The organism is Serratia sp. CY56464 (assembly GCF_052168435.1).
GTDB classification, from domain to species: Bacteria; Pseudomonadota; Gammaproteobacteria; order Enterobacterales; family Enterobacteriaceae; genus Serratia; species Serratia marcescens.
The window spans coordinates 1,521,684-1,577,660 of record NZ_JBJNMV010000001.1; the positions used below are offsets into that span (position 1 = coordinate 1,521,684).

General features: G+C 59.3%; 56 protein-coding genes and 1 other annotated feature (2 of these 57 running past the window's edge). Of the genes, 19 read left to right on the plus strand and 37 right to left on the minus strand.

The window, feature by feature from the left end; translation table 11 throughout:
* The 15 genes from ACJ8KE_RS07340 to ACJ8KE_RS07410 form a co-directional block, all read right to left on the minus strand.
* Positions 1-356 carry the start of a protein adenylyltransferase SelO gene (locus ACJ8KE_RS07340; protein ID WP_442517187.1) on the minus strand. The gene continues 1,087 nt to the left of window position 1, outside the view, so the window shows 356 of its 1,443 coding nt (coding positions 1-356); it begins with the start codon at positions 354-356; the stop codon falls past the left edge of the window.
* A gap of 256 nt (positions 357-612) precedes the next feature.
* Positions 613-1,344 carry an EAL domain-containing protein gene (locus ACJ8KE_RS07345; protein WP_416170349.1) on the minus strand — a complete coding sequence of 244 codons (732 nt, stop codon included), beginning with the start codon at positions 1,342-1,344 and terminating at the stop codon, positions 613-615.
* Between the two features lie 514 nt (positions 1,345-1,858).
* Complete coding sequence (locus tag ACJ8KE_RS07350; protein WP_289527422.1) at positions 1,859-2,872, minus strand: lipoate--protein ligase A; 1,014 nt, start codon at positions 2,870-2,872, stop codon at positions 1,859-1,861.
* A gap of 59 nt (positions 2,873-2,931) precedes the next feature.
* Entirely contained in the window at positions 2,932-3,396 is a 465-nt protein-coding gene (locus tag ACJ8KE_RS07355) for an NlpC/P60 family protein (RefSeq protein WP_016927954.1), read from the minus strand.
* 171 nt (positions 3,397-3,567) lie between these two features.
* Positions 3,568-3,960 carry a 4-amino-4-deoxy-L-arabinose-phosphoundecaprenol flippase subunit ArnF gene (gene arnF, locus ACJ8KE_RS07360; RefSeq protein WP_016927955.1) on the minus strand — a complete coding sequence of 131 codons (393 nt, stop codon included), beginning with the start codon at positions 3,958-3,960 and terminating at the stop codon, positions 3,568-3,570.
* Complete coding sequence (gene arnE, locus ACJ8KE_RS07365; protein ID WP_004931404.1) at positions 3,957-4,301, minus strand: 4-amino-4-deoxy-L-arabinose-phosphoundecaprenol flippase subunit ArnE; 345 nt, start codon at positions 4,299-4,301, stop codon at positions 3,957-3,959. The genes arnF and arnE overlap by 4 nt, the downstream gene beginning before the upstream one ends.
* A complete protein-coding gene (gene arnT, locus ACJ8KE_RS07370; protein WP_016927956.1) occupies positions 4,298-5,962 on the minus strand; it encodes a lipid IV(A) 4-amino-4-deoxy-L-arabinosyltransferase in 1,665 nt (554 codons plus the stop codon). Before arnT ends, arnE begins: the two co-directional genes overlap by 4 nt.
* Entirely contained in the window at positions 5,959-6,864 is a 906-nt protein-coding gene (arnD, locus tag ACJ8KE_RS07375) for a 4-deoxy-4-formamido-L-arabinose-phosphoundecaprenol deformylase (protein WP_016927957.1), read from the minus strand. The genes arnT and arnD overlap by 4 nt, the downstream gene beginning before the upstream one ends.
* Positions 6,861-8,843: a bifunctional UDP-4-amino-4-deoxy-L-arabinose formyltransferase/UDP-glucuronic acid oxidase ArnA gene (gene arnA, locus ACJ8KE_RS07380; RefSeq protein WP_033641428.1), complete on the minus strand. Its 1,983-nt coding sequence runs from the start codon at positions 8,841-8,843 to the stop codon at positions 6,861-6,863. Before arnA ends, arnD begins: the two co-directional genes overlap by 4 nt.
* Complete coding sequence (gene arnC, locus ACJ8KE_RS07385) at positions 8,843-9,823, minus strand: undecaprenyl-phosphate 4-deoxy-4-formamido-L-arabinose transferase (RefSeq protein WP_015377702.1); 981 nt, start codon at positions 9,821-9,823, stop codon at positions 8,843-8,845. Before arnC ends, arnA begins: the two co-directional genes overlap by 1 nt.
* Entirely contained in the window at positions 9,810-10,964 is a 1,155-nt protein-coding gene (arnB, locus tag ACJ8KE_RS07390) for a UDP-4-amino-4-deoxy-L-arabinose aminotransferase (RefSeq protein WP_033640509.1), read from the minus strand. The genes arnC and arnB overlap by 14 nt, the downstream gene beginning before the upstream one ends.
* 396 nt (positions 10,965-11,360) lie before the next feature.
* Positions 11,361-12,116 (minus strand): vitamin B12 ABC transporter ATP-binding protein BtuD, encoded by a 756-nt coding sequence (gene btuD / locus ACJ8KE_RS07395; protein ID WP_016927960.1) that lies wholly within the window; start codon positions 12,114-12,116, stop codon positions 11,361-11,363.
* A 5-nt stretch (positions 12,117-12,121) separates the two neighbouring features.
* Positions 12,122-12,673 (minus strand): glutathione peroxidase, encoded by a 552-nt coding sequence (locus tag ACJ8KE_RS07400; RefSeq protein ID WP_004931411.1) that lies wholly within the window; start codon positions 12,671-12,673, stop codon positions 12,122-12,124.
* Between the two features lie 45 nt (positions 12,674-12,718).
* Entirely contained in the window at positions 12,719-13,726 is a 1,008-nt protein-coding gene (gene btuC / locus ACJ8KE_RS07405) for a vitamin B12 ABC transporter permease BtuC (RefSeq protein WP_442517188.1), read from the minus strand.
* 179 nt (positions 13,727-13,905) lie between these two features.
* Positions 13,906-14,322, minus strand: a complete 417-nt coding sequence (locus tag ACJ8KE_RS07410) for a DUF2502 domain-containing protein (protein WP_016927962.1) — start codon at positions 14,320-14,322, stop codon at positions 13,906-13,908.
* A 232-nt stretch (positions 14,323-14,554) separates the two neighbouring features.
* On the opposite strand from ACJ8KE_RS07410, the gene ACJ8KE_RS07415 reads away from it, so the two are divergent.
* A complete protein-coding gene (locus tag ACJ8KE_RS07415; protein WP_016927963.1) occupies positions 14,555-14,686 on the plus strand; it encodes a hypothetical protein in 132 nt (43 codons plus the stop codon).
* 187 nt (positions 14,687-14,873) lie between these two features.
* On the opposite strand, the gene ihfA is transcribed toward ACJ8KE_RS07415, so the two are convergent.
* The 9 genes from ihfA to ACJ8KE_RS07460 form a co-directional block, all read right to left on the minus strand.
* Positions 14,874-15,170 (minus strand): integration host factor subunit alpha, encoded by a 297-nt coding sequence (gene ihfA / locus ACJ8KE_RS07420; RefSeq protein ID WP_004931414.1) that lies wholly within the window; start codon positions 15,168-15,170, stop codon positions 14,874-14,876.
* 4 nt (positions 15,171-15,174) lie between these two features.
* A complete protein-coding gene (gene pheT, locus ACJ8KE_RS07425) occupies positions 15,175-17,562 on the minus strand; it encodes a phenylalanine--tRNA ligase subunit beta (RefSeq protein WP_442517189.1) in 2,388 nt (795 codons plus the stop codon).
* Positions 17,563-17,576: 14 nt separating this feature from the next.
* A complete protein-coding gene (gene pheS, locus ACJ8KE_RS07430; RefSeq protein ID WP_004931416.1) occupies positions 17,577-18,560 on the minus strand; it encodes a phenylalanine--tRNA ligase subunit alpha in 984 nt (327 codons plus the stop codon).
* A 186-nt stretch (positions 18,561-18,746) separates the two neighbouring features.
* Positions 18,747-18,869, minus strand: a sequence feature (Phe leader region).
* A complete protein-coding gene (pheM, locus tag ACJ8KE_RS07435) occupies positions 18,821-18,865 on the minus strand; it encodes a pheST operon leader peptide PheM (protein ID WP_121626058.1) in 45 nt (14 codons plus the stop codon). It overlaps the preceding feature by 45 nt.
* Before the next feature lie 113 nt (positions 18,870-18,982).
* A complete protein-coding gene (rplT, locus tag ACJ8KE_RS07440) occupies positions 18,983-19,339 on the minus strand; it encodes a 50S ribosomal protein L20 (protein ID WP_004931417.1) in 357 nt (118 codons plus the stop codon).
* Positions 19,340-19,382: 43 nt separating this feature from the next.
* Positions 19,383-19,580 carry a 50S ribosomal protein L35 gene (rpmI, locus tag ACJ8KE_RS07445; RefSeq protein ID WP_004931418.1) on the minus strand — a complete coding sequence of 66 codons (198 nt, stop codon included), beginning with the start codon at positions 19,578-19,580 and terminating at the stop codon, positions 19,383-19,385.
* 98 nt (positions 19,581-19,678) lie between these two features.
* Positions 19,679-20,230, minus strand: a complete 552-nt coding sequence (gene infC / locus ACJ8KE_RS07450; RefSeq protein WP_048233542.1) for a translation initiation factor IF-3 — start codon at positions 20,228-20,230, stop codon at positions 19,679-19,681.
* Positions 20,231-20,233: 3 nt separating this feature from the next.
* Positions 20,234-22,162: a threonine--tRNA ligase gene (gene thrS, locus ACJ8KE_RS07455; protein WP_025159696.1), complete on the minus strand. Its 1,929-nt coding sequence runs from the start codon at positions 22,160-22,162 to the stop codon at positions 20,234-20,236.
* A 218-nt stretch (positions 22,163-22,380) separates the two neighbouring features.
* Positions 22,381-23,004: a hypothetical protein gene (locus tag ACJ8KE_RS07460; RefSeq protein ID WP_239441796.1), complete on the minus strand. Its 624-nt coding sequence runs from the start codon at positions 23,002-23,004 to the stop codon at positions 22,381-22,383.
* A gap of 246 nt (positions 23,005-23,250) precedes the next feature.
* On the opposite strand from ACJ8KE_RS07460, the gene ACJ8KE_RS07465 reads away from it, so the two are divergent.
* Positions 23,251-23,448, plus strand: a complete 198-nt coding sequence (locus ACJ8KE_RS07465; protein WP_050072186.1) for a hypothetical protein — start codon at positions 23,251-23,253, stop codon at positions 23,446-23,448.
* Between the two features lie 107 nt (positions 23,449-23,555).
* Positions 23,556-24,242: a MarC family NAAT transporter gene (locus tag ACJ8KE_RS07470; RefSeq protein WP_016927970.1), complete on the plus strand. Its 687-nt coding sequence runs from the start codon at positions 23,556-23,558 to the stop codon at positions 24,240-24,242.
* 37 nt (positions 24,243-24,279) lie between these two features.
* Here the strand turns inward: ACJ8KE_RS07470 and ACJ8KE_RS07475 are convergent, their stop codons facing one another.
* The 6 genes from ACJ8KE_RS07475 to ACJ8KE_RS07500 all read right to left on the minus strand — a co-directional run bounded on the left by ACJ8KE_RS07475 (position 24,280) and on the right by ACJ8KE_RS07500 (position 31,937).
* Positions 24,280-25,413 (minus strand): ABC transporter substrate-binding protein, encoded by a 1,134-nt coding sequence (locus ACJ8KE_RS07475; RefSeq protein WP_421085665.1) that lies wholly within the window; start codon positions 25,411-25,413, stop codon positions 24,280-24,282.
* A gap of 150 nt (positions 25,414-25,563) precedes the next feature.
* Entirely contained in the window at positions 25,564-26,847 is a 1,284-nt protein-coding gene (locus ACJ8KE_RS07480) for a serine/threonine protein kinase (RefSeq protein WP_033640513.1), read from the minus strand.
* Between the two features lie 257 nt (positions 26,848-27,104).
* Positions 27,105-28,442, minus strand: coding sequence for a c-type cytochrome (locus tag ACJ8KE_RS07485; RefSeq protein ID WP_442517190.1), 1,338 nt, complete (start codon positions 28,440-28,442; stop codon positions 27,105-27,107).
* Between the two features lie 12 nt (positions 28,443-28,454).
* A complete protein-coding gene (locus ACJ8KE_RS07490) occupies positions 28,455-30,236 on the minus strand; it encodes a GMC family oxidoreductase (protein ID WP_004931432.1) in 1,782 nt (593 codons plus the stop codon).
* Positions 30,237-30,238: 2 nt separating this feature from the next.
* Positions 30,239-30,964: a gluconate 2-dehydrogenase subunit 3 family protein gene (locus tag ACJ8KE_RS07495; protein WP_048795863.1), complete on the minus strand. Its 726-nt coding sequence runs from the start codon at positions 30,962-30,964 to the stop codon at positions 30,239-30,241.
* 307 nt (positions 30,965-31,271) lie between these two features.
* The gene (locus ACJ8KE_RS07500) at positions 31,272-31,937 is read right to left on the minus strand and encodes a transglycosylase SLT domain-containing protein (protein WP_004931439.1); all 666 of its coding nucleotides are present in this window, start codon (positions 31,935-31,937) and stop codon (positions 31,272-31,274) included.
* Positions 31,938-32,046: 109 nt separating this feature from the next.
* Here ACJ8KE_RS07500 and ghoS point away from each other — a divergent pair, with 109 nt between their 5' ends.
* The 6 genes from ghoS to ACJ8KE_RS07530 all read left to right on the plus strand — a co-directional run bounded on the left by ghoS (position 32,047) and on the right by ACJ8KE_RS07530 (position 37,129).
* A complete protein-coding gene (gene ghoS, locus ACJ8KE_RS07505) occupies positions 32,047-32,346 on the plus strand; it encodes a type V toxin-antitoxin system endoribonuclease antitoxin GhoS (protein ID WP_016927977.1) in 300 nt (99 codons plus the stop codon).
* Between the two features lie 131 nt (positions 32,347-32,477).
* Positions 32,478-33,422 (plus strand): metal ABC transporter substrate-binding protein, encoded by a 945-nt coding sequence (locus tag ACJ8KE_RS07510; protein WP_079449311.1) that lies wholly within the window; start codon positions 32,478-32,480, stop codon positions 33,420-33,422.
* On the plus strand, positions 33,419-34,309 hold the full coding sequence (locus ACJ8KE_RS07515) for a manganese/iron ABC transporter ATP-binding protein (RefSeq protein WP_442517191.1): 891 nt from the start codon (positions 33,419-33,421) through the stop codon (positions 34,307-34,309). The genes ACJ8KE_RS07510 and ACJ8KE_RS07515 overlap by 4 nt, the downstream gene beginning before the upstream one ends.
* Positions 34,309-35,169, plus strand: a complete 861-nt coding sequence (yfeC, locus tag ACJ8KE_RS07520) for an iron/manganese ABC transporter permease subunit YfeC (RefSeq protein ID WP_049300231.1) — start codon at positions 34,309-34,311, stop codon at positions 35,167-35,169. The genes ACJ8KE_RS07515 and yfeC overlap by 1 nt, the downstream gene beginning before the upstream one ends.
* Complete coding sequence (locus ACJ8KE_RS07525; RefSeq protein ID WP_261105372.1) at positions 35,169-36,023, plus strand: metal ABC transporter permease; 855 nt, start codon at positions 35,169-35,171, stop codon at positions 36,021-36,023. Before yfeC ends, ACJ8KE_RS07525 begins: the two co-directional genes overlap by 1 nt.
* A gap of 236 nt (positions 36,024-36,259) precedes the next feature.
* Positions 36,260-37,129: a fructosamine kinase family protein gene (locus tag ACJ8KE_RS07530; protein ID WP_004931452.1), complete on the plus strand. Its 870-nt coding sequence runs from the start codon at positions 36,260-36,262 to the stop codon at positions 37,127-37,129.
* A gap of 35 nt (positions 37,130-37,164) precedes the next feature.
* On the opposite strand, the gene ACJ8KE_RS07535 is transcribed toward ACJ8KE_RS07530, so the two are convergent.
* The gene (locus ACJ8KE_RS07535; protein WP_004931453.1) at positions 37,165-37,725 is read right to left on the minus strand and encodes a YniB family protein; all 561 of its coding nucleotides are present in this window, start codon (positions 37,723-37,725) and stop codon (positions 37,165-37,167) included.
* Positions 37,726-37,910: 185 nt separating this feature from the next.
* Here ACJ8KE_RS07535 and ACJ8KE_RS07540 point away from each other — a divergent pair, with 185 nt between their 5' ends.
* The 4 genes from ACJ8KE_RS07540 (at position 37,911) to ACJ8KE_RS07555 (ending at position 42,464) form a co-directional block, all read left to right on the plus strand.
* Positions 37,911-39,191 carry an HdeD family acid-resistance protein gene (locus tag ACJ8KE_RS07540; RefSeq protein ID WP_234214204.1) on the plus strand — a complete coding sequence of 427 codons (1,281 nt, stop codon included), beginning with the start codon at positions 37,911-37,913 and terminating at the stop codon, positions 39,189-39,191.
* A 63-nt stretch (positions 39,192-39,254) separates the two neighbouring features.
* Positions 39,255-39,920, plus strand: coding sequence for a hexitol phosphatase HxpB (gene hxpB / locus ACJ8KE_RS07545; protein ID WP_016927985.1), 666 nt, complete (start codon positions 39,255-39,257; stop codon positions 39,918-39,920).
* A gap of 422 nt (positions 39,921-40,342) precedes the next feature.
* On the plus strand, positions 40,343-40,891 hold the full coding sequence (locus ACJ8KE_RS07550) for a metal-dependent hydrolase (protein ID WP_004931456.1): 549 nt from the start codon (positions 40,343-40,345) through the stop codon (positions 40,889-40,891).
* A 181-nt stretch (positions 40,892-41,072) separates the two neighbouring features.
* Positions 41,073-42,464: an L-cystine transporter gene (locus tag ACJ8KE_RS07555; protein WP_016927986.1), complete on the plus strand. Its 1,392-nt coding sequence runs from the start codon at positions 41,073-41,075 to the stop codon at positions 42,462-42,464.
* 63 nt (positions 42,465-42,527) lie between these two features.
* On the opposite strand, the gene phnX is transcribed toward ACJ8KE_RS07555, so the two are convergent.
* Both phnX and phnW read right to left on the minus strand, forming a co-directional pair.
* Positions 42,528-43,337, minus strand: coding sequence for a phosphonoacetaldehyde hydrolase (gene phnX / locus ACJ8KE_RS07560; RefSeq protein WP_016927987.1), 810 nt, complete (start codon positions 43,335-43,337; stop codon positions 42,528-42,530).
* A 9-nt stretch (positions 43,338-43,346) separates the two neighbouring features.
* Positions 43,347-44,450, minus strand: coding sequence for a 2-aminoethylphosphonate--pyruvate transaminase (phnW, locus tag ACJ8KE_RS07565; protein ID WP_016927988.1), 1,104 nt, complete (start codon positions 44,448-44,450; stop codon positions 43,347-43,349).
* A 154-nt stretch (positions 44,451-44,604) separates the two neighbouring features.
* Between phnW and phnR the strand changes: the two genes are divergently transcribed.
* The 5 genes from phnR (at position 44,605) to ACJ8KE_RS07590 (ending at position 49,314) form a co-directional block, all read left to right on the plus strand.
* Entirely contained in the window at positions 44,605-45,324 is a 720-nt protein-coding gene (gene phnR, locus ACJ8KE_RS07570) for a phosphonate utilization transcriptional regulator PhnR (protein ID WP_442517192.1), read from the plus strand.
* 175 nt (positions 45,325-45,499) lie between these two features.
* Entirely contained in the window at positions 45,500-46,510 is a 1,011-nt protein-coding gene (locus ACJ8KE_RS07575; RefSeq protein ID WP_097102267.1) for a 2-aminoethylphosphonate ABC transporter substrate-binding protein, read from the plus strand.
* Between the two features lie 8 nt (positions 46,511-46,518).
* Positions 46,519-47,643 (plus strand): 2-aminoethylphosphonate ABC transport system ATP-binding subunit PhnT, encoded by a 1,125-nt coding sequence (phnT, locus tag ACJ8KE_RS07580; RefSeq protein WP_317006210.1) that lies wholly within the window; start codon positions 46,519-46,521, stop codon positions 47,641-47,643.
* Position 47,644: 1 nt separating this feature from the next.
* Entirely contained in the window at positions 47,645-48,508 is an 864-nt protein-coding gene (gene phnU, locus ACJ8KE_RS07585; protein ID WP_442517193.1) for a 2-aminoethylphosphonate ABC transporter permease subunit, read from the plus strand.
* Between the two features lie 2 nt (positions 48,509-48,510).
* Positions 48,511-49,314: an ABC transporter permease gene (locus ACJ8KE_RS07590; protein ID WP_097102269.1), complete on the plus strand. Its 804-nt coding sequence runs from the start codon at positions 48,511-48,513 to the stop codon at positions 49,312-49,314.
* Between the two features lie 46 nt (positions 49,315-49,360).
* On the opposite strand, the gene kdgR is transcribed toward ACJ8KE_RS07590, so the two are convergent.
* Positions 49,361-50,152 (minus strand): DNA-binding transcriptional regulator KdgR, encoded by a 792-nt coding sequence (gene kdgR, locus ACJ8KE_RS07595; protein ID WP_028128163.1) that lies wholly within the window; start codon positions 50,150-50,152, stop codon positions 49,361-49,363.
* A 231-nt stretch (positions 50,153-50,383) separates the two neighbouring features.
* On the opposite strand from kdgR, the gene ACJ8KE_RS07600 reads away from it, so the two are divergent.
* Entirely contained in the window at positions 50,384-51,778 is a 1,395-nt protein-coding gene (locus ACJ8KE_RS07600) for an MFS transporter (RefSeq protein WP_016927996.1), read from the plus strand.
* A 48-nt stretch (positions 51,779-51,826) separates the two neighbouring features.
* Here ACJ8KE_RS07600 and ACJ8KE_RS07605 read toward each other — a convergent pair whose 3' ends face one another.
* The 3 genes from ACJ8KE_RS07605 to prc all read right to left on the minus strand — a co-directional run.
* The gene (locus ACJ8KE_RS07605; RefSeq protein WP_033640534.1) at positions 51,827-52,534 is read right to left on the minus strand and encodes a hypothetical protein; all 708 of its coding nucleotides are present in this window, start codon (positions 52,532-52,534) and stop codon (positions 51,827-51,829) included.
* Positions 52,535-52,874: 340 nt separating this feature from the next.
* Positions 52,875-53,759 (minus strand): protease HtpX, encoded by an 885-nt coding sequence (htpX, locus tag ACJ8KE_RS07610; RefSeq protein ID WP_016927998.1) that lies wholly within the window; start codon positions 53,757-53,759, stop codon positions 52,875-52,877.
* Positions 53,760-54,068: 309 nt separating this feature from the next.
* On the minus strand, positions 54,069-55,977 hold the 3' portion of the coding sequence (gene prc, locus ACJ8KE_RS07615; RefSeq protein WP_442517194.1) for a carboxy terminal-processing peptidase. Its footprint extends 140 nt past the window's final position; the window shows 1,909 of its 2,049 coding nt (coding positions 141-2,049); its start codon lies beyond the right edge, outside the window; it ends in the stop codon at positions 54,069-54,071.

A 55,977-nucleotide genomic window follows, 5' to 3' on the forward strand; every position in this document is an offset into this window, starting at 1 on the left:
TCACCCATGCGCGAATACGGCGTCAGCCCGGCTCCCTTCAGGTGCCAGTCGCGGTGGCTGCCGTCCGCCAGGCGCTGTTCGCCCAACAAAATACCACGGCCATCCCCCAGTTGCCCGGCCCACACGCCGAACTGGTGGCCACTGTACACCTGCGCCAGCGGCTGCATGCCCGGTAGCAGCGTTTCTCCCGCCCAAATCGGGGTTTTATCCTGAGTAAACCAGCTTTCATCCAGCCCCAGTTCACGCGCCAGCGGCTCGCTATGGTACAGCAGGCGCGCATCCTTAAGCGGCGTTGGATTCAGAGCGGTGTAGAAACCTAGTAACTGTTGGTAGTAAGCGTTATCGAACTGCGGCATAGGCCCTCCGTTTCAGCGTAGTGTAGAGCGTGAACGGGCGGATTAACACCGAAGGAATGCAGGGAGAACGCATCCGCCTGCCGTCAGGACGGATGCAGGGAGTTTGGCGCTTCCGCCTGGCGGGGGGAACGCGGTTTAACGCTGGCGGATAAACGCGGTTATCAGCCCAAAACGAGGTGAATAACGACGGCGGGATCACGGTAGCCTCACTCCGCGCATTATTGACCTCATAGGGTGTAGTTTTTTATATCACTTCTTAATTATTGAACTCGCTGGGCATCGTCAGCAAAGCCTGCAGATTATCCACACCAACGCTGGGCCATAAAAAACCTTGCAGGCCTAAAACACCGGCGTATCTGAGTTTATTAAAATACTCTTTTTTCTCTATTCCTCCGACGATCACGCCTTTACATAACAGGTTGATATTCTTTAACAACGAGTCAATGACCACGTCATACCCCTGATGGGTAAACAGCTGCCAGTAAAAACGTTTGTCTATCTTTACGTAGTCAAACAAACCATCGTACAACGCAGTCAACGTGGCCTTACCGGAACCGAAATCATCGAGCCACAGCGTAAACATTTCGCTTAATCGCTGCACGCTCGGGTTGTTCTTGCCGGCCGAAAGATTCGGAAAACTCTCACTGATTTCAAATGCAATAAAAGGATATTGCCCGATCCTTTGGCACAACGCCGAATCGGAAAGAATAAGCTCAACGATGGTTTCTTCGATATTGATGGTCAACTGCACGTTGTTACCGGTAAACCAAGCCGCATGCTGCTCCGCAAGTTTCAGTTGCTCATTAAATAACTCAATCCTTTGTTCAGGCGCCAATAAATTAATCCCAATTTCGGCCGGCATGGCTAAATCACCATCTAGACTGTTGAAACGGCTCAACATTTCCACCGCCAACAGCCCGCCCTCCATTGAGTAAACAGGTTGAAAAACATAGCTACTAATAAAGTCAGCTTCGAGTTGGATGTTCATTTTAATGCCACAGGATGAATGGCTAGCGTATCATCGTATATCAATATATTTTATCGATCAATCCCTCTGGGATTAATCGGAAATATCAATGTAAATACCCATGAAATATCATTTAATTGATAGATTAAAGCTATACGACAATCGTGAAAGGCGCAAAGAAAAGCAGCCGGACTTATGCCATGGCGGGCGCCAAACGCGTTATGCAAAATGGTATTTGACTTAAGTTGAATGGATTTATGGCTAAATTTGACTTATCTCCTTTGTTTTATTTAAGAAAAATCCTAAATAAAGTAAAATAATCTTTCCTCCTTAACGCCAATTTTTCCTGCCGTTAACGACGACTGATTAAATTTAATAACGCATCAATTCCGCCCGTTATTCGCGGCATTGAAAACGTAAAAAAATGCCCACCTTGATTTTCAGAAAATCTGCGCTACCGCCATGCAAAACGTCGATTTCAGCAATAAAAAAAGGGATGAGCACGCTCATCCCTTCATCACCTGGCCTGCGCGCGCTAGCGGATCGTTTCGCTCAGCCATTGCCGCAGCTCGGCTAATTCGGCCGCCTGCTGAGGATAGTCCGCCATCAGTCGGTCACAGCAAGCGGCAACGGGCTCGCTTCGATACGCGCAGCCCACCAGCATTTCCGCCAACCGCTGCAGCGGGGCGGGATTCAGGCTGTCGGTGAATACCTGCGCGCGAACGATCGTCCCCTTCTCCACATCGAAGAACAGGTCTACACCGCCCCAGACAAAGCGCTCGTTGAGCAAGTGGCTGAACGCCGGCGCCTTGCCAAAATTCCATTCCCAGCTGCTCTGTTTGGCGAACTGCGCGGCAAAATCGGGCAGTTCGGGGAATACATCCGGCGAAATGATCTCCGGCTCGGCCGTCTCGCCATAGTGGGCGAAGAAGGCCTGAACGATCGCCTCACACACCAGCTCATGGCTGATGCCCGGCAAAAACTCCGCCAGATTGGCGACGCGCGAACGCACCGAGGTGATGCCCTTGGCCTGCAGTTTTTTGGGATCCGGATTGAGGTAGTCCGCCAGCCGTTCCAGATCGGCATTCAGCAGCAGCGTGCCATGGTGGAAACCGCGATCCTGCGTTTCTCGATAGGCCGATCCGGATATTTTTCGCGGCCCGTCGGCGGTTTCCATCACCAGATCGTTGCGCCCCGACGCGCCGGCTGTGACGCCCAACTGCCGCAGCGCTTGCAGAATGATGTCGGTCGAGACACTCTTGTCGTAGCCCGGTTTGCCGGCCATAAAGGTGAAGCAGGTATTGCCCAGATCGTGAAATACCGCCCCGCCGCCGCTGCTGCGCCGCGCCAACCGAATGCCGTCCTGCTCCATACGCCGGGTATTGCACTCTTTCCAGGGGTTTTGCGACTGGCCAATCACCACCGTTTCGGCATTGCGCCACAGGAAGAGAATCTTTTGCGTGGTCATTTCGCGGAAGATGCACTCTTCCACCGCCAGGTTGAACCAGGGATCGTAGGAGTCGGAGATCAGTAAACGCAGGCTGTTCATGGCAGGCACCGTTCAAAACACGAGATGCCGCCATGATACACCAAATCAACGGGTTAAGGCTAAATGCGTCGCGCCTGCCAGTACACCCGCTTCCAGTAGACGTTATCGAGCGAGGAGCGGATCACCCCGCGGCTGGTCGACGCGTGGATAAATTGGTCGTTGGTATCGTAAATGCCGACGTGCAGGCCGTTCTCACCGCCGCCGGTTTTGAAAAATACCAGATCGCCCGGCATCAGCTCATCGCGTGAAACCTTGGTGCCCAGGGAGGTCTGTTCTTCGGTCGAACGCGGCAGTTGCATATCGAAACGATCGCGGAACGTGCGGTAAACAAAGCCGGAACAATCTACGCCGCCGCGATCCAGACCACCGTAACGGTATGGCGTGCCGTACCACTGGCGCAACTGTTCGTTGAGCTGGGCCACCACCACGATAGAGTCCGCCAGGCGGCCGCTGGGCGGCGGCGCATGGCTGCTACACCCGGCGAGGATCAAACTGGCTAATAAAAACCACACACGCATCCGCATAATATCCCTTCATTGAACACGTCGCCGCATTATGCCATCCGGTACACCACCGCCTGCGAGGCAAAGCCGGCATCACGTAAGGAGAGCGCCATTTGGCGTTAATTTATCTCCCGCACGATGAAAAAGGCAAGCGCCATAAGGGAGATAATGGCGGGATCGCCGGTTTTGGCGCTATTCCGGCGATTTTGTCTCGGGTTTGCTGTTAATCAGCCAGACGCCGAACAGAATAAACAGCGTGCCCAACGTTTTCAGCAGCGTAGCGGACTCGTTAAACCACGGCAGGATCACCGCCGCCAGGTAAACCAGCGCATAGCTGACGCTCAGCAGAGGATAAGCGCGGTTTAACGGCAGATGGCGCAGCGCAAAGAACCAACACAGCATCGACAGCGCATAACCGAAGATGCCGCCGCCCACCGCCAGCAGCGGCAACCCGTTGTCGCCGATCAGCGCCAACGAGACGTCGGCGAACGACATCAGCGGGATCTGCACCATGCCCCACTTCATCAGCAACTGCGCCAGCGTCACCAGCAGTACGCTGGCGGCGCCCCAGGCATAGCCCTTCATGAATGCACGCTCATCAGCAGGATCCCCAGCATAATCGACGCCACGCCGCACCAGTGGCGAACGGTCGTCGGCTCATGAAACAGCCAGCGCGCCGCCAGCGTCACCATCACGAAGTTCAGACTGAGCATCGGGTAAGCCAGGCTGAGCGGCAGGCGTTGCAACACATTGAGCCACACCGCCATGCCCAGCCCCAACAGCAACACCGCCAGCGCCAACCAGCGTAGCGTCTGTTTCAGCCGCGCCTCGTCTGCCCGTTCCCAGCAGTGCGCCGCCTGTTTCTGGCACAGCTGCCCACCACAGGTGAGCAGGCTGACCACTATCACCAACAAAAAACCGATCATGGTTGCTGTTTATACCACATCAGCACCAGGCGGTTCATACGATCCACCTTGTCTGCGACCGGCAGCTCCTGCGGCAGCGCTTCATCACGGGATAGCTGCAACACCAGCGACACATTGCCCTGCTTGCGCGCCTGCGCCAGCCACTGCGGGAAGTCGGCATCGCTGATCAGGTGCCCCTTGGCGTCCGGGTACTCAAGACCATAGGCCACCTCGCCTTTCTGGCTGTACATCAGCACGTCGCTGCGCTTCAGTTCCCAAGCCAGGCCGGCCGCCAATCCGACGCTGTCGCTCAACACATAGCGGCTGTCGCTCAGTTCGGCCATCGTGGCGCGGGCGAAGTTTTGCGGCAGTTTGGAATCGGTCACCTGTTGCGGAATGGCGTAACCGATCACCAGGCACAGCAGCACCGGGCAAGCCGCCGCCCAGCGCCATTGGCGGCCGTTATCGCGCGCAGAAACCAATGCGAACAGCAGCCAGCCGCCGAAGGCGATCAGGCCGAGCACCACTTTCGGCCACTCCTGGGGAGTAAACAGATGCGCTTTCGGCAGCAGACCGGAGCTCAACACCACCAGCGCCACGATGCCAATCAGCCCGAACAGGCCGTTCAACCAGGCATTGGCCTTGAACAGCTTGGCGCGCAGCGTGGCGGCATAGTCTTCCGCATAGGCGGTCATCAGCAGCGCCAGCGGCGCCATGCACGGCAGAATGTAGGTCGGCAGCTTGCCTTTGGCGATGCTGAAGAAGATCAGCGGCATCAGCGCCCAGCTCAGCAGGAAGAACAGCTCCGGACGCTGTACGCGCTCGCGCCAACCTTTGAGCAGCGCGCCGGGCAGCAGCGCCAGCCAAGGCAGCACCGCCGCCAGCAGAACCGGCAGGTAATACCAGAACGGCGCCTTGTGTTGAGCATTATCTTCGGCGAAACGCTGAATATGCTCGACCCAGAAGAAATAATTCCAGAAATCGGGTTCGCGTTGCGCGATAGCCAGCGCCCACGGCAGGCTGAGCAGCGTAGCGGTCACGATCGCCACCGGGCCATAGCACAGCAGATCCTTGATGCGGCGTTGCTGAATGACGATCGGGATCACCGCGATCACCGGCACCGCCAGCGCCAGGAAGCCCTTGGTCATAAAGCCCATGCCACAGGCCAGGCCCAGCAATGCGTAAGCGCCCAGCTTGCCCTTGACCGAGGAGGCCTGCAGCGTCAGGTAATAGCTGACCATCGCCGCCGCCAGCCACAGCGAAATCATCGGATCCAACACGCTGTAAGTGCCGATGCTGAACACCAGCACCATCGACAGGAACATCAACATCGCCAGGCTGGCGCGGCGCGCATTGCGCCACATCAGCATCGCCAGCGCGAACACCAGCAATGCGGTCATGCCGGTGCTGAACACCGAGCCGAAGCGCACCGCAAAGTTATTTTCGCCAAACAGCCACTGGCTGATGTTATTGAACCAGTAACCCGCTACCGGCTTCTCGAAATAACGCAGCCCCAGCAGATGCGGCACCACCCAATCGCCGCGTTGCAGCATTTCACGACTGATCTCGGCATAACGCGTTTCATCCGGCTGCCACAGCAGGCGGCCGTTAAGCGGGATCAGGTAAACCAGAGCAAAAAAAACGGCCAGCAGAATGGCCCAGGATCCTTTTAGCGCCTTCATGTAACGTCCTTCACATCGGTTTGACAGCCCAGCCAACCTTCGCGGCCGGGGAAAGGAGCGCGCTTGATGCGGCCCAACGGCAGTGACGCCAAATCTTGCGGTAACAGCGCGCTCAGCGGACAGAATTCGATGCCCTGCCGCTGTGCGCGTTGCAATAACTGTTCGAACATCGCCGCTTGCGACATGCCTTCCACTTCGGTGTGAATGGTGTACACCGGCACGCCGCGATCGTTCTCGATGGCGCGCAGAATGTAGTCGTTGAAGTCGGCCATGCTGACTTCGCTGCCGATCACTTCGTCAAAGGTCGGCAACGTGACCGGGATCTGCACCGTACCGTGACGCCCATCGCTCAGCACCGGACGAAACGGATGGGTGCCGCGGCAATCGCTGTTGTAATGGAAGCCGAAGCGCTGCTTGACCTCCAGCACGCGCGTATCGGCGCGCCAGCCCGCCACGGCGGAGCATTTCACCGGCTGGCCGGTGCAGGCGCTCAGGGCGTCGACGCCCCGCTGCACCTGCTCGGTCAGCTGCGCCTCGCTCCACTTGCCGACCTTGGCCTGCCAGCCCTGGTGATCCCAGGCGTGCAGCCCGACTTCATGGCCGGCTTCGGCGGTGCGCTTCATCAGCGGCCCCAACGCGCGCGAAATATTGCGCCCCGGCCAGGCGGTGCCGGCCAGCAGAATATCCAGGCCGTACAGCGAGGCGGCGTTCGAACGCAGCATTTTCCACAGAAATTTCGGACGCAAAAGGCGCCAAAGATGGCGCCCCATGTTGTCCGGTCCCACGCTGAAGAAGAAGCTGGCCTGAATGTCGTACTTTTCGAACAGGTCCAGCAACTGCGGCACCCCTTCACGGGTGCCGCTGAAGGTATCTACATCAACCCGCAGACCGACTTTCTTCATGCACCGTTCCCTTCCTGAACGGTAGTGCGCAGGAAGTAGTCCAGCGTATCGGCGACGGTTTGCTTCATCTCGATGGTCGGCTGCCAGCCCAGCAGACGGTGAGCGTTTTTGATGCTCGGCGTGCGGTGCTCGACGTCCTGGTAACCTTTGCCGTAGTAGCTGCTGCTCTCTACGTCCTTGAAGCCGGCAAACGGCGGGAAGCGGTCGCGCAACGGGTGGTTGTTGAAGCTTTCCAGCAGCATTTCCGCCAGCTCGCGAATGCTCGCTTCGTTGGTCGGGTTGCCGATGTTGACGATCTGGCCGTCGCACAGGCCGTCGCGGTTCTCGATGATGCGGAACAGCGCTTCGATGCCGTCGTTGATGTCAGTGAAGCAACGTTTCTGCGCGCCGCCGTCCATCAGTTTGATCGGCGAACCTTCCACCAGGTTGAGGATCAGCTGAGTGATGGCGCGGGAAGAACCGATGCGCGCAGCGTCCAGGTTATCCAGACGCGGCCCCATCCAGTTGAACGGACGGAACAGCGTGAACTTCAGGCCTTCTTTGGCGCCGTAAGCCCAGATCACCCGATCCAGCAGCTGTTTGGAGACCGAATAGATCCAGCGCTGCTTGTTGATTGGCCCGACGATCAGACGCGAATGGTCTTCGTCGAACTCTTTGTCGTCGCACATGCCATACACTTCTGAGGTGGACGGGAAGATGATGCGCTTGTTGTATTTCACGCAGTCGCGAACGATCTTCAGGTTCTCTTCGAAGTCCAGCTCGAACACGCGCAGCGGGTTACGGGTGTATTCGATCGGCGTCGCGATCGCCACCAGCGGCAGCACCACGTCGCATTTCTTGATGTGATACTCGATCCACTCGGAGTGGATGCTGATGTCGCCTTCCACAAAGTGGAAACGCGGGTTGTCGAGGAAGCGGCTGATGGCGTCAGAACCGATATCCAGACCGTAGATGTCGTAGCGGTCGTCGCGCAGCAGGCGCTCGGTCAGGTGGTTGCCGATGAAGCCGTTAACCCCGAGGATCAGCACGCGGGTGCGGCGTTTCATTACGGCGTTCGGCTTGGCGGCCAAACGCACATCGGTGACGATGCCCATTTCCTGCGCCAGGCGGCTGCCCTGCACGTACAGACCGCTGTCGTTCTGACCGGCGACGATCTCCAGCGCGCCTTCGCCACAGGCGATGACCAGCGGCGAGGTGCTCAGCACGGTGCCCGGCTGTTTATCGTGTTGGGTGTCCAGCACGCGAGAGCGCCAGACAATCAGTTTGCGCTGGCCGAGGTAGCTGAACGCGCCCGGGTACGGCTCCGTGACGGCGCGCACCAGGTTATTGATCTCTTTAGCGGATTTGTGCCACAGGATCTCGCCGTCCGCCGCGGTGCGACGGCCGAAGTAGCTGGCCTGAGACTCATCCTGCCGGGTGAAGGTGGCGGTGCCGTTCTTCAGTTTCGGCAGTTGCTCTTTCAACACGACCTGCGCGGCTTCCAGCACTTTTTTGTGCAGCGTCAGCGCGGTGTCGTTGTCTGCGATGGTCACTTTCTGCTGACCGACGATGTCACCGGCGTCCGGGCGTTTCACCATTTTATGCAGCGTGGCGCCGGTTTCGGTTTCGCCATTCACCAGCGCCCAGTTCACCGGCGCGCGGCCGCGGTAACGCGGCAGCAGCGAGCCGTGCAGGTTGAAACCGCCCTGCGGCGCCAGCGACAAGATCTCGTCGCTCAGCATGTGACGGTAATAGAACGAGAAGATCACGTCCGGCTGCAGTGCGCGAATGCGGTCAACCCACAGCGGGTGATTTACGTCTTCCGGCGCATAGACCGGCAGATCCAATTCGGCGCCCAAACGGGCCACAGAGGAGAAGAAGTTGTTCTCACCAGGGTCGTCGGTGTGCGTGAACACGGCCTGCACGTCATAACCCGCCTCAGTCAGCGCTTTCAGACCTGCGCAGCCAATATCATGGTAAGCAAATACAATAGCTTTCATCATTCTTCTTCCTGAGTATTGTGGTCATGCTGTGCACCGACCACTTTCTGAACAAAATAGCGAGGACGCGCACGCACGTCGGTATAGATGCGGCCGATGTATTCACCCAACAGTCCCATGCCGACAAACTGGGCGCCGATAAAGGTGAACAGGACGGCGAAAAGGGTGAACACGCCGCCGGCGGCCCATTCAGGGCCGAGCAGCAGACGCAGTGCAATCAGCACCAGCGCCAGCACAAATCCGGACAGCGCCACGATGCTGCCGACCACGCTGAGCAAACGCAGCGGTGTGGTGGTCAGGCAGGTGATCAGGTCATACATCAGGTTGATCAGCTTCATCAGGCTGTACTTGGAGTCGCCAAACTCGCGTTCGGCGTGACGCACGTCGATCTCGGTCGTGCGGCGGGCGAAGGTGTTCGCCAGAATCGGGATAAAGGTGCTGCGCTCATGGCAGTGCAGCATCGCCTCAACGATATGACGGCGGTAGGCGCGCAGCATGCAGCCGTAGTCCCCCATCGACTTGCCGGTGGCGCGTTGAATCATCATGTTGATCACGCGCGAGGCGCTTTTGCGGAACCAGGAGTCCTGACGGTTGGCGCGCACGGTGCCCACCACGTCATAGCCCTCTTCCGCCACGCTGACCAAACGAGGGATCTCCTCCGGCGGGTTCTGCAGATCGGCGTCCAGCGTAATCACCAGATCGCCGGTCACCTGGTTGAAACCGGCCATGATCGCCGAGTGCTGGCCGTAGTTGCGGTTCAGCAAAACGGCGATCACGTGGCTGTCCGGCTTTTCCGCCGCCGCGGTCAGCATGTCAGCGGAGTTGTCGCTGCTGCCATCGTCGACGAGGATGATTTCATAAGGTTGAGATAACTGCTTACAGGCGGCAGTAGTACGCTCCAGCAACGCCGGCAGGCTTTCCTGCTCGTTGTATACCGGGATGACTACCGACACTTTTTTAATCGGTTCAACGCGAGACACGTAAAGACTCCACAACAGAAGACAAGGCATTGACCACGCGATCCACGTCGGCGTCGGTCATGTCAGGGAATAGCGGTAAGGTGCACAGCCGCGCCGAGTTCCATTCGGTATTCGGCAAAGAAAGCTGTGGATAACGCTCACGGTAGAATTTCTGGGTGTGCGCGGCGCGGAAATGCAGCCCGGTGCCGACGCCAACCTCTTTCAGGCGCTCCATCAGCTGGTCGCGATCGATGCCGCAACGCGCCGGATCGACGCGGACCATGAACAGGTGCCAGGCGTGGTCATGCGGATAATCCGGCACGCCCAACGGTTGGAACGGCGAGCCTTCCAACGCGCTCAGGTAGCGCTGTGCCAGCGCCTTACGCCGTGCGTTCAGCTCAGCGAAGCGTGACAGCTGCACCACGGCGATCGCCGCGTGAATGTCGGACAGGTTGTACTTGTAACCCGGCTCCACCACTTCGGCCTGCGGTTTGCGGCCTAGCTGCTGGCGATCGAAGGCATCGACGGCCAGACCATGGAACTTCAGACAACGCAGGCGATCCGCCAGCGCATCGTCATCGGTGGCTATCAGGCCGCCTTCGGCGCAGGTCACGTTTTTAATCGCATGGAAAGAGAAAATCGCCGTGCCGCGTGCGCCGACCCATTCGCCGTTGTAGCGCGTGCCGACCGCATGGGCGGCGTCTTCGATCAGCGGTAAGCGGTGGCGTTCGGCCACGGCGCGCAGCGCATCCATCTGCAGGGGAGCACCGGCATAATGCACCGGAACAATCGCTTTGGTATTGGGGGTGATGGCAGCTTCGACATCGGCGGCGCTGACCATTAGCGTATCACGGTCAACGTCGATCATCACCGGCGTGGCGCCCAGCAGCTCAATCATGTTGAGGGTGGAAACCCAGGTTTGCGAAGGGGTGATGACTTCGTCGCCGGGGCCGATGCCCAGCGCCATCAGCGTGATGTGCATGCCCGCCGTGGCGGAACTGACGGCGATGGCGTGCTTACAGCCGAAAGTGGAACAGAAGTCATTTTCCAGTTGCTGGTTTTGCGGCCCGGTGGTGATCCAGCCGGAACGCAGCACTTTCTCTACCGCGGCAATTTCTTCGTCGCCGATGGCCGGACGAGAGAAAGGCAAAAATTGATCCATAGTTAACCCCAAACGTATCGAACTGCTTTTGATGACACTGTAAATCCCTTTCGTTTAACGAATATTAAACGCCAGAGAAGAATCGTTTCCGTGGATTAACTGCCAATGTAAGGCCGCAAGCTTAACTAAACCTTAAGACGAGGATTGTCATCAGTAGGAGAACTGATGGATAGGCGCCGTCATCATTAATTTAATTTTATTATGAAAATCAAGTAATTATATTTATTAATAATTATTTACTTATTTTATTTTTGCCGAATCAAGCGTAGCACGTCATTGGCGTTTTTCAAGAAAACTCACGAGAAAATGAGAGGCAGCACAATAATAGCCGATGATTACCCGGCTATTTATATTCACTATGTTTAGTTTTCGTTTACATTTATGCCGCGGGACGAATTAAGCCGTGCGGGTCATGATCCAACGCTGGTTCCCCACCCATTGCAGGTGGAAATCCACTTCATAGATCTGCGACAACAGTGCGGGTGCCATCACCTCACGGGTGATGCCCTGCGCGACCAACTGCCCAGCGTGCAACAACCAAACCCGATCGGCCTGCTGCAGGGTATGATTCAGATCGTGCGCGCACACCAGCGCGCTTCGCCCACTTTGGCAGAATTCGCGCAGCAGGCGATCCAGAGCGACCTTTTGCGCCACATCCAGGCTATTGGTCGGTTCATCCAGCAGCAACAATCGGCTGTGCGGGTTGACGCTGGGCCATACCTGCAGCAATACCGCCGCCAGCCGCACCCGTTGCCATTCGCCACCGGAAAGCTGTGTCAGCATGCGTGACAGTTTATCCACCAGCTTCAACCGCTGGCACAGATAGAGGATGGTGTGCTCCACTTCGGTTTGCGCCGCGCCGGCAGGCCGGTGCAACGCCAAATACTGAAACACCGGCATCAGCGACACCGGCGGCTGTTGCTGGCTGAGATAACCGCGTCGGCGCGCCAGCTCGCTCCCCGGATAATCGGCTAACGCGCGTCCGTCCAGGCAGACTTCGCCCAGCCCCGGCAGCATGCCCGCCACCCGCGCCAGCAGGGTACTCTTCCCTGCGCCATTTGGGCCGATCAGGTGAACCTGCAACCCGCCGTCAATCTGTGCCGAAAAAGGCGCCAGGCGCCCCGCCACCCCAACCTCAACGAGTTGCAGCATCCGTATTATCCTGCCAGCGCTTGTTTCACCGCCGCCACCAGCGCCGGATCCTCAGGTGTGGTGTCAGGCGAGAAGCGCTGGATCACCGTGCCGTCGCGCGCGATAAGGAATTTCTCGAAGTTCCACAGAATGTCGCCGGGGTGCTTCGGCGCACGCCCCTTGCTGGTCATCCGCGCCAGGAACTCGCTGCCTTCCGGCGCGACAGCCTCCGGCTGTGCGGCAATCAACGCTTGATACAGCGGATGACGGTGTTCGCCGTTCACCTCAATCTTGGCAAACATGGGGAATTGCACGCCGAAGGTTCCGCGACAAAACGCCAGGATCTCTTCGTTGCTGCCCGGCTCCTGGCCCAGGAATTCATTGGACGGGAACCCCAGGACTTCCAGCCCTCGTTCGCGATAGGTTTCGTACAGCGCTTCCAGCCCTTCGTACTGCTTGGTCAGGCCGCACTCCGAGGCCACGTTGACCACCAGCAGCACCTTGCCCTGATAGGCACCCAGCGTGGTCGTCTGATTTTCGATGGTTTGTAACGGCAGGTTGTCGATTGGCTTGCTCATCGGTTGTCATCCTTTGGTTTTTTAATGGCAGGTGAATGAAGAAAACTACCTTACGCCTTTTGTCCGGGTCAGTAACCAGATAAATAGCGGCGCCCCCAGCGTGGCGGTCACCACGCCGATCGGCAGCTCGGCCGCCAGCAGCGCAACGCGAGCGATCACATCGGCCACCAGCAACACCCCGGCCCCCGCCAGCGCGCAGGCCGGCAGCAGATAGCGCTGGTCTGTCAGGCCAGTGAGCCGCAAAATATGCGGGATCACCAGCCCAACGAAGCCGATCACCCCGGCGAGCGCCACGCTGACGCCTACCAGCCAGCCGATCGCCAGTACCAGCAGGTTACGCCACAAATGCAGCGACAGCCCGAGCTGGCGCGCCTGCACCTCGCCGAGCGCCATCAGATTGAGCGCTCGGCCCTGGCCACACAGCCACAGCAACACCGGCAGCAGCGCCAGCACCAGCCACTTTTGGCGCCAGTCGACGCCGCCGAAACCGCCCATCATCCAGTACATCAGCTGCCGCAGATCGAGGCTGGTGCTGAAATAGACCGCCCAGGTCATCAGCGCGCTGCACACGATGCCCAGCGCCACGCCGACCAGCAACAGCCTTGCATTGGTCAGACGTCGCCGGCGAGCGAAACCCAGCAGCAAGAAGGTCATCGCCAGCGCACCGGCTATCGCGGCGGCGCTCATCAGCGCCACCGGCAACAAACCGTGCCCCAACAACACCGTCAGCACCAACGCTACGCCGGCGCCGTTAGCGACGCCCAGCAGACCGGGCTCCGCCAGAGGATTTTCAAACAGCGCCTGCATCACCGCGCCCGTCACCGCCAGGGCTGCGCCGACCAGCATCACCGCCAGCGCGCGCGGCAAACGCAGTTGCCAAACGAACAGTTGCGCTCGATCGCTGAACCACGCTGACGGCCATATCCATTGGTCGCCGGCGCAAAGGCTGACCAGCAACGCCACCACCACGCCCAGCGCCAACAGACCGAGCTGGCGTTTATCGCGGTAGCGTTGATGTTGCAACAGTAAGGTGAAGGTACGGCTGGTTGGCATGGCGCGGCGGTTCCCTGCCGGCCGCTGTCGTGGCCGGATAATTGACGTTTGAGTCGAATATTAGGGGGTTAACGCCGCAAGGGGAAGTCTTGCGTGGATCGTGGCTCAGGAAAGCAGCGGCTGGCCTTGCCCGTCATCGCAGCAATGATGGCAAAACCAGCCGCCGATAAACTCAGGGATTAACGATGCGGACCGGCGTTGCCCGGCGGATAAGGTTGGCCGCGGCCGTCATCGCGGCGGTCATGGTCACCGCGATCGTCATGCCGGCGGTCGTGGTCGCGACTATCGCGATCGCCGTGGAATGGATTGCCGCTGCGTTCCGGTTCACGATGCGCATAGCCACGCGGCGGCGAAGGTTGCCAGCGTCCGCCGTCCCAGTACATACCGCGCGCATTGCGCTCACCCAGGCCGCGGCCCTGGTGCGCATGCCACCACTGCGGGGGACGCCAGTCGTAGCCATCCCAGTAATAGCCACGGCGGTCCTGATCCCCCAAATGCAGGGAAACGCCCGGCACGTTGATATCGACGGAGACATCGGCCTGTGCCGCCAGCGGCAGCAACAGCGGGAAACACACCAGCAACAGGATCTTTTTCATTTTGCCTTCTCACTCTATTTTTCTTGCTGCAGTGGTTATATCAGTGCGCTTATTTAGCGACTATCTCACCGGCGCCTATTTTCAGATCGTTTTCGACGGCCTTACACAATCCCGACACTGTTTGCCGCCGCCTTTAATTATTATTGCCTCTGCCAAGGCTTAACGAATAACTGACATCGCTTAAGCGGCACGACAATGATAATTAAACGGTTCCCCACCGGAGGATAATAAGATGATTAAACGTATCGGTATGCTGCTGGCCGTGGTCGCCCTCGCCTCAACCCTTAGCGCCTGCTGCTGGGGCCCGCACGGCGGCGGCGGCCATCGCGGCGACGGCCCTGGCCATTATTACGGCCGTTATTGAAGCGGGAAATAAAAGCCACGCATTATACGAAATAAGATATGAGAATATTCTGCAATTAAGGGAGATGATTTTCGCCGTGCCAACTTAACGGCTCAATGAAGTCTTGTCTTATCGATTAGGAATAAACTGAATTTTGTCTCAGAAAAGAAAAAGGCCGCGCAAGCGGCCTTTTTTGATGTCACGTCACTCACCCTTTCGGGCTGGCGTTTTCTACCCGGCTTTTCAGCTTCTGCCCCGGACGGAAGGTCACCACGCGGCGCGCCGTAATCGGAATGTCTTCGCCGGTCTTCGGGTTACGCCCCGGACGTTGGTTCTTGTCACGCAGATCAAAGTTGCCAAAACCCGACAGTTTTACCTGTTCGCCATTCTCAAGGGCCCGACGGACCTCTTCAAAGAACAGTTCCACCAGGTCTTTGGCGTCCCGTTTGCTAAGCCCAAGCTTCTCAAACAGGTGTTCTGACATTTCAGCTTTAGTAAGCGCCATAGGTTCAATCCCTCAAGGATGCTTGGAATCGCTGTTTTAGAGCCTCTACGCATTTTGCAACGGTAGCGGCTATCTCCTCTTCTTCCAGTGTACGAGCGGTATCCTGCAATACCAGACTGATAGCCAGGCTCTTGTCACCTTCTGCCACGCCCTTGCCACGGTACACGTCAAACAAGTTTACGCCAACTACCTGATTTGCGCCAACTTTCTTACACTCGGCCAAAATATCTTCTGCGGGGACGTTTTCAGCCACCACAATGGCGATATCACGGCGGTTTGCCGGGAAGCGCGAAATCTCCCGCGCCTGAGGCACGGCGCGGCTCGCAAGCTTGTTCCACTCCAGTTCAAACACCACGGTGCGGCCGTTAAGATCCAGTTTACGTTCAAGTTCCGGGTGAACCACACCGATGAAACCAACGCGTTCGCCATGCAAATAAATCGCCGCACTTTGCCCTGGATGCAGAGCCGGATTGGCTTCCGCCCGGAACTGAATTTCGGATAATTTACCGGTCAGCTCGAGGACAGACTCCAGATCCCCTTTTAAATCATAGAAGTCGACGGGCTTGCGCGCCAGATCCCAATGTTCATCGTGCGTATGGCCGGCGATCACGCCCGCCAGCATGACATCCTGACGGATACCCAGATCTGCCGCACTATCAGGCACAAAGCGCAGACCGCTTTCGAACAGACGCAGACGCGTCTGCTGGCGGTTCTGGTTATACACCACCGCAGACAGCAGGCCGGTCCACAGCGACAGACGCATCGCCGACATTTCTACCGAAATCGGGCTCGGCAGGATCAGCGCTTCTTCATTCGGGTGCAACAACGCCTGCACCTTCGGATCGACGAAGCTGTAGGTGATCGCTTCCTGATAACCGTGATCGACCAGCATGGTCTTCACGCGCTTCAGCGTCAGATCGGCTTCGCGATGCTGGGTCATCACCAGATCGGCGCGGACCGGCACATCCGGGATGTTGTCGTAGCCGTAAACGCGCGCCACTTCTTCCACCAGATCCTCTTCGATCTCCATATCGAAACGCCAGCTCGGCGCGACCGCTTGCCAGCTGTCGCCCTGCTCGGTCACCTGGCAACCCTGGCGGCGCAGAATGTCGCTGACCTGCTCGCTCGGCACCACGTGGCCGATCAGGCGATCCAGTTTCTCGCGGCGCAGCGTGATGGTGGCGCGCTTCGGCAGTTCGTTCTCGTGGGTCACGTCGATAATCGGGCCGGCCTGGCCGCCGCAGATGTCGAGCAGCAGGCGCGTGGCGCGCTCCATCGCTTTGTACTGCAGCGCCGGATCGACGCCGCGCTCATAGCGGTGAGAAGCGTCGGTGTGCAGGCCGTGACGGCGCGCGCGGCCGGTGATCGACAGCGGGCTGAAGAAAGCGCACTCAAGCAGCACGTCCTGAGTTTCCCCGTTGACGCCGGAATGCTCGCCGCCGAAGATGCCGCCCATCGCCAACGCTTTTTGATGATCGGCGATCACTAAGGTGTCGGCGTTCAGTTTGGCTTCGTTACCGTCCAGCAGCGTCAAGGTTTCCCCTTCTTCCGCCATGCGCACCACGATGCCGCCGTCGATGCGGCTCAGATCGAAGGCGTGCATCGGCTGGCCAAGTTCCAACAGCACATAGTTGGTGACGTCGACGACGGCATCGATAGAACGGATACCGCAACGACGCAGTTTTTCACGCATCCACAGCGGGCTTGGCGCCTTGACGTCGATGCCTTTCACCACGCGGCCCAGATAACGCGGACACGCCTGCGGCGCGTCAACGCGGATCGGCAGCGTGGCGTCGATAGTGGCAGCCACCGGGCTCATATCCGGCTCGGTCAGCGCCACCTGGTTCAGTACGCCCACGTCGCGCGCAACGCCGATGATGCCCAGGCAGTCGGCGCGGTTCGGGGTAACGCTGATCTCGATGGTGTTGTCGTTCAGTTTCAGGTAGTCACGGATGTCGGTACCGATCGGCGCATCCAGCGGCAGCTCGATGATGCCGTCATGATCGTCGGAAATGCCCAGCTCGGAGAATGAGCACAGCATGCCTTCCGAAGGCTCGCCGCGCAGCTTGGCGGCCTTGATTTTGAAATCGCCCGGCAGCACCGCGCCCACGGTGGCGACCGCCACTTTCAGGCCGGTACGGCAGTTCGGCGCGCCGCAGACGATGTCGAGCAAGCGATCGCCGCCGACGTTGACCTTGGTGACGCGCAGTTTGTCGGCGTTCGGGTGCTGACCGCACTCGACCACTTCACCCACCACAACGCCGTTAAACGCGCCGGCGACAGGATCCACGCCGTCCACTTCCAGGCCGGCCATGGTGATTTGATCGGATAATGCTTCGCTGCTGATGGCCGGGTTTACCCACTCGCGCAACCAGAGTTCACTGAATTTCATGTGATATTCCCGCCTTACTTAAACTGTTTGAGGAAACGCAGATCGTTTTCGAAGAATGCGCGCAGATCGGTGACGCCGTAACGCAGCATCGTCAGGCGCTCCATGCCCATGCCGAAGGCGAAGCCGGAGTAGACTTCCGGATCGATGCCCACGTTGCGCAGCACGTTTGGATGCACCATGCCGCAGCCCAGTACTTCCAGCCACTTGCCGTTCTTGCCCATCACGTCCACTTCAGCGGACGGCTCGGTGAACGGGAAGTAGGACGGACGGAAACGAACCTGCAGGTCTTCTTCAAAGAAGTTATTCAGGAAATCGTGCAGCGTGCCCTTCAGGTTGGTGAAACTGATGTCTTTATCGACGATCAGCCCTTCCATCTGGTGGAACATCGGGGTGTGAGTCTGATCGTAGTCGTTACGGTAAACGCGGCCCGGCGCAATGATGCGGATCGGCGGCTGTTGGTTCTTCATGGTGCGGATCTGCACGCCGGAAGTCTGGGTGCGCAGCAGGCGCGTGGCGTCAAACCAGAAGGTATCGTGGTCGGCGCGCGCCGGGTGATGCCCTGGAATGTTCAGCGCGTCGAAGTTATGGTAATCGTCTTCAATCTCCGGGCCGGTGGCAACGGAAAAGCCCAACTCGCCGAAGAAGGTTTCGATACGGTCGATGGTGCGGGTCACCGGATGCAAACCGCCGTTCTCCATGCGACGGCCTGGCAGGGAGACGTCGATGGTTTCAGCCGCCAGGCGCGCGTTCAGCGCGGCGCTTTCCAGCGCGTTCTTACGCGCGTTCAGGGCGTCCTGCACTTCTTGCTTGGCCTGGTTGATCACCGCGCCGGCCGCCGGACGGTCTTCCGCCGGTACGTCACGCAGAGACTGCATCTGCAAGGTGAAATGACCTTTCTTGCCAAAATATTCGACGCGCACCAAATCTAACGCGGCAACATCCTGGGCATCTTCTACGGCTGCCTTGGCATTGGCAACCAGCTCTGCGAGATGTGGCATTGCTTTCCTCTTCCTCTGGCCGGGATGGCCCTAAGTAATTGTTATCTATTATTCGAACACGCCTTTGAGCAATCTTCAAAGACTTTTCAATGCGTTGTCGACCAGGCGACTCACCTGCGCGGCACAGGGCCGGCTAAGTGTCTGCCCCCTCGCCGCAGCAGTGTGCAAGGCGAGGCGATGGCCAAAAACAAAAAAGCCTCCACGAGGGAGGCTTAGGCGCTACTTTTCGTTTCTTTTCTTACGCGCGAAGCCTCCTGAAATCAGGCGCTAAAGTAAAAAAAGAAACGAAAAATAGCTGCGTGCATGATTGCGGTACCTTGTCGATGATTGTCCACCAGTGATATAGCGGCGGGCAATAAAAGTCAATATTTGTCGCTGAAAACAAAGATTAAAAGAGGGAGCAAGCTCCCTCTTCAACTGACTTACGCCAGAGCTGCTTTCGCTTTCTCAACCAGTGCGCCGAAGGCCACTTTGTCGAAGACTGCGATGTCAGCCAGGATCTTACGGTCAATTTCGATCGACGCTTTTTTCAAGCCGTTGATGAACTTGCTGTAAGACAGACCGTTCTGACGAGCAGCTGCGTTGATACGTGCAATCCACAGCTGACGGAACTGACGCTTACGTTGACGACGGTCACGGTAAGCGTACTGACCTGCTTTGATTACTGCCTGGAAGGCAACACGATATACGCGCGAACGGGCACCGTAGTAACCTTTCGCCTGCTTCATGATTTTCTTGTGACGTGCGCGTGCAATTACACCACGTTTTACGCGAGCCATATGCTCTCTCCTAAAGTCTTATTCTAAATTCAAAAAAAATGGCTTATGCGTACGGCAGGCACGCGGTAACCAGGACCAGATCGTTTTTAGACACCATGCCTTTCGGACGCAGGTGACGTTTACGCTTGGTTGCTTTTTTGGTCAGAATATGACGCAGGTTGGCATGTTTACGCTTAAAACCACCGCTGCCGGTTTTTTTGAAGCGCTTGGCTGCACCACGTACAGTTTTAATCTTTGGCATTTTAATTAAATCCACTTCGCATTGTTAAACAACGAATCAGTTGGGCGAATAAAACCCACACAGCGCAAGCGCCGCGCGGGTTCCATTACTTGTAAGCCTTACTGTTTCTTCTTAGGAGCGAGCACCATAATCATCTGGCGGCCTTCGATCTTCGTAGGGAAGGATTCGACCACTGCCAGATCCATATCTTCACACAGGTCTTTACGGACGCGGTTAAGCACTTCCATACCGATCTGCTGGTGCGCCATCTCACGCCCGCGGAAACGCAGGGTGATTTTGGCTTTATCGCCATCTTCCAGAAAGCGAATCAGGTTGCGTAGTTTGACCTGATAGTCGCCATCATCGGTGCCAGGACGGAATTTGATTTCCTTGACCTGAATAACTTTTTGCTTCTTCTTCTGTTCTTTCGTCGACTTGCTCTTCTCGTAGAGGAATTTGCCGTAATCCATGATTCGGCAAACTGGCGGTTCGGCATTTGGGCTGATTTCTACTAAATCAACGCCCGCTTCCTCAGCTTTTTCAAGAGCTTCATTCAGACTGACAATACCAATCTGCTCGCCATCGACGCCGGTTAGGCGAACTTCTTGCGCGCGAATTTCTCTGTTAATGCGATTAGGACGCGCCGGTTGAACTCGTTTTCCGCCTTTAATACTTTATTCCTCCAGTTGATGAAGACTACGGCTGCGAATCTCTTTCAGCAGCTTGTCTACGACTTCGTTTACGTCCAGGCTTCCCAGGTCTTTGCCACGGCGGGTACGAACGGCAACTTTGCCTGCTTCGACCTCTTTGTCGCCGCACACCAACATGTAAGGGACTCGACGTAAAGTATGTTCGCGAATTTTAAAGCCAATCTTCTCATTTCTCAAGTCCGCTTTCACGCGAATGCCTGCATCCTGCAGTTTTTTGGTCAATTGCTGGACATAATCAGACTGGCTGTCGGTGATATTCATCACCACCACCTGCACCGGAGCGATCCAGGTCGGGTAGAACCCGGCGTATTCTTCGGTCAGGATACCGATGAAGCGTTCCATGGAGCCCAAAATGGCGCGGTGAATCATTACCGGCACGACGCGATCGTTGTTTTCGCCAACGTACGATGCGCCCAAACGGCCCGGCAAGAAGAAATCGAGCTGCACGGTACCACATTGCCATGCGCGATCCAAACAATCATGCAGGGTAAATTCAATTTTCGGTCCGTAGAAAGCGCCCTCGCCCGGCTGGTATTCGAACGGAATGCCGTTCTCGGTCAGCGCGGCGGCCAGGTCTTCTTCCGCCCGGGTCCACATGTCGTCGGTGCCGATGCGTTTTTCCGGGCGAGTCGACAGCTTGACGGCGATCTTGTCGAAACCGAAAGTGCCGTACACGTCATACACCATGCGGATGCATTCGTTCACTTCGGCGCGCACCTGCTCTTCGGTACAGAAGATGTGGGCGTCATCCTGTGTGAAGCCGCGTACGCGCATCAGGCCGTGCAGGGAACCCGACGGCTCGTTGCGGTGGCAGCTGCCGAATTCGCCCATGCGCAGCGGCAAATCGCGGTACGACTTCAGGCCCTGGTTGAAGATCTGCACGTGGCCCGGGCAGTTCATCGGCTTGATGCAGTATTCGCGGTTTTCCGACGCGGTGGTGAACATGGCGTCTTTGTAGTTTTCCCAGTGGCCGGTTTTTTCCCACAGCACGCGGTCCATCATGAACGGACCTTTCACTTCCTGGTACTGGTACTCTTTGAGCTTCATGCGCACGAAGGCTTCCAGCTCGCGGAAGATAGTCCAACCGTCGTTGTGCCAGAACACCATGCCCGGCGCTTCTTCCTGCATGTGATACAGGTCGAGCTGTTTGCCGATCTTGCGGTGATCGCGCTTGGCCGCTTCTTCCAGACGTTGCAGGTAGGCGTTCAGCTGCTTCTTGTCTGCCCAGGCGGTACCGTAGATACGCTGCAGCATTTTGTTTTTGCTGTCGCCGCGCCAGTAAGCGCCGGAGGTTTTCTGCAGCTTGAAATGGTGGCAGAAACGCATGTTCGGCACGTGCGGACCGCGGCACATGTCGACGTATTCTTCGTGGTGATACAGGCCAGGACGATCGTCATGGCTGATGTTCTCATCCAGGATCGCCACTTTGTAGATTTCGCCGCGCTCGGCGAAGGTGTCGCGGGCTTCTTGCCAGCTGACCTTCTTCTTGATGACGTCGTAATCCTTATCGGCCAACTCGTGCATCCGCTTTTCCAGCAGATCCAGGTCTTCCTGCGTCAGGGTGCGGTCGATATCCACGTCATAATAGAAACCGTTGTCGATCACCGGACCGATCGCCATTTTGGTATCCGGCCACAGCTGCTTGATCGCATGACCCAGCAGGTGCGCGCAGGAGTGGCGCATGATTTCCAGACCGTCTTCGTCTTTGATGGTGATGATGGCCAGCTGCGCATCCGATTCGATCAGATCGCCGGCATCAACCAGTTCGCCGTTGACGCGGCCGGCGATACAGGCTTTCGCCAGGCCAGGGCCGATATCGCGCGCGACATCCATCGGGGAAACGGGGTGGTCGAAATGACGCTGACTACCGTCAGGAAGAGTAATAACAGGCATTAATAATTCCTTATCTACAGTGGTGACCCACACGACAGATCACATGCAGTACGAAAATTGGGTTTTGGGTTTGGTCAGCCAGGTTTCAGATCTCGCCCACAATTGCCAGATTGAAACCTCACTGGGTATACAGAATGGAACGCATACCTTCTCAGCCGCATTCGGCTAAGCGAATAGTATCACTAAAATTGTTCCGGATAAATAAAGCGCCGCCGCCCTCACACTTTCGCTTCATCCGGCGCAAAAACGCCTCTCATGTAGCTGAGAGTGGCCAACAGGCACAGGCCATAGCCCAGCAGTTCGCAGCCCTCTTCCACCATGTTTTTCACTACCCGGTTGTAGCCGTCCAGCATCAGCGTTTGCCACAGCGCGCTCATGCCGAACAGGCGTGAAAACACCAGAATGCACAGCAGGCCGGCGCACATCATGCCGTAGCCGGGATGCGTCGCGAAATAGGTCAGGCCGCGCACCGTAGCCGCAATATGCCGTGCCGCATGCCACAGGCAGGCCAAGGCGACCGCCAGCGCGAACCACACCCAGGCGCCGTGCCACAACGCATCGAAAGCGAAGTCCATCTCGCGGATCAGCATGCAGAGAAAGAAACCACCGACCAGCATCCAGGCGGAGCGGCGTTCCACCTGCCGCCGGGCCGCGGCGAAAAAACCGCCGGAGATGGCGAGCAGCAACAGTTCCTGCGCCGCTTCGGTCAGCGAGGTTTCATGCACGAAGTTATGCAACCAGTGCACATCGATAAACACCAGGCCGACCAATGCCGCCATGAAGGCGGCGGAAAGCGCGAATGCGCTGATTTTCCCCAGTAAAAATTTCAGTTCGTCTTGCATAATCAATCTCGTTATCGTTTTAAAGCGCGCCTATGGTAGGCAGCTGAGCCTGTGGGGTGTAGCAATTGGTGCGCAACGTCGGCCTTTGCCGGTCAACTGCAGCGAAAAAGGCCATAAAACACAAAAACTGCGCATTTTTTCTGAGCGCAGGCCATTTTATCGCCGTTGTCGGTGATGCCGCCGCCTCGCGTGGCGCGCTCTGCCGCCAGCCGCTATCCTGAAAGCTGTCCGTTCCAATCGAGACTTATGCAGAACATGAACCGGTTACTTGCGGTCCTCGTCGTGGCATGCGCGGTATTGGCGATGCTGCATGGGCTGATGCATTTTGGCGTGCGTTCGGCGCCGCGGGCGATTGCGGTCAACGAAGCGCCGTTGGGATGTGAGGATGAACCTGAGCTCGCCGGCGAGTGCAACGGCAATGATGAAACGCCGGCCGACGGTTAATTAACGTTACGAGCTATCCCCATTGCCGCCAGGCGCGCGGCAGGCTAGGCTGTTTAGCTCATGGGCCGCCGCTTGGCGGCCTGAACGTTGCACAGGGAGTCTACTTTATGACGGGTATTTTGCAGTTATTCCAGGCCATCGGACTGGGTTTGGTGCTGCTGTTGCCGCTGGCCAACCCGCTGACCACGGTGGCGTTGCTGCTCGGCTTGTCCGGCAATATGACGCGCGAAGAGCGCAATCAGCAGTCGCTGATGGCCTCGGTTTATGTGTTCTGCATCATGACGGTGGCGTTTTACGCCGGGCAGGTGGTGATGAACACCTTCGGCATTTCGATCCCCGGCCTGCGCATCGCCGGCGGCCTGATCGTCGCCTTCATCGGTTTTCGCATGCTGTTCCCGCAGCAGAGCCCCGAAGACGCGCCGGAGGTGGAGAGCAAGTCGCACGAGCTGCGCCACAAGACATCGGCCAACATCGCCTTCGTGCCGTTGGCCATGCCGAGCACCGCCGGGCCGGGCACCATCGCGATGATCATCAGCTCGGCGTCGAGCGTCAAAGCGAACTCGCTGGGTTTTGAACCCTGGGTGTTGGCCGTGGCGCCGGTCGCCATCTTCCTGACGGTCGCGGTGATCCTGTGGGCCTGCCTGCTCAGTTCCGGCGCCATCATGCGGTTGGTGGGGAAAAGCGGCATCGAGGCGATCTCGCGCCTGATGGGGTTCCTGCTGGTGTGCATGGGCGTACAGTTCATTATCAACGGCGTGCTGGAGATCATCTCCACCTATACGCCGGCCGCCTGATCATACAAAACGGGCGCGATCGTCGCGCCCGTTGCCGTTATTTCCCCGCCGGCGCCTGCGCGCCCAAAACGCCCTTGCCTTCCGGCACTTCGGTAAAGCGACTGAGGATCTCGCTGTAGGTCTTGGCCGGATCCAGATCCGGGAACTGCGCCGGATAGATAAACTTCGCCAGATACTCCAGCCCCACGATGTTGTACGGGTGGTTGTAGAAGTTATGGTAGATGCCGTAGAACCGCCCTTCCTTCACCGCCGACACCTGTGAGAACCCCGGGCGCTGTTTCATGCGGTTGAAGGCCTCATCCACCTGTTGCTGCGTCACGCCATAGCCGAACGGCACCGCGGCATTGGTCTTGCTGGCCCACTGTGAGCCGGAAACGATGTAGGCATCCGGTTTCATGGCGATCACTTTTTCCAGCGCCACGTCGCCGGTCGCGCCCGGCAACAGCGCAGAGCCGATGTTGCGCGCGCCGACCGCCTCGACCAACGCGCCCCAGCCGACGTGCGCATGGGTGAAGCAGCAGGATTCCAGACCATTCAGACCGGCCTTGGCTTCGAAGAACACCAACGGTTTGGGCTCCACCGCCTGCGTTTTGGCCAGAATGGCCTGATAATGCTGCTGATAAAAATCGGTATATTGCTTGGCTTCGCTTTCGCGGTTGAGGGTTTCCCCCAACAGCGTCACGCTTTTCGGCGTGTTTTCCACCGGCTTGAGCATGGTATCGATAAACAACACCGGCACGTTCAGCGCCTTCAGCTTATCCAGCACGCCGGTTTGGCTCAGCGAAGGCTTGGAGCGCAGCTGGGCGATCATCAGATCGGGCCGCTTGGCGATCACGCTCTCCAGATTCACTTCGCCTTTATCGCTGAATCCCATGTCGATGATGTTTTTCGCCGCCGGCCATTTGCTCTGCAAGATATCCCAGGTCGCCGCGTCGCTTTTCTTCAGCAGGTTATTCCAGGCCACCAGCCGGCCGAACGGGTTGGCGCGATCGAGCAGCGCCAGCGTGAGAATGTCGCGCCCGTCCTGCACCACGATGCGTTTCGGCTCCTGCTGGAGGGTGACCGTCTGGCCGGAGGTGTCGGTCAGGGTCAACGGATAGGTAGTGGCCATCGCCGGAGAGGCGAGCAAGGCGGCGCAAACCAGCGCCGGCAAAGTGATTCGACGGTGCACGAAAAACTCCTTGGTCATGAATACATTCAGGAAATACTAATGAGAATGGCTTGCATTATCAAAGGTAACGCCCGGCATGTCGGCGATTAATTGCAAAGAGATGTGTAAAGGAAGGATAAGAGGCGCGCCGGAAGCGGCGCGCCCAGGGGATCACATCAGGCCGTAGATCAGCGCCGACAGCGCAATCAGGCCCATCACCAGCACGAAGACGTTGCTCGCCGCGCGGTACTGGCGCATGGCCGGCACCGCACGCACGGCGTACATCGGCAGGATAAACAGGATCGCTGCAATCAGCGGGCCGCTGATGGTTTCGATGATGTGCAGCGCGCTGGGGTTCCACACCGTCGCCGCCCAGGTGAGCAGGAACAGCGACGCCGCCGAGATGCGGTGCGTCATGCGCGAAGTGAGCGGCTTGCCGACCGCGCGCGTGACGCCGTCGATCAGGCTGGTCGCCCCTTCCGTCACCCCCAGCGACGTGCCGAGATAGGACTTGGCCATCGCCAGCATCGCCATCACCGGGCCAAGGTAGGCGATCAGCGGGTTGGAGAACTTGTTGGCCAACGTGGTCAGCACCGTGATGTTCTGCTCTTTCGCCTGCAGCATGTCTTCATGAGACAGGCTCAGCACGCAGCTGAACACGAAGAACAGCACGGTAACGCAGATCAGCACATAGCTATAGCGCATGATGCGCGCGCAGCGGCGTTCCGCCTTGTCGCCGTACAGGCTCTTCTGGGTCGAGGCGAAGGAAGAGATGATCGGCGCATGGCTGAAGGAGAACACCATCACCGGCACGGCCAGCCACAGCGAATGCCACAGCCCCGGCGTGTCGAAGCGGGTGGCGGCCAGGCCGTGCACGAAGTTGGCGGTATTCCAGCTCGGCATCAGATAGAGCGAAATGCCCATCAGGAACACCAGCAGTGGGAACACCAGCATGCCCATCGCCGCCACGATGCTGTCTTTGCCGCGCAGCAGCACCAGATTGAGCACCACCACCACCGCCAGGCTCAGCCAGATGCGCGGCAGCGGGGCCACGTGGAACTGATGGATCAGGAAGCTGTCCAGCGCGTTGGTGATCGAAATGCTGTACACCAGCACGATCGGGAAGAACGCCATCAGATACAGCATCATGATGATTTTGCCGGCCAGCACGCCGAAGTGTTCCACCACCACATCGTGAATGTTGCCATCGCGGCTGGAGCCGGAAAGCACGAAGCGGCTGAGCGCGCGGTGCGGCAAATAGGTCAGCGGGAAAGCGAACAGCGCCATCAACAGCAGCACCAGCGGGCCGTTCAGGCCGGCGTTGATCGGCAAGAACAGCGTACCGGCGCCCACCGCAGTCGCATAGAGACCGAACATCCAGACGGTGTCGGTTTTGTTCCATTTGGCAGTCTGAGCGGCCGTCAGCGTGCCTGAATCGGGAGAAATCGTACTCATGAGACAGTCTACCTTAATCTGCGGCGACAACGATTGCGCCTAACGGGATATCCTTCTCCGCGAGTTTTTTAATAATAATCAGTGAATTAAAGCGATATTTCATACTTACGCCTGATGAAAGGACGGCAAAGGATAATGAAAAATCCGCTGCGGGTCTATGTTTTATCGGCTGAATGAACGATTTGCGAACACATTGTGCTGAAAAAAACGGCGCGCTCAGTAAAAACTAAGGGCCCCTTGCGGAGCCCTTAAGCGGTTTATTTCTTCGCGTCCGGATGGTCCGGCACCTCGGCGCTGCCCATCTCCTTCTCGTCGCGGATCATCGAGCGGTCTTTACGCACGTCGGCCACGTCGGAAGCGCTCACCGGTTTGGCGCTGTTGCCCCAGCTGGAGCGGATGAAGTTCACCACGTCCGCCACCTGCTGATCGTTCAGACGCCAGCCAAACGGCGGCATGGTGATGTTGGATACCGCCCCCTGCACCGCCGGCGTAGTGTTGCCGGTCAGCACGATGTGGATCAGCGAAGTCGCGTCCTCGGTCTGCACCACCGGATTGCCCTTCAGCGACGGGAAGGCGCGCTTGTAGCCCACGCCGTCGGTGCGGTGGCAGGCCGCGCAGTTATCGACATACAGCGCCGCGCCGGGCTTGCTGTCGTCGCCGCGCCACAGATCCTTGGCCACGCTGTCTTCGACCGGCGCCGCCTGCTGCTTGCCGTCTTTCGGCGGCAGCGATTTCAGGTAGCGCGCGATGGCGGTCAGATCGTCGTCGCTCAGGTATTGCAGGCTGTGCTCCACGACGTCGCTCATGCCGCCGAACACGATGGCTTTGTCGTTACGGCCGGTTTTCAGGAACTCTGTCAACTCGGTTTCGCTCCAGCTGCCCAGGCCATCCTTGCGGTCGCCGCGCAGGCTGGAAGCCACCCAACCGTCGATCGGCGCGTTGCTGCCGGACAGGTAGTCGTCGCTTTCGCTGTTGCTCAACGCTTTTTCCTGCATGGTGATGCTGCGCGGGGTATGGCAAGCGCCGCAGTGGCCCAGGCCTTCCACCAGGTAGCGGCCGCGTTCAATCACCGGATCGGCCTTGGCGTCGGCAACGAAGTCCGCCGGCGACGGCGCAAACATGCCACGCCAGATGCTCAGCGGCCAGCGCATCGACAGCGGCCACGGGATGTCGGAGTCCTTGTTGGCCTGTTCCACCGGCTGCACGCCGTGCATGAAATAGGCATACATGGCGCGCATGTCGTCCTCTTTCACCAGCGCGAACGACGGGTACGGCATCGCCGGGTACAGGGTGCTGCCGTTTTTGGCTACGCCCTTACGCACCGCGTTGTCGAAATCCTCGAAGCTGTAATCGCCGATGCCGGTTTTCTTGTCCGGCGTGATGTTGGTCGAGTAGATGGTGCCGATCGGCGTCTCCATCGCCAAGCCGCCGGCGAAGGTTTTGCCGCTCTTGCCATCAGTATGGCAGGCCACGCAGTCACCGGCGCGCGCCAGGTACTCGCCGCGCTTGATCAGCTCGCTGCTGACGGTGGCGTCCTGCGCCCAAACGGAAAAACTCACTGCACTGAGAACCAGTGCCGGTACAAATGCTTTCATCGTTCGCCGTCCTTATGCCTGCACCAATGGGCCTGGGTTTTTCAGATACTGCTCGCGAATGGCGCGGGCAGACCAGTAAGCCAGCGCCGCCACGGTGCCGGTCGGGTTGTAGCCCAGTCCTTGCGGGAAGGCCGATGCGCCGATCGAGAACACGTTGTGCACGTCCCAGCTCTGCAGATAGCGGTTGACCGCGCTGGTCTTCGGATCTTCCCCCATCACCGCACCGCCGTTCATGTGGGTAGTCTGGTAGCTGGTGGTGTCGAAGTGGCTGTTGGCGTTTTTCGGGCTGCCGGCGATCAGTTTCGGGTTCATCGCCTTGGCGATCGGCGCCATCTTGTCGTACATGAACTGCGCCATCTTGATGTCGTTTTCCTGCCAGTCGAACGTCATGCGCAGCAGCGGCTGGCCGAACACGTTCTTGTAGTTGGGATCGAGATCCAGATAGTTGTTGCGGTACGACTGGTGCGCGCCGTGGGCGTCCATTGAGACGTGATGGGTATAGGCATCCGCCACCGCCGCTTTCCACTTGCTGCCCCAGGCCGGGGTGCCCGGCGGGGTCGGCAGGCCGGAGATCGGCTTGGTGCCCGCCTGGTTGACCCAGAACGGCGAACCGCCGACGAAGCCTTCTTTGGCGTGATCGAAGTTGTCGGCGTTGAAGTCATCCACGCCCACGCCGTTGCCGCCGGCGCCGATGAACGGGTTGGTGAACACGTCTTTATCAAAGAACGCCTTGATGGTGGTCATGTTCTGGTAGGCGAAGTTGCGCCCGACCACGCCTTCGCCGGTCACCGGATCGTAAGGCTTGCCGATGCCGGACAGCAGCATCAGGTGCACGTTGTGGAACTGGAACGCGCCCAGGATCACCAGATCGGCCGGCTGTTCAATCTCACGGCCCTGCGCATCGACGTAGTTCACGCCGGTGGCGCGGGATTTGTCGTCGGTCAGGTTGACCTTCAGCACGTTGGCATTGGTGCGCAGCTCGAAGCGTTTCTCCATGCGCAGCGCCGGCAAGATGTTGACGTTCGGCGAGGCCTTGGAATACATGTAGCAGGCGTAGCCGCTGCAGAAACCGCAGAAGTTGCACGGGCCCATCTGCGCGCCGTACGGGTTGGTGTAAGAATCCGAGGTGTTGGCGGACGGCAGGTTGTAGGGGTGGTAACCCACCTCCAGCGCCGCTTTCTCGAACAGCTGAGCGGAGTAGGTATTTTTCTGCGCCGGCAGCGGGAAGTCGTCGGAGCGATCCGGCGCAAAGCGGTTACCGCCCTTCTGCGCCACTTTCTGCCCTTTGATGGTCCAGGCGGTGCCGGAGGTGCCGAACACTTTCTCCGCCTTGTCGAAGAACGGCTCCAGCTCGTCGTAAGTCACGCCGAAGTCCTGGATGGTCATGTCCTTCGGAATGAAGTTTTTGCCGTAACGCTCTTCATAATGGCTGCGCATGCGCAGTTCGATCGGATCGACGCGGAAATGCACGCCCGACCAGTGCAGGCCGGCGCCGCCGACGCCGGTGCCCGGCAGGAACGCCGCCAGTTGGCGGTAAGGCACCGCGGTCTGGCTGCTGTTATGGCGAATGGTGACGGTGCTTTTCGACAGATCCTGGAACAGCTTGCGCCGAATGTTATAGGTCAGCTCGTCGATCACCTGCGGGTAAGAACCGTCCGGATAGGTGTCGCGCATCGGGCCGCGCTCCAGCGCCACCACGTTGAGGCCGGCCTCGGTCAGCTCTTTGGCCATGATCGCGCCCACCCAGCCGAAGCCGACGATCACCGCGTCTACTTTTTTCATTACCGTTGCCATGGTTAGCCCCTCTCCCCACGAATCGAGACCGGCGGGAAGGGATAACGCTCCCCTCGCTCAACCCAGTCCATAAAATCGGCGCGCGCGCCCGGAAAATTAATCAGCTTCCAGCCAACCATGTCTTTGTTGCCGCCATGGACAGGATCGCTGAAGAAACCTTCACGGGTGTTTTGCAGCAGATAGGAGAAGAACAGTTTCGACGGCAGTTGCTGGAACTCCGCCTCGCCGGACTCGAACTTTTGCAGCAGGGCATCTTGCTGCGCGCCATCCAGTTCGGCGAAGGGTTTGCCGGCGTTTTTCTTGCTGTAGGCGTCGGCGTCTGCGATGCCGAGATTGTAGATTTGCTTGGGCACCAGCGGCAGCTGATAGCCCATTTCCTTCGGCACATCGGGGTTGAACGGCCCCTGCATGTACCAGATGGAACCGGTGGCGTACGGGGTATTCATCTGGCGATCGATAAACTCCGGCACGCCGGCTTCCAGCGCGCCGGGGCCGCGTTCGTCGGCCGGGATCAGGCGCGCGACGGCAGCCTTGATGAAGGCCCACTCTTCCGGGGTGAAAAAGGTCGGTTGGTAATCGTTCTGCGTTGAGGTGTTCGAGGCCGCGACCGCCGGTGTCGGTGCCGTCAGCGCGCCAACGCCGCTGCCACCAATTACCGCCGCAGGAATTAAGGTCATCGATTTCAACAAGAAATCGCGCCGCGAATTGTTGGTTTTATGATTCGACATGTCACATTCCATCCAAAGATAGTCACAACTATTTAACCGCAACCTTGCGATCGATACGGGTTTTTAAAATAATTTGTTACTTATTTGTATATTTATTGAAGGTCAGAATGCGCACAAAAGCAAAAATGTTACCGGTAACTTATTGAATGAACGTAAAGATTTATCTGCTAACGTAAATTTAACTTTTTGTGCGGTTTTTCCGATAAGCGGTGAGGAAATAACGAAAAATGAGAGGTGGGTCGCGCACTGGAACGGTGCCGAAAACAAAATCGGCCGCGTTAAGCGGCCGACTCGACAAAAAAGAGGATTACTGCGACATCGCCTGATAGGCGGTGGTCACCTTCCACAAATAGCGCGGCGCCTGCGGCGCCGGGTGCTTTTTCTGGATGTGCTGATAAAACTCATCCGGGCTCATCTGATTGATGCGATTGACCGCCACGCGCTTGTCCGAGGAGAAGGTGCGCAACATGGCGCCCGCCCCGTTCACGTACGAAACGATAGTGGCGTAACGTAAAGTCTGTGGGTTATTGATCCCGGCTAGCTGCTGGCTTTGAAGAATATTGATATAGGCCGTTCCCAGATCAATATTGACCGCCGGATCCTTCAGCTCACGCGAGCTGGGTTGCCCGCTTCGTCCCTTCATGCGATAGGCGTCGCGGCCGGCGGTAGAAGCCTTAAGCTGCATCAATCCCACTGCGTTCGAGGTGCTGACCACGTTCGGGTTAAACCCGGACTCCACCTGAATAATCGCTTTAATCAGCGTTTCGTCAACGCCATAGTTGCTGGCCGCCTGACGAATGTAATCGTTATAAGCAACCGGGGTGCCCGTGCGGTTTACCGGTGCCTGCGGAGGGGGTTTTAACCAACCGCCGCGCGTTGTGCCACTGCCTGAAATATTGCTTGCCGTTTGCGGGTCTTTGGCGCACCCCGACAAAAGTAAAATTGCCGTAAGGCAACCTATTTTTGTTTTCACAGAATCCCTCACTCCTTTCAATGAGTTGCGTAGCATATACAACTTGTAAGGACACCTGCAGTAATTTTTTGGGCTAATCTCAAGCTATCCATATACCAAGAGGTGATTTATGAGTCAATCTGCAACAAGCTGCTTTGTGGTGACTTTTCGCTATCAGGAAGCGGGATTAACCGACCTGGCGAAGCTGACCGGGCAATTGACGCGCGAAGGTTTTGTCACGTCGGTGACAGACGAAAATGGCGTTCACCACGAACTCGGCAGCAACAGTTTTGCGTTCATAACCGTGTTGGATCAAGAGGATGTACTGCGCCTGGCGCAGGGGTTCGGGCAGTTGGCATTGGGAAAACAGCCGGAGGTGGCGATATGCAGCTGTGAGGACTACCTTCAGCGGTTACATACTGATACATAAAATGCTATAACTCCCCGGACGGTATTATTTTTTCAGTTGGAGAAATACCCCGCCGGCGGTGGGCAAGTGACGCTTGACTTCGCTTCAATTGATATTGATAATCATTTTCATTTGAACCAGGAGACGTCATCATGCCATTGATAAGTTGCGCTTTTCATCGCAGTCGCCCTTCCCGCGCTGCCGCTCTGTTACGCCCTTTTACGCTCGCCTGCCTGCTGCTCGGCGCCGCCTTGGTCAGTCAAAACGCGCTGGCGGAAAAAAAGCTGCGCGTGGTGACCACCTTCACCATCATTCAGGATATCGCCCAGAACGTGGCCGGTGACGCCGCCGTGGTGGAATCCATCACCAAGCCGGGCGCCGAGATCCACGACTATCAACCGACCCCGCGCGACATCGTCAAGGCGCAGCACGCCGACCTGATCCTGTGGAACGGCATGAACCTGGAGCGCTGGTTCCAGCGTTTCTTCGAAAACATCAAGCAGGTGCCGGCGGCGGTAGTCACCGAAGGCATTACCCCGCTGCCGATCCGCGAAGGGCCCTATAACGGCAACCCGAACCCGCATGCCTGGATGTCGCCAAGCAACGCGCTGGTGTATATCGAGAACATTCGCAAGGCGCTGGTGGAGCACGATCCGGCCAATGCGGAAACCTATAACCGCAATGCCAAGGCCTACGCAGAGAAAATCGGCGCGCTGGACGCCCCGCTGCGCGAACGCCTGGCGCGCATTCCGGCCGCACAGCGTTGGCTGGTGACCAGTGAAGGCGCTTTCAGCTACCTGGCGCAGGACTATCAGTTGAAAGAGGTTTATTTGTGGCCGATCAACGCCGATGAGCAAGGCTCGCCGCAGCAGGTGCGCCGGGTGATCGACGCCGTGCGCGCCCACCATATTCCGGTGGTGTTCAGCGAGAGCACCATTTCCGACAAGCCGGCCAAGCAGGTGGCGAAAGAAACCGGCGCCAAATACGGCGGCGTGCTGTACGTAGACTCGCTGTCCACTCGCGATGGCCCAGTGCCGACCTACATCGACCTGCTCAACACCACCGTGCAAACCATCGCCAAAGGATTCGATCAATGACCCATGAACCGTTTGCCCGTCCGGAGTTGAACGTGGACAACGTCACCGTGACCTACAACAACGGACACACCGCCATTCACAACGCCAGCTTTACCCTGAGCGGCGGTTCGATCTGCGCGCTGGTCGGTGTCAACGGCAGCGGCAAATCGACGCTGTTCAAAAGCATCATGGGGCTGGTCAAACCCACCAGCGGCCGGGTTTCGCTGAGCGACAAACCGGTGGCGGACGCGCTGAAAAAGAACCTGATCGCCTACGTGCCGCAAACCGAAGACGTCGACTGGAACTTCCCGGTGCTGGTGGAAGACGTGGTGATGATGGGCCGCTACGGCAAGATGAATTTCCTGCGCATTCCGTCACGTGAGGACAGGTTGTGGGTCGACAAGGCGCTGGAGCGCGTCGGCCTCAGCGAGCTGCGCGGCCGGCAGATCGGCGAGCTGTCCGGCGGCCAGAAAAAGCGCGTGTTTCTGGCGCGCGCGTTGGCGCAACAGGGCACCGTGCTGCTGCTGGATGAGCCATTCACCGGCGTGGATGTGAAAACCGAGAATGCCATTATCGAGCTGCTTCGCGCATTGCGCGACGAGGGGCATCTGATCCTGGTCTCCACCCACAACCTCGGCAGCGTGCCGGAGTTTTGCGATCGGGTGATCCTCATCAACCGCACGGTGCTGGCCGCCGGCCCGACCGAAACCACCTTCACGCAGAGCAACCTGGAGCAGGCGTTCGGCGGCGTGCTGCGCCATATCAACCTCTCCGGTCCGGATCTGCACGACGACAACGATCCGCGTACCGTTACGGTGTTGACCGACGATGAACGCCCGGCGGTGTTCTACGGCCACACCAAGAGCGATCCGCCGGCCAACAGCCAGGCCAGGGAGAAACAATCCTGATGCTGGACCTTCTGCTGCAACCTTTCAGTTATAACTACATGGTGAAAGCCATCTGGGTCAGCGCCATCGTCGGCGCCGCCTGCGCGTTCCTGTCCGCCTATCTGATGCTGAAAGGGTGGTCGCTGATGGGCGATGCGCTGTCGCACTCGGTGGTGCCCGGCGTGGCCGGCGCCTATGCCCTCGGCCTGCCCTACGCCGCCGGCGCCTTCTTCACCGGCATGCTGGCGGCGCTGGCGATGACGCTGGTGCGCCACATCACCCGGCTGCGCGAAGACGCCATCATCGGCTTTATCTTCTCCACCTTCTTCGCCGTCGGCCTGCTGATCGTGTCGCTCAACCCCACCTCGGTCAACGTACAGTCGATCATCTTCGGCAATATCCTCGGCATCGCCGACGAAGACGTGCTGCAGGTGGAAATCATCATCGGCGTTTCGCTGCTGATCCTGTGCCTGGTGTGGAAAGACCTGCTGGCGGTATTCTTTGACGAAAGCCACGCGGTGTCGATCGGCCTGTCGCCGCTAAAGCTGAAGATCCTGTTCTTCACCCTGCTCAGCGCCTGCACCGTCGCCGCGCTGCAAACCGTCGGCGCCATTCTGGTGATCGCCATGGTGATCACCCCGGGCGCCACCGCCTACCTGCTGACCGACCGCTTCAGCCGGTTGGTGATCATCGCCATCATCATCGGCGCATTGACCAGCGGCGTCGGCGCCTATCTGAGTTTCTTCCTCGACGGCGCCACCGGCGGCGTGATCGTCACCCTGCAAACGCTGGTGTTCCTGGCGGCGTTCTTCTTCGCGCCGAAACACGGCCTGCTGGCGGCAAAACGTCGCGTGGCGCATTCGCAAACCGGAGGCCGCTGATGGACACGCTCTACCAACTGCTCAGCGAACCCTTCGCCTACCCGTTCATGCAGCGAGCGATCGTCGCCGCCATCGTTACCGGCGTGGTGTGCGCCGTGCTCTCCTGCTATCTGGTGCTCAAAGGCTGGTCGCTGATGGGCGATGCCATCTCGCACGCGGTGCTGCCCGGCATCGTAGTGGCGTTCGTGGTCGGCATTCCGCTGGCGATCGGCGCCTTCCTTTCCGGCATCTTCTGCGCGGTGGCCACCGGCTACCTGAAAGAGAACAGCCGGGTGAAAGAAGACACTGTGATGGGCATCGTTTTCTCCGGCATGTTCGCCTTCGGCCTGGTGCTGTTCTCGCGCATCGACACCGACCAGCACCTGAGCCACATTCTGTTCGGCAACATGCTGGGCATCACCGACGGTGAGCTGAAGCAAACCCTGCTGATTGCCGGCATCACCCTCGCGGTGGTGTTGCTCAAGCGCAAAGACTTCATGCTGTACTGTTTCGACCCGCACCACGCCCGGGTGATTGGCCTGCCGGTCAAGCTGCTGCACTACGGGCTGCTGTGCCTGCTGGCGATGACCATCGTCGCCTCGCTGCAGGCCGTAGGGGTGATTTTGGTGATCGCCATGCTGATCGCCCCCGGCATCATCGCCTTTATGCTGTGCCGCCGGTTTGATCGCATGCTGATGGCGGCGACGGTGGTGTCGGTGTTCTCCTGCGTGCTCGGCACCCTGATCAGCTTCCACATCGACGGCGCCACCGGGCCCTGCATCGTCATCGTGCAGGCCGTGCTGTTCGTTGTCGCCTTGTTGTACAGCAAGCTGCGTCCGTTACAGGGTAACAAAAAAGCCCCGATGGGCAGTTAAACGCCCCTCTGATGCGGCGGGGTTCCCCGCCGCATCCTATCTTTCCCTCGCTTATCCGTTGTCATCAAGTTGCAACCGGTATTGCGCTTAAATTAATCAATAGGGTATATACTTTGAGCTGGCGAGCCGTTGAAAAAATCGCCGCCTTTGACGCCGGCTGTGCGCCGCGTCGTGTTTTCACCACGGGAAAGACGCTAACCTAATGAATTATCAGGCAGCACAGAGGGGGAGATACCATGTGGCAAGCCGTTAGTCGTCTGTTAAGTGAACATCTTGGCAGCGCAGAGATACGCGAAAGGATTGAACTGCCCGGGGGCGACATTCACCCGGCGTGGCGCGTGAGTTACGGTGATAACGAGGTGTTCGTGAAATGCGACGCCCGGGAACAACTGCCGATATTCACCGCCGAAGCCGATCAGCTGGCGTTGCTGGCGCGCAGCAAAAGCGTGCGGGTGCCGGAAGTGTACGGCGTCGGCAGCGATCGCGACTACAGCTTCCTGCTGCTGGAGTATCAGCAGCTGAAACCCCTCGATGCTCACGGCGCCTACTGCCTGGGCCAGCAGCTGGCGCATTTGCACCAGTGGAGCGAGCAACCGCAGTTCGGTCTCGACTTCGACAGCGATCTGACCACCACTCCGCAACCCAACGCCTGGCAGCGCCGCTGGTCGGAATTCTTCGCCGAGCAGCGCATCGGCTGGCAGCTGCAGCTGGCCGCGGAGAAAGGCATGACCTTCGGCGATATCGACGACATTGTCGATCGGGTGTATCTGCGCTTGCAGCACCACCAGCCGCAACCGTCTCTGTTGCACGGCAACCTGTGGCCGGGCAACTGCGCGATGACCGCCCACGGGCCGATTCTGTTCGACCCGGCCAGTTACTGGGGCGATCGAGAGTGCGATTTGGCGATGCTGCCGCTGTATCCGGAGCTGCCGCCGCAGATCTACGACGGCTATCAGAGCGTGTGGCCGCTGGGGGCCGGGTTTATCGAGCGCCAGCCGCTGTATCAGCTGTACTACCTGCTCAACCGCAGCAACCTGTTCGGCGGCCAGCATCTGGTGGCTGCACAACGCGCGGTGGAGGCGCTGTTGCAGCCGGAGGCGTCATAACGTTCCGGGGCGCCGAGCGGCGCCCCGTTGATGGCTCAGGCCGCGCCGGCCAATTGCCCTAACAAGCGGATCACGAACCAGGCGATCACCGCAATCACGATCGGCAGGATGTACAGCGGGAAGTACTGCAGGAAGATGGTGTGGTGCGGCAGCGTGATACGCTCCTCCAACTGCTGGCGCGTGTGCCCTTCGCTGCCCTTGGCCTGCTCCAGGATCATCTGATCTTCCAGCCCTTCGCGAATGAACTTGACCTGACGTGACATGCGCGCGCCGGAAGCCTGCAAGGCCAGCCCGACGAAGATCAATATATAGATGATGATGAACATCAAATTGGCGCCGCTGAACAGGCTTTTATCCACGTCAGGCACCGGCGAGTTGTACCAGAAAAGGTTCAGGAACGGCGTATTGAAACGCACCATATCCACCATCACGTGGACAAAATCCAGCATCACTGCGTTGATGCCTTTGGTTTTTTCACTGTGCTGATAGATAAAGCCCAGCACGGAAATCAGCGTCGACAGCAACGCCGGGATAAAAACCACCCATCCGAGAATGCGTTTCAAAATGGCGATACGCCCGGCCTGTTGATACGTCATGTGTTCCCCTTGTTAGCGACGTAACCGAATCGGCTAAGTCTACCTGCAGTTGGCGAAACTCGCCCACCGTTTTCTTCATTCCCGCTGTGCTACAAGCTTAGCCGAATTAGTCGAAATCAAAAACTTAACCGCGCCGGCACACTATCATTGAAGAGATAACGTTATCCATTCGGGCAGAGGCCGCCATGATTCGACTGATTATCTTATTGCTGGGCGCGCAGGCGCTGCATGGCCAGCGCCGCCTGCTGGTGCTGTTCGGTTGGCTGTGGATAGCCGCAGGGGCGCTGATGCTGTTCGACATACTGCAGGATGGCCGGTCGGTGCTGGCGCTGGATGCGCTGGCGGTCATCCTGGCGCTGGAGGGGTTGGTGGCGGTATCCGCCGCGCTGGTGATCGGCTCTTCGGCCAGCAGGCCGGTGCTGCTGAAAGGATTGGGTTTTGTCTTTATGGCTTTTTTAATGCTGGACGTGCCCGCAGACGATAACATCGTCGCCACCGTGGTGTTTGGCAGTGCACTGCTGCTTGACGGCGCCGTGCGCATCGCCTCCTCCACGGTGATTCAGCACAGTCGATGGAAAGGCGTGGCGCTGGCGGGCGGCGGCGAGATCCTGCTTTCATTGATGATTTTTGTCGGCTGGCCGGCGCCGCATCGGATGACGGTGCCCTTTTGCCTCGGCGTGATGATGGTGCTTTCCGGCTGGGCCTTATTGCGTATCGCCCGCAGACTGACAAACTTCTCTCTGAATCAGCACCCCGCGCGGCAGCCACCGCCCCCGGAGGATGAGACTGCGCCGCTCACGGTGTATGTCTGGACACCGATTGGTGCGGCTAAAGATCCGCGCCGGCGTTACATCGTCGACCGATACATCGCGGCGGTCGACGGCGGCGGCAATATCTCCACCGGTCACGCCGCCCTGGCGCTCGCGCCGGATGTGTATATCAGTCACTACCCGCTCAACGACATCAGCCATTCCGTTCAAGATTTCCGCCAGTTGTTGCATGCCGGCGATCAAAACAACGTCGATGGGCGCTTTCTGCCCGACCTGCCGGGCGAGATCGCCAGTTGGTGCCCACCGGACAAGAAAATTCAGTTCTATCGCTATAACCCGGCGGCGCTGCGCGCATTCTGGCTGCGTTATCGGCAGGACGCCACCTACAACCTGACTCGGCGCAACTGCTCCACCACGGTCATCGGCGCGCTCGACAGCGCGTTGGAAGGCGTGCTGGGCGATAAACATCTGTGGCGCCGTTTTCTGCTGCTGGTGCTGGATCCCAACCTGTGGATGCTGGCGGTACTGCGCAGCCGTGGCGAAAGCATGACCTGGACGCCAGGCTTGGTGCTGGACTATGCGCGCATGTTGCAACAGGTTACCGAGCGCCAGCACCAACGTTGGTGGCTAAAGCTGCGCGAAATGTGGACTATCCTTCGCTTTGGCAAAAGCCACTCGCGCAGGCAAAGATTTTAGTCTCGCCGCCGGCGATGATAGAGTGTCGGCACATTCACCCGCGCCGACAGGAGTTAACCGCTAATGGCTTATTCGCAACGCATTGAAACCGCAATTTTTGATATGGACGGCTTGTTGATCGACTCGGAACCGCTGTGGCTGCAGGCCGAGCTGGATATCTTCGGTGCGCTGGGTTTGGATCTGTCCGATCGTCACAAGCTGCCGGACACGCTGGGGCTGCGCATCGATCTGGTGGTGAAGATGTGGTACCAGGCGATGCCGTGGCAAGGGGTTTCGCTCGATGAGGTGTCGGCGCGGATTATCGAGCGCGCCATCGAGCTGGTGCACGAGACGCGCCCGCTGCTGCCGGGCGTTCAGCAGGCGCTGGAGCTGTGCCGCCGCCAGGGGCTGAACATCGGTCTCGCCTCCGCCTCGCCGCTGCACATGCAACGGCAGGTGCTGAAGATGTTCGATCTTGAAGGTTACTTCGATCAGCTGGTTTCCGCCGAATACCTGCCATACAGCAAGCCGCACCCGGAGGTCTACCTGATCGCCGCCGAACGCCTGGGCAGCGATCCGCTGCGCTGCATCACGCTGGAAGACTCCTTTAACGGCATGATCGCCACCAAGGCCGCGCGCATGCGTTCCATCGTCATCCCGGCGGCCGAATACCGTCACGATCCGCGCTGGGCGCTGGCAGACCACAAGCTGGAGACCCTGGAACAGCTCACTGCCGCTCACTTTGCCTGACCAGCGGCGCCGGCCGCCGGCGCCCTGCGTTTGCCGCCCTGCGCCATAAAAGGGATCCGTACCGCAAAATAAACAAAACAGCGTTTCATTATTATTGAATTAGCATGTTGTTATTATTATGCTGGGCGGCAGGAAAGCGACGGTCCGCGGAGCGTTGTCACTGCCACGCAGCGCTGTTTAGGGCCGCCGCTTCCTCCCGCCACACGCCAAGCCACCGTCCTTTTTTCTCATCTTAATGCATCGCCCATTGCCCGCTTTTTATTCTCGCCCGTCAAAATCGATGATTTGTTACGCATTGCCGTAACAAGCCGTTGTAAAACAGGGAAAAATAAACAATTAGTTACAGGGTAACTGCTTCCACTACTGGGAATTTTCCCATATACTGGATAAATTAACAGTTTACCAGCCGGAATCGCAACAGCATGACCGCGGAAGGACACCTTATATTCTCTGTCGCTTGCGCGATCTTCGCCAAGAAGGCGGAAGTGACGCCAGAGCTGGCTACCGGCGACTGGTGGCACATCATACCCGCCGCGCTGCTGACCTCGCTGCTGCCGGACATCGATCACCCCAAGTCGGTGCTGGGCCAGCGCCTGCGCTGGATCGCCTTGCCCATCGCCCGCGCCTTCGGCCACCGCGGTTTCACCCACAGCCTGCTGGCGATCGCCGGCGGCATGGCGCTGTTCCAGCTGGACGTGCCGCGCAGTTGGCCGATCCCGGCCGACGCGCTGCACGCCATGATCATCGGTTACTTCAGCCATCTGCTGGCCGATATGCTCACCCCCGCCGGCGTGCCGCTGCTGTGGCCATGCCGCTGGCGTTTTCGCCTGCCGCTGCTCAACTCGCAAAAAGGTAACCAGCTGGAGCGGGTGCTGTGTCTGTGCCTGGTGGCGTTTGCCATCTGCTGGCAAGGTGATTTCACCCTGCCGGTGCAATCCTATGTCGAGCAAATCAGAAATATCAGACTCTGATCACAAAAAAACGCTTAACCCATCACCTTGATGTATATAAAACAAACAAAAACACACAAAAAGCTATATCAAATTCCATTTGGATATAAGTGGGCCACTCGGCAAACTGTTACGATATTTACATCGCGACATACGTGATGCGTTGTCGTTTTTATAAGAAAGATTATTGGAGACATTGGGGATGAATCTTCCGCTCGTGATTAACGTGCTGGTGTTTGTCGCGCTCCTTTTGCTGCTGGCGCAAACCCGCCACAAGCAATGGAGTCTGGCGAAAAAAGTGCTGGTCGGCCTGGTGGTCGGCGTGGTGTTCGGTCTGGGCCTGCAGCTGGTGTACGGCTCCGACAACCCGGTACTGAAAGAATCCATCAGCTGGTTCAACATCGTCGGCAACGGCTATGTGCAACTGCTGCAAATGATCGTCATGCCGCTGGTGTTCGCCTCGATCCTGAGCGCGGTGGCCAAGCTGCATAACGCCTCTTCTCTGGGCAAAATCAGCGTACTGACTATCGGCACGCTGCTGTTCACCACGCTGATCTCGGCGCTGGTGGGCGTGCTGGTCACCAACCTGTTCGGTCTGACCGCCGAAGGCCTGGTGCAGGGCGCGCAGGAAAGCGCGCGCCTGACGGCGATCCAGACCAACTACGTGGGCAAACTGGCCGACCTGACCGTGCCGCAGATGGTGCTGTCGTTCATCCCGAAAAACCCGTTCGCCGATCTGACCGGCGCCAGCCCGACGTCGATCATTAGCGTGGTGATTTTCGCCACCTTCCTCGGCGTGGCGTCGCTGCAGCTGCTGAAAGACGACAAGCCGAAAGGCGAGCGCGTGCTGGTGGCTATCGACACCCTGCAGGCCTGGGTGATGAAGCTGGTGCGTCTGGTCATGAAGCTGACGCCGTATGGCGTGCTGGCGCTGATGACCAAAGTGGTCGCCGGTTCCAACATTCACGACATCGTCAAGCTCGGCAGCTTCGTGGTGGCCTCCTACATCGGCCTGGCCATCATGTTCGTGGTACATGCCATCCTGCTGGCCTTCACCGGCGTGAACCCGATGAAGTTCTTCCGCAAGGTGTGGCCGGTGATCACCTTCGCCTTCACCAGCCGCTCCAGCGCCGCCAGCATTCCATTGAACGTGGAAGCGCAGACCCGTCGTCTGGGCGTGCCGGAATCCATCGCCAGCTTCTCGGCGTCGTTCGGCGCCACCATTGGCCAGAACGGCTGTGCGGGCCTCTACCCGGCGATGCTGGCGGTGATGGTTGCGCCGACCGTCGGCATCAACCCGCTGGATCCGGTGTGGATCGCCACCCTGGTCGGCATCGTCACCATCAGCTCCGCCGGTGTGGCGGGTGTGGGCGGCGGCGCCACCTTCGCCGCGCTGATCGTGCTGCCGGCGATGGGCCTGCCGGTGACGCTGGTCGCGCTGCTGATCTCGGTCGAACCGTTGATCGACATGGGCCGCACCGCGCTGAATGTCAACGGCTCCATGGCGGCAGGCACCATCACCAGCCAGCTGATGAAGCAAACCGACAAAGCCGTGATGGACAGCGAAGACGAAGTCGAACTGGCTCACCGCTAACGCCGTCTCAGAACAAAAAAACCGGGGATTATCCCCGGTTTTTTTATGCCCCGCGTTCGGTCGTTACGGCCGCTCGCCGTTCGCCAGCCGCCGGTTGATATCGGCGATCACATCCGGTAATTGCGCCAGCGTGTCTATCACATAATGCGCGCCCGCCGCGTACAGCTTATCGGCGGCCGCCGTGCGGCGCTGCGCTATTTCCCCTGCCGCCATTTGACGGTACTCCGACCAGGTAGCGCCGAACTCGTTGCCGGACAGCGCCAGCCCGACGCTCCACATCCCGGCGTTCAGCCCTTCGGCAATGCCCGGCACCGCGTCATCCACCTTCACGCAGTGCGCTACCGCATCGATGCCCAGCGCGATCGCGTTCTGCAACGCCATCCACGGCCCCGGCCGCCCGCCGGCCGCGAGATCGTCAGTGGCGACCCAGTAATCCGGCGCGTAACCGCGCTGCGCAGCGGCCGGCGCCAGCACCTCCATCACCGCGCGCGGATAACCGGAGCAGGAGCCGATTTTAATGCCCTGTTCGCGCAGCCCGGCAATCACCTGCGGCACGCCCTCAATGGGATCGGCGAAGTCGATCACTTTGGCGATTTGCAGCGGCATAAACGCCTGATACAGCGCGTCGATGTCTTGATGGCTCATCGAGCGGCCCAGCTTCTGTCGCCAGCGCGCGTCGATCGCCGGCAGTTTGCCCAGCGCCTCGATGTGCTGCCATTTGCCGAGGCCCATCGGAATGCGCGCTTCCGCCAGGCTAATGTCGATATCGAAGGTGTGTTTGAACGCCTCGACGAAAATCTGCGTCGGCGCAAAGGAACCAAAGTCCACCGTGGTGCCGGCCCAGTCGAGGATCACTGCGTTGATCTGTTTCATGGTCAATCCTTATTGATTCCAGTACATCGCCTGCCCGACGGCCGCCAGCAAACGTTCGATATCCTGCGGATAAATTTCCCCGATGTTGCCGATGCGGAAGCAGTCGCTCTGCGACACTTTGCCGGGATAAATCACGAAACCTTGCTGCTTCAGGCGCTGATAAAACTCGGCGAAGCGGTAAGTGTCGGCCTTCGGCGAATAGAACGCGGTGATGATCGGCGAATGCAGCGCATCGTCCAGCAGGGTATCAAAGCCCAGCTCGCGCATGCCCGCCACCAGCCGACGCTGATTAGTCTGATAGCGGTGGTGGCGCGCGGCAATGCCGCCCTCTTGTTCCAGCTCTTTCAGCGCCTGCGCGAAGGCCAGCACGGTGTGGGTCGGCGACGTAAAGCGCCATTTGCCGGCCTGATCCTCCATACAGCGCCACTGGGCATACAGATCCAGCGACAGCGAGCGTGAACGGCCGGCGCATTTCTCCAGCTCGCTGCGGCGGGCGATGACAAAAGCGAAGCCCGGCACGCCTTGAATGCATTTGTTGGCGGAGCTGATCAGAAAATCGATGCCCAGCGCGTCCACATCCAACGGGATGCCGCCAAAGCTGCTCATGGCGTCGACGATAAAGGTCTTGCCGTTGCGCGCCGCCAGACCGGCAACCTTCTGCAGCGGGTTGAGCATGCCGGTGGTGGTTTCACAGTGCACCATGGCGATATGGCTGATGCGCGCATCGCTTTTCAGCACCGCCTCCATCGCCGTCACATCCGGTTCATTCACCTCACCGCAGTCGAAAGCGTGGTGGTCGATATCCATCAGCCGCGCCATTTCGATCATCCGCGCCCCGTAGGCGCCGTTGTTGACGATCAGCAGCTTGTCCTGCGGGCCGATGACCGTGCCCAGCACGCCCTCTACCGCGAAGCTGCCGCTGCCTTGCAGCAGCACCGAGGTATAACCGGCGGACGGCGTCGCCAGCGCCACCAACCGTTGGCGAATGCGCTGCACCACGCCGAGGTTGTAATCTTCATCCCAGGTGCAGCTGTCATACAGCATCGCCTCTTTCACCGTTTTCGACGTGGTCAACGGGCCGGGGGTCAACAGCAGGTAGTTACGATCGGACATGTTATTCACCTATTGGTCTATACCAGATTGCGCGCATTGTGGCGGCAAATTCCTGCCCCGGTCAAACGACAAAGCGCGGTGAAACAAAAAATTCATCTGGCTATGTATAATAAGCGCGTGCCGGAATGTCGGGCCGATGCCATAGCGAGATGAAATGAAAGAACATCAGGGCGATATGCCTCACTACCTGCAGATCAAGGATCAGCTTCAGGCGCGCATCACCCGCGGCGCACTACAGGCCGGCGATAAGCTGCCTTCGGAGCGCGAGCTGTGCGCCATCTTCTCCACCACCCGCGTCACCATTCGCGAAAGCCTGGCGCAATTGGAAGCCACCGGCGCCATCTACCGCGCCGATCGCCGCGGCTGGTTCGTCACGCCGGAACGGCTGTGGCTGGATCCGACGCAGAACACCAACTTCCACCGTCTCTGTCAGGAGCAAGGGCGCACGCCGCACACCGCGCTGCTGTCCGGCGAAAAAACCACGGTGCCGCTCGACGTGATGCAGCCGCTGGCGCTCGAACCGTTCGATCAGGTGTATCTGCTGCGCCGCGTGCGGTATGCCGACGGCCGCGCCATCTGCTATTGCGAGAACCACTGCTTGCCGCAGCGGGTGCCGGCACTGCTCAGTCACGATCTCAACGGCAGCCTGACCGAGGTTTATCAACAGCATTACGATTTGATTTACAGCAACATGCACCTGTCGTTCTACCCGTCCGCCCTGCCTTATCGCGCCGCCAATGCGCTCGGCGCCATGGTCGGCCTGCCCGCGTTGCTGCTGCGCCGGTTGAATTACGATCAGCACGGCCGCATTCTCGATTTCGATATCGAATACTGGCGCCACGACAGCCTGCGCATCGAAGTCGATACGCTTTAACCCCCTGCATGACGGGGCTGCGCCTGCCGCTCCGCCTTTCTCTCCCACGCCTAATCCCCGCCGCCGGCAACTATATTTTGCCGCTTTCATTTGTTTGTCATATTTGCCGATTAGCTTGGCCGCATATCTGGTGTATACCAGTTTCGCATGAACCCGCAACAGTGAGGCTGAAGCTATGAAATTCTCTCGTCTGGTCGTGATGACCGCCATCGCACTCGGCGCCGCGCCGGCCTGGGCCGCCGACGCGGTGGTGACCGTCTACTCCGCCGATGGTCTGCACGACGGCGATCACAGCTGGTATCAAACCCAGTTCGACGCCTTCACCCAGGCGACCGGCGTCAAAGTGCAGTACGTCGAAGGCGGCTCCGGCGCCATCGTGGAGCGCCTGTCGAAGGAGCGCAGCAACCCGCAGGCCGACGTGCTGGTGACGCTGCCGCCGTTCATCCAGCGCGCCGCCGCGGAAAAACTGCTGCAGGATTTCACCCCGCAGGATGCGGCGCAGATCGCCGACGCCCAGCCGCAGTTCGTGCCGCTGGTGAACAACTACCTGAGCTTCATCTATAACGCCAAACTGCTGCCGCAGGCGCCCGCCAGCTATCAACAACTGCTGGACGCGCAATTCCGCAATAAGCTGCAGTACTCCACGCCGGGTCAGGCGGGTGACGGCACCGCGGTGATGCTGCAGGCGTTTCACAGCTTCGGCGGCAAAGATGCCGGTTTCGACTACCTCGGCAAGCTGCAAAGCAACAACGTCGGCCCTTCGGCCTCCACCGGCAAGCTGACCGCGCTGGTCAATAAAGGCGAGTTGCTGGTGGCCAACGGCGATCTGCAGATGAATCTGGCGCAGATGCGCAGCAATCCGAACGTGAAGGTGTTCTGGCCGGCCGGGCCGGACGGCAAACGCAGTACGCTGGTGCTGCCTTACTATATCGGCCTGGTGCAAGGCGCGCCGCAAAGCGCCAACGGCAAAAAACTGATCGACTTCCTGCTGAGCAAAGAAGCGCAGAGCAGCGTCAGCGCCATTTCCTACGGTATGCCGGTGCGCAAGGACGTCACCCCGACCGACGATAACTTCAAGCAGTCGCAGGCGGCGCTGAAAGGCGTGGACATCTGGGCGCCGGACTGGAACCAGGTGGTGAACAGCCTGTCCGCCGATATCTCCCGCTGGCGCCAGGTGACCGAATGACGCTGACGATGCCTTCTACCCTCTCTTCCCGCGCCGAGGCGCGGGATAGCAGCCTCGACATCGCCGGGCCGTCGGGCATTCAGCTCAACCGCGTCAGCGTGTCGTATCGCGGCACCGAGGTGCTGAAACCCCTCACGCTCACCATCGCTCCCGGCGAAGTGCTGGCGCTGATCGGCCCCTCCGGCTCGGGTAAAACCACCGTGCTGCGGGCGATCGCCGGATTCGTGCAGCCCTCCGCCGGGCGTATTGCCATCGGTGACGTCGATGTCACCGACGTGCCGCCCTATGATCGCGGCCTGGGCATGGTGGTACAGAACTACGCGCTGTTTCCGCATATGCGCGTCGAGGACAATGTGGCGTTCGGCCTGCGCGCGCAAGGCAAGCCGCGCGGCCTGACCGCCGAGCGCGTCGAAGAAGCGTTGGCCATCGTCGGCATGTCCGCCTACGCCAAGCGCTATCCCAGCCAGCTTTCCGGCGGCCAACAGCAGAGGGTGGCGATCGCTCGCGCCATTGCGGTGCGCCCCAAAGTCTTGCTGCTGGATGAGCCGCTGTCGGCGCTGGACGCGCAAATCCGTCACAGCATGGTGGAAGAGATCGCCCGCCTGCACCGCGAGCTGCCGGATCTGACCATCCTGTACGTCACCCACGATCAGGGGGAAGCGCTGACGCTGGCGGACAAGATCGGCATCATGCGCGACGGCCACCTGATCGCCCACGGCGAAACCCGCGCGTTGTACCACCATCCGACGAACCGCTTCGCCGCCGAGTTTCTCGGCCGCGCCAACCTGCTGCCGGCCACCGCCCTTGAGACTACCGCGCAGCAAGGCATGACCACCGTCAGCTGCGCCGGCAAAGTGATCGGCTGTTTCACCTACGGCGCACAACGCGGCTTCGACAAGCTGCTGTGCATCCGGCCGCAGCATATTGCGCTTGATGCCGACGCCCAGCGCAGCAACTGCCTCATCGGCACGCTGCGCGATATTCATTGGCAGGGGGAGCTGACGCACCTGCAGTTCGAGGTACAAGGCCATTCGCTGCGCGTGGTCACCACCCATCGCAACCGGATGCCGCAGATCGGCGAGCGCGTGCCGCTCTATTTCGCCCCCGACGATGCGGTACTGATCGAGGACTGACATGACCGACTCTACGCTTATTCGCCCGGCCCTGCGGCTGCGTTTCCCGCGCAGTCTGTGGATCCTGCTGCCGCTGCTGGTGCTGGCGACGCTGTTTTTCTACCCGTTGGCGCTGATCGTCAAACAGGCGTTTACCGACGATCAGGGGCTATTCAGCGCCGCCGCGCTGCAACAGGTGTTCGAATCCCGGCGCATTGTCAGCGCTCTGCTCAACACGCTGCAGATTGCGCTGCTGGCGACGCTGGGCTGCCTGGTGCTCGGCACCCTGCTGTCGCTGCTGCTGGTGTTCACGCCGTTCCCCGGCAGCCGACTGATCGCCCGGGTGATCGATACCTTTATCGCCATGCCGACCTTCCTGATCACGCTGGCCTTCACCTTTATCTACGGCTCCGCCGGTCTGCTGAACGGCACGCTGATGACGGCCTTCGGTTTCACCCTGCCGCCGGTGGACTTTCTTTACTCCATCTGGGGGGTGATCCTGGCGGAAATCACCGTGTTTACGCCGCTGGTGATGCGCCCGCTGATGGCGGCATTGTCGCAGATCGATCGCAGCCAGCTCGAGGCCGCCAGCATTCTCGGCGCCCGGCCGGGGCGCGTGGTGCGCCAGGTGATTTTACCGGCCGCGCTGCCGGCCTTGCTGGCCGGTGGCAGCCTGTGCCTGCTGTTGACCACCAATGAGTTCGGCATCGTGCTGTTTATCGGCGCCAAGGGCGTCACCACGCTGCCGATGATGGTCTACACCAAAGCGATTCTGGAGTCGGATTACGCCGTCGCCTGCACGATCGCCGTCGTGAATATCGCGCTGTCGCTCGGGCTGTTCTCCCTTTACCGCTACGCCGCGGCGCGCGCCGGGCTGAGGAACTGACGATGTTGATATGGTCCCGCACCGGACGCACCCTGACCTGCACGTTGACGATCACGCTGTTCGCCCTGTTCTTCTGCCTGCCGCTGGCGGTGATCCTGATGTCCAGCCTCAGTGAACAGTGGAACGGCGTGCTGCCGAGCGGTTTCACCCTCAACCACTTCCGCCAGGCGTTCAGCGGCGCCTCTTGGGACGCGCTGGTCGCCAGTCTGGCTATCGGTTTCAGCGCCAGCCTGTTCGCGCTGTTGTGCGGCACCTGGGCGGCGCTGGCGCTGCGCCACGCGCCTGAACGCGGCCGACGGCTGCTGGGCACGCTGTTTTTCATTCCCAGCGCGGTGCCTTCGGTCTCTATCGGTTTGGGGATGCTGGTGGCGTTCAGCCAGGGACCGCTGCAGATGAACGGCACCTTCCTGATCGTGCCCGCCGCTCACTTCGTGCTGATTTCCGCCTTTACCTTCGGCAACGTGATGGCCGGGTTGACCCGGCTACCTGGCGACTACGAGAACGTCGCCGCCAGCCTGGGCGCTTCGCCGCTGTTCCGCCTGCGCCACGTCACCCTGCCGATGATCGCCCCCTACATGATCTCCGCCTTCGCGCTCAGCCTGTCGCTGTCGATGGGGGAGCTGGGCGCGACCATGATGATCTACCCGCCGAGTTGGGCGACGCTGCCGGTCACGATCTTCAGCCTGACCGATCGCGGCAGCATCGCCAACGGCGCGACGCTGACCATGATCCTGGTGGCGGCCACGATGTTGCTGATGTTAGTGCTGGAGCGGATTGCGCAGCGGCTGACGCCGGGCGCAAAATAGCAACAAGGCGCTGCCATGGCGGCGCCTTGTTTTTAGAAACGAAGGGTCAGAACGGGTAGTCGTGATAGCCCTGCAGCTCGGAAATGCGTCGGGCGGCGACGTGCAGCAACGCCACATACTCCTCCCGCGCCGCGTCGGAAAAACGCAGCGTCGGGAAAGAGATGCTCAGCCCGGCGATCGCCACCCCGAACCGATCGAAGACCGGTACGGCGATGCAGCGGATCCCCGCCTCCTGCTCTTCGGCATCTTCGCCGAATCCCTGCGCTCGTACCCGATCCAGCACCGGCAACAGTTCGGCGGCGCTGGCCAAGGTATGCTCGGTGCTGCGGGTAAATTCAATCTGCGACAGGATCTGCGCCACCTCATCCCGATCGCGCCAGGCCAGCAGCACTTTACCGATGGCGGTGCTGTGCAGCGGGTTACGGCGACCGATGCGCGAATACATGCGCAGGTTGTACATCGCGTCGATCTTGTGGATATAGACGATACCGTCCTCATCCAGAGCGCCGAGGTGGATGGTTTCGCGGGTGCGGTTCGACAGTTCGCGCATCTGCACGTCGGCGCTGCGGATCAGATCGACGTTCTCCAACGATTTGGCGCCCAGTTCGAACAGCTTGAGCGTCAGCGCATACTTTTCCGTCTCGCCCTCCTGCGAAACGTAGCCCAGCGCTTTCATGGTCTGCAGAAAACGGTAGACGGTGCTTTTGGACATCATCACCCGTTGGGACAGTTCGGTAATGCCAATCTCGCGCTCATCGCCAAGCGCCTGCAGAATGCCGAACACTTTCATCACGGATGAGACGGCATCCGGTTGCTTGTCTGAATCTGCGTTAGCCATGGTGCATACCCTACTTAACGGTTTTGTTTCAGGAAATTTAAACAAGGGTTTCAGTATAATCGGAACAGATCGAAGCGCGCAACGCGGCTGAACGCTAAGCAATTGAAGCCAAATGGATAACCGTTGGCCCGCTCACCGCCGTTTACAATTAAGCGGACAAGGGGCATGCAATCACGGGCGAATATGATTAGCATGATAATACTCCCCTGAATAAATACCGCTGAGACCAACATGCGTCCTTGTTCCGACGGCCTCCCCGTCCCGCAACGCTATGGGGCGATCCTCGCCATCGCCCTCGGCATTACCGTATCCGTGCTCGACGGCGCGATAGCCAACGTGGCACTGCCCACCATCGCTCGCGATCTCAACGCCAGCCCGGCCAGCTCCATTTGGGTAGTCAACGCCTATCAGTTGGCGATCACCGTGTCTCTGCTGTCGCTGGCGTCGCTCGGCGATCTGGTCGGCTATCGCCGCATCTATCAGGCCGGATTGCTGGTGTTCAGCATCACCTCACTGTTCTGCGCCCTTTCCGATTCGCTGCTCACCCTGACCATCGCCCGCGTGCTGCAGGGCTTTGGCGCCGCCGCCATCATGAGCGTCAACACCGCGCTGATCCGCATCATCTACCCGCAGCGTTTTCTCGGCCGCGGCATGGGCATCAACTCGCTGATCGTCGCCTGCTCCTCGGCGGCCGGGCCGACGGTGGCGGCGGCGATCCTGTCGGTCGCGTCCTGGCAGTGGCTGTTCGCCATCAACCTGCCGATCGGCATCGTCGCACTGCTGCTGGGGATGAAATTCCTGCCGGCCAACGGCCAGAAAAGCGATAACCGCCGTTTCGATCCCACCAGCGCGGTGCTGAACGCGCTGACCTTCGGCCTGCTGATCACCGCCATCAGCGGCTTCGCCCAGGGCCAGAGCCTGACGCTGATCTTCAGCGAAATCGCCGCACTGCTGGCGATTGGCGCGGTGTTCGTGCGCCGCCAGCTGCGCCAGGAATTTCCGTTGCTGCCGGTCGACCTGCTGCGCATTCCGATCTTCGCCCTGTCGATGGGCACCTCAATCTGTTCGTTCGCCGCGCAAATGCTGGCGATGGTGTCGTTGCCGTTCTTCCTGCAAACCGCGTTGGGCCGCGGCGAGGTGGCGACCGGGCTGCTGCTGACGCCGTGGCCGCTGGCGATCGTGGTGATGGCGCCGATCGCCGGTCGGCTGGTGGAGCGCGTGCACGCCGGCCTGCTGGGCTGCATTGGGCTGGCGGTGTTCGCGCTCGGGCTGTTTTCGCTGGCGCTGCTGCCGGCGGCGCCGTCGAATATGGACATCATCTGGCGCATGGTGCTGTGCGGCGCCGGCTTCGGCCTGTTCCAGTCGCCCAACAACCACACCATCATCTCCGCCGCGCCGCGCAACCGCAGCGGCGGCGCCAGCGGCATGCTGGGCACCGCCCGCCTGCTGGGGCAAACCTCGGGGGCCGCGCTGGTGGCGCTGATGTTCAACCTGTTCCCTACCTCCGGCACCCACGCTTCACTGATCCTGGCTGGGGTGTTCGCTACCCTGGCGGCGGCGGTCAGCGGCCTGCGCATCACCCAATCGACCGCGCAAACGGCGCAGCCCAGCCGCGAGGTGAAATAGAGGGCATAGAAAGAGCCGGGTCACATCGAGCGCGATGCAGGCCTGGCGTCAGTCGCCGCTCCTCAAAGGGCTGCGGCCTTGTCGTAGACACGCTAAATAGGCGTCGTCATCCGGATACCAGCCAACAATGCGTTGGCCGTCGTTATCCACCCCCTCGAAGCCCTTCAGTAAGCCAGGGGCGAACATCCGCTTTATCAGATCTTCGGCCTGCGCGCTGTCGATGCGGCAATCACAGCGCGTGTCTCCGTCAACCTGAACGAAGTTCTGCAACGAAGCGAGACACCGCGCGTCGAGATCGCCATGGACATGGATAAACTCCCCCGTCTCTACCAGAGTGAGCGCGGTCAGGTCTCCCCCCACCACGAATGCGCCGTCGTTTCCTGAGCTGCAATAGGCGTGGCGTATGCGGACATCATCACGCACGACCAGTCCGCCCCAGCAAATCAGCGTATCCGCCTGCAGCCGACCCAGCACGACAATGCCGCCGTCCTCGCGCTGCGGTGACACCGCCAGGCATCCTTCCACGATCACATCGCCGTCCACGATCAGGTAATCGTACTCGTGGCTGTCGTGCTCGTCGGGGAAAAATGCCGGGAGGTGAAGATCGCCTGAATGCCAGCGAATAGCCGGCTGTTCAGCATCGTCATCATGCCGGTTGAACAGTTCCGCAACCGCATCAGCGATACCGCTTGTCAATTCGGCCAGGCGCGCCGGTAGCTCATCACCGTTGAGTAAGGGAAGGTGGTTGATTTTCATAGGGCCTCAGGGACAAATGTCATTGCGCCAAAGCATATAACATGCGCCTCCAAAGCCAAACAGCCGGCCGTGACCGAGCACGATGCGGCTTACCCACTCACCGGGTGAACGGGCATCGCACCTGCCCAGGCTGAGAGGCAGAAAGACGCTATTTTCAGGTCGGCTTCAGGGACTTCGGACGCTGCTGCGCAGCATTAACGCCCGTAGACTTTGGTGAGGCGCTTTACCCCATTCATTGCCGAATTTCATTGTTGAATCCGTCACCGCCGCTGACCAAGCGGTTTAGGTATGCCATAAAAAAAAACCCCGGCAAGCCGGGGTTTTCCTTTCATTCAGCCGATTATTTCAGGTACTGGCCGGAACGCAGCGCTTCGATACGCTTGTCGAGCGGCGGATGCGACATGAACAGCTCGCTGAACGACTTGGATTTGCCGTTGATGCAGAACGCCATCATGCTGCCCGCTTCCTGCGGTTCATAGCTGGTTTTCAGACGCTGCAAGGCGGCGATCATCTTCTCGCGGCCCACCAGTTTGGCGGAGCCGGCGTCGGCATAGAACTCGCGGTGACGCGAGAACCACATGGTGATGATGCTCGCCAGGATGCCGAACACCAGTTCCAGCACCATCGACACCGCGAAGTAAATCATCGGGTTGCCGTTGCCTTCCCCTTCGCCATCACCGTCGCGGTTGCCGAGGAAACCGGCGGCGACCTGCGCGATCAGGCGTGAAATGAAGATGACGAAGGTGTTCACGATGCCCTGAATCAGGGTCATGGTCACCATATCGCCGTTGGCAACGTGGCTGATTTCGTGCGCGATGACCGCTTCCGCTTCGTCGCGGCTCATGCTCTGCAGCAGGCCGGTGCTGACGGCGACCAGCGAGGCGTCGCGGCGTGCGCCGGTAGCAAAGGCGTTGATGTCCGGCGCGTGGTAGATAGCGACCTGCGGCATGGCGATGCCCGCCTGCTGCGACTGACGGCGTACCGTTTCCAGCAGCCAGTTTTCGGTTTCGTTACGCGGTTGTTCAATCACTTCCCCGCCGACGGAGCGCAGCGCCATCCACTTGGACATCAGCAACGACACGAAAGCGCCGCCGAAGCCGAACAGACCGGCCATGATCATCAGGCCCTGAACGCTACTGGATTGGATTCCTGTCAGGCTGAGCACCAGCCCGAAAACCAACATCACCGCCAGGTTGGTGAGCAGGAACAGAGCTATACGCATCATAAAATGTTTACTTCCTCATAAATGTTAACAAAACGCTGTCTAAGATACCCTAGATCGTATGGGCATTCGTCACAGTTTCAAGAGTCGCGCGTCATTAACCTACTAAAAATACGAAACTTTACAAAAACGGCGCGCGACCGGGATTTGGCAAATTGTAAACGATTGTTGCACAAGGCGGAGGTTTTTTTACCCTAAATTTGTCAGGCGATGCATCAGCCCGCCTCCCTTCATCCAGCAGGGAGGCTGGCCTTCGCGTCGCCATAAAAAAACGCACCCGAGGGTGCGTTTTTCATCCTGCCGTAGGCGGCCTTATTTGGCCGGCGTTGGCTGCTGAGCGGGCTGATCTTTTTCCAGATGAGCCAGGTCCAGCGCGATATGCACAGATTCATCCAGGTACGGATCCGGTTCCTGGTAATCCTTCGGCAGATCGTCGAGCGATTTCAGCGGCTTCTTGCCCGCGCGCTCCAGGCGCTCGTTGATGCGTTTCAGACGGGTCGCGTCGTCATCGTGGTTCTCTTTCTCGCGCACCGCCAGATTGAGGGACACGATGTTGCGTTTATCCTTCAGCGCCTTGTAATGCGCGATATCCTGCGCGATGTACTGGAACTCCGGATTCTGCGCGATGCGCTGCTGGTGATCTTTCAGCAGTTCCGGCTCGAACGGCGCCATATCGCCGGTCTTGCTGTAGGTCGCCGCATTGATGCTGTCCCACGGCATGGCGTTGTCTTCAAACGCTTCGCCGGTTTCCGCCGGATCGACGCCGGTCGGCATCAGAATGTCCGGCGTCACGCCCTTGCGCTGGGTGCTGCCGCCGTTGACGCGGTAGAACTTCTGAATGGTGTACTGCACCGAACCGAGCGCCGGCCACTCAGGGCGCAGCATCTGGTCGTAGATGCGGTTCAGCGAACGGTACTGCTGCACGGTGCCTTTACCGAAGGTCGGTTCGCCGACGATCAGCGCGCGGCCGTAATCCTGCATCGCCGCCGCGAAGATCTCGGAGGCGGAGGCGCTGAAGCGATCGACCAGCACCACCAGCGGGCCTTTGTAGTAGGTCACGCCGTCGGTGTCGGCGTCTTCACGCACTTTGCCGTTGTTGTCGCGCACCTGCACCACCGGGCCGCTCGGAATGAACAGGCCAGACAGCGACACCGCTTCAGTCAGCGCGCCGCCGCCGTTGGTGCGCAGGTCGATGATCACGCTCTTGACGTTCTGCTTGGCCATCTTCTGCAGCTGCACTTTCACGTCATCGGTCAGACCGACGTAGAAGCCTGGGATGTCGAACACCGCCACCTTCTCTTTGCCGACGGTCTTGATGGTCATTTTCACCGCGCGGTCTTCCAGACGGATGCGCTCGCGGGTCAAGGTGACCACGCGGGTTTTGGTGCCCTTGCCGGCCGGCAGGACTTCCAGGCGCACCTTGCTGCCCTTCGGCCCTTTGATCAACGACACCACGTCGTCCAGACGCCAGCCGATCACGTCCACCATCGGTTTGCCGGCCTGGCCGACGCCGACGATGCGATCGCCTACGGTGATCGCCTTGCTCTTTGCCGCCGGGCCGCCCGGCACCATCGAGTTGATCAGGGTGTAGTCGTCATCCATCTGCAGCACCGCGCCGATGCCTTCCAGCGACAGGCTCATCTCGGTGTTGAACTGCTCGGTATTGCGCGGAGACAGATAGTTGGTGTGCGGGTCGATTTCATGCGCAAAGGCATTCATCGCCAGTTGGAAGACGTCTTCGCTGTTGCTTTGCGTCAGGCGCTTGATGGCGAACTGATAGCGCTTGGTCAGCGTGTCGCGGATTTCTTTGTCGGTCTTGCCGGTCAGCTTGAGGTTCAGCTCGTCATAGGTGACTTTCGCATCCCACAGGCTATCCAGCTCGGCCTTGTCTTTCGGCCACGGCGCTTTGCTGCGGTCGAGATCGATAGTGCCGTTGCCGGTGAAGTTCATCGGCTTGTCCAGCAACGACAACGCATAGGTGTAACGCTCGAAACGGCGTTTCTGCGCCAGATTGAACAGCGCGTAGAAGGTGTCCAGCTTGCCGGTTTTCAGCTCTTCGCCAACCTGATTGCGTTTGCCGGCGAACTGCGCCACGTCGGAAGCCAGCAATACGTTATGGTTGTAGTCCAGCATGTTCAGGTAGCGATCGAAGATCTTGCCTGAAAACTCCGCGTCAAGGGCGAACTGGCGGTAATGAGAGCGAGTGAAGCGCGAGGTAACG

What these genes read in the sequence shown, in the direction of transcription:
- ACJ8KE_RS07345 (WP_416170349.1), bottom strand. Translation starts at nt 1,344, where the DNA reads ATGAACATCCAACTCGAAGCTGACTTTATTAGTAGCTATGTTTTTCAA.
- ACJ8KE_RS07350 (WP_289527422.1), bottom strand. Translation starts at nt 2,872, where the DNA reads ATGAACAGCCTGCGTTTACTGATCTCCGACTCCTACGATCCCTGGTTC.
- ACJ8KE_RS07355 (WP_016927954.1), bottom strand. Translation starts at nt 3,396, where the DNA reads ATGCGGATGCGTGTGTGGTTTTTATTAGCCAGTTTGATCCTCGCCGGG.
- arnF (WP_016927955.1), bottom strand. Translation starts at nt 3,960, where the DNA reads ATGAAGGGCTATGCCTGGGGCGCCGCCAGCGTACTGCTGGTGACGCTG.
- arnE (WP_004931404.1), bottom strand. Translation starts at nt 4,301, where the DNA reads ATGATCGGTTTTTTGTTGGTGATAGTGGTCAGCCTGCTCACCTGTGGT.
- arnT (WP_016927956.1), bottom strand. Translation starts at nt 5,962, where the DNA reads ATGAAGGCGCTAAAAGGATCCTGGGCCATTCTGCTGGCCGTTTTTTTT.
- arnD (WP_016927957.1), bottom strand. Translation starts at nt 6,864, where the DNA reads ATGAAGAAAGTCGGTCTGCGGGTTGATGTAGATACCTTCAGCGGCACC.
- arnA (WP_033641428.1), bottom strand. Translation starts at nt 8,843, where the DNA reads ATGAAAGCTATTGTATTTGCTTACCATGATATTGGCTGCGCAGGTCTG.
- arnB (WP_033640509.1), bottom strand. Translation starts at nt 10,964, where the DNA reads ATGGATCAATTTTTGCCTTTCTCTCGTCCGGCCATCGGCGACGAAGAA.
- btuD (WP_016927960.1), bottom strand. Translation starts at nt 12,116, where the DNA reads ATGCTGCAACTCGTTGAGGTTGGGGTGGCGGGGCGCCTGGCGCCTTTT.
- ACJ8KE_RS07400 (WP_004931411.1), bottom strand. Translation starts at nt 12,673, where the DNA reads ATGAGCAAGCCAATCGACAACCTGCCGTTACAAACCATCGAAAATCAG.
- btuC (WP_442517188.1), bottom strand. Translation starts at nt 13,726, where the DNA reads ATGCCAACCAGCCGTACCTTCACCTTACTGTTGCAACATCAACGCTAC.
- ACJ8KE_RS07410 (WP_016927962.1), bottom strand. Translation starts at nt 14,322, where the DNA reads ATGAAAAAGATCCTGTTGCTGGTGTGTTTCCCGCTGTTGCTGCCGCTG.
- ACJ8KE_RS07415 (WP_016927963.1), top strand. Translation starts at nt 14,555, where the DNA reads ATGATTAAACGTATCGGTATGCTGCTGGCCGTGGTCGCCCTCGCCTCA.
- ihfA (WP_004931414.1), bottom strand. Translation starts at nt 15,170, where the DNA reads ATGGCGCTTACTAAAGCTGAAATGTCAGAACACCTGTTTGAGAAGCTT.
- pheT (WP_442517189.1), bottom strand. Translation starts at nt 17,562, where the DNA reads ATGAAATTCAGTGAACTCTGGTTGCGCGAGTGGGTAAACCCGGCCATC.
- pheS (WP_004931416.1), bottom strand. Translation starts at nt 18,560, where the DNA reads ATGCCACATCTCGCAGAGCTGGTTGCCAATGCCAAGGCAGCCGTAGAA.
- rplT (WP_004931417.1), bottom strand. Translation starts at nt 19,339, where the DNA reads ATGGCTCGCGTAAAACGTGGTGTAATTGCACGCGCACGTCACAAGAAA.
- rpmI (WP_004931418.1), bottom strand. Translation starts at nt 19,580, where the DNA reads ATGCCAAAGATTAAAACTGTACGTGGTGCAGCCAAGCGCTTCAAAAAA.
- thrS (WP_025159696.1), bottom strand. Translation starts at nt 22,162, where the DNA reads ATGCCTGTTATTACTCTTCCTGACGGTAGTCAGCGTCATTTCGACCAC.
- ACJ8KE_RS07460 (WP_239441796.1), bottom strand. Translation starts at nt 23,004, where the DNA reads ATGCAAGACGAACTGAAATTTTTACTGGGGAAAATCAGCGCATTCGCG.
- ACJ8KE_RS07465 (WP_050072186.1), top strand. Translation starts at nt 23,251, where the DNA reads ATGCAGAACATGAACCGGTTACTTGCGGTCCTCGTCGTGGCATGCGCG.
- ACJ8KE_RS07470 (WP_016927970.1), top strand. Translation starts at nt 23,556, where the DNA reads ATGACGGGTATTTTGCAGTTATTCCAGGCCATCGGACTGGGTTTGGTG.
- ACJ8KE_RS07480 (WP_033640513.1), bottom strand. Translation starts at nt 26,847, where the DNA reads ATGAGTACGATTTCTCCCGATTCAGGCACGCTGACGGCCGCTCAGACT.
- ACJ8KE_RS07485 (WP_442517190.1), bottom strand. Translation starts at nt 28,442, where the DNA reads ATGAAAGCATTTGTACCGGCACTGGTTCTCAGTGCAGTGAGTTTTTCC.
- ACJ8KE_RS07490 (WP_004931432.1), bottom strand. Translation starts at nt 30,236, where the DNA reads ATGGCAACGGTAATGAAAAAAGTAGACGCGGTGATCGTCGGCTTCGGC.
- ACJ8KE_RS07495 (WP_048795863.1), bottom strand. Translation starts at nt 30,964, where the DNA reads ATGTCGAATCATAAAACCAACAATTCGCGGCGCGATTTCTTGTTGAAA.
- ghoS (WP_016927977.1), top strand. Translation starts at nt 32,047, where the DNA reads ATGAGTCAATCTGCAACAAGCTGCTTTGTGGTGACTTTTCGCTATCAG.
- ACJ8KE_RS07510 (WP_079449311.1), top strand. Translation starts at nt 32,478, where the DNA reads ATGCCATTGATAAGTTGCGCTTTTCATCGCAGTCGCCCTTCCCGCGCT.
- ACJ8KE_RS07515 (WP_442517191.1), top strand. Translation starts at nt 33,419, where the DNA reads ATGACCCATGAACCGTTTGCCCGTCCGGAGTTGAACGTGGACAACGTC.
- yfeC (WP_049300231.1), top strand. Translation starts at nt 34,309, where the DNA reads ATGCTGGACCTTCTGCTGCAACCTTTCAGTTATAACTACATGGTGAAA.
- ACJ8KE_RS07525 (WP_261105372.1), top strand. Translation starts at nt 35,169, where the DNA reads ATGGACACGCTCTACCAACTGCTCAGCGAACCCTTCGCCTACCCGTTC.
- ACJ8KE_RS07530 (WP_004931452.1), top strand. Translation starts at nt 36,260, where the DNA reads ATGTGGCAAGCCGTTAGTCGTCTGTTAAGTGAACATCTTGGCAGCGCA.
- ACJ8KE_RS07535 (WP_004931453.1), bottom strand. Translation starts at nt 37,725, where the DNA reads ATGACGTATCAACAGGCCGGGCGTATCGCCATTTTGAAACGCATTCTC.
- ACJ8KE_RS07540 (WP_234214204.1), top strand. Translation starts at nt 37,911, where the DNA reads ATGATTCGACTGATTATCTTATTGCTGGGCGCGCAGGCGCTGCATGGC.
- hxpB (WP_016927985.1), top strand. Translation starts at nt 39,255, where the DNA reads ATGGCTTATTCGCAACGCATTGAAACCGCAATTTTTGATATGGACGGC.
- ACJ8KE_RS07550 (WP_004931456.1), top strand. Translation starts at nt 40,343, where the DNA reads ATGACCGCGGAAGGACACCTTATATTCTCTGTCGCTTGCGCGATCTTC.
- ACJ8KE_RS07555 (WP_016927986.1), top strand. Translation starts at nt 41,073, where the DNA reads ATGAATCTTCCGCTCGTGATTAACGTGCTGGTGTTTGTCGCGCTCCTT.
- phnX (WP_016927987.1), bottom strand. Translation starts at nt 43,337, where the DNA reads ATGAAACAGATCAACGCAGTGATCCTCGACTGGGCCGGCACCACGGTG.
- phnW (WP_016927988.1), bottom strand. Translation starts at nt 44,450, where the DNA reads ATGTCCGATCGTAACTACCTGCTGTTGACCCCCGGCCCGTTGACCACG.
- phnR (WP_442517192.1), top strand. Translation starts at nt 44,605, where the DNA reads ATGAAAGAACATCAGGGCGATATGCCTCACTACCTGCAGATCAAGGAT.
- ACJ8KE_RS07575 (WP_097102267.1), top strand. Translation starts at nt 45,500, where the DNA reads ATGAAATTCTCTCGTCTGGTCGTGATGACCGCCATCGCACTCGGCGCC.
- phnT (WP_317006210.1), top strand. Translation starts at nt 46,519, where the DNA reads ATGCCTTCTACCCTCTCTTCCCGCGCCGAGGCGCGGGATAGCAGCCTC.
- phnU (WP_442517193.1), top strand. Translation starts at nt 47,645, where the DNA reads ATGACCGACTCTACGCTTATTCGCCCGGCCCTGCGGCTGCGTTTCCCG.
- ACJ8KE_RS07590 (WP_097102269.1), top strand. Translation starts at nt 48,511, where the DNA reads ATGTTGATATGGTCCCGCACCGGACGCACCCTGACCTGCACGTTGACG.
- kdgR (WP_028128163.1), bottom strand. Translation starts at nt 50,152, where the DNA reads ATGGCTAACGCAGATTCAGACAAGCAACCGGATGCCGTCTCATCCGTG.
- ACJ8KE_RS07600 (WP_016927996.1), top strand. Translation starts at nt 50,384, where the DNA reads ATGCGTCCTTGTTCCGACGGCCTCCCCGTCCCGCAACGCTATGGGGCG.
- ACJ8KE_RS07605 (WP_033640534.1), bottom strand. Translation starts at nt 52,534, where the DNA reads ATGAAAATCAACCACCTTCCCTTACTCAACGGTGATGAGCTACCGGCG.
- htpX (WP_016927998.1), bottom strand. Translation starts at nt 53,759, where the DNA reads ATGATGCGTATAGCTCTGTTCCTGCTCACCAACCTGGCGGTGATGTTG.